The organism is Pseudomonas sp. 3MA1, assembly GCF_029237275.1.
GTDB classification, from domain to species: Bacteria; Pseudomonadota; Gammaproteobacteria; order Pseudomonadales; family Pseudomonadaceae; genus Aquipseudomonas; species Aquipseudomonas fluorescens_AP.
This window is the reverse complement of record NZ_JAACFX010000016.1, coordinates 1-55,861: the sequence shown is the minus strand read 5'-3', so window position 1 is coordinate 55,861 and position 55,861 is coordinate 1. Positions and strand designations below refer to the sequence as shown.

Below are 55,861 nucleotides of genomic sequence, written 5' to 3'. Positions count from 1 at the left end.
CCGCAGGCGCCAGGTCTGGTACCAACTGCCCAGCAGCACCACCACCAGCATGAGCAGCGCCAATCCCGCGACCACGATCCAGTTCAGCACCTTGGGCTGGCCGTGCTGCTGACTCAGCTCGCGCCACAATAGGCCCAGCCCGAGGCTGCTGAGGCTGACCAGGGTAGCCACCGCCAGGGTCATCAACAGCAGCAGTTTGAGGGTGTGGCGCCGGGCACGGGCCTGGTGTTGAAAGAACTTCATGCAAGCTTCCGGGGGCAGGCGGCGGGGTTACTGGAAGGACACTTTGCTGGCGTCCTGGATCTGCGCGCTATCGGCGAATTGCAGCAGCGCGGCATCGGCGCGATGGCCGAACAGCCCGGCGAAAAACAGCGCCGGCACTTGCTGCTTGCACAGGTTGTAGTCGGTCACGGCGTCGTTGAAGGCCTGGCGCGCGTAGGCGACCTTGTTCTCGGTGCTGGTCAGTTCTTCGCTGAGCTGCGCCATGTTCTGCGAGGCCTTGAGTTCCGGGTAGGCCTCCAGGCTCAGGTGCAGACGATTAAGGACCTGATCCAGGGCGCCCTGGTCCTGGCCCAGGCGGGCAATGCTGGCGCTGTCGCCGGGTTGCGCGGCGGCCGCTTGCAGGCTGTCCCGGGCACTGTTGCGCGCTTCGGCCAGGGCGGTCAGGGTCTGGCGCTCGTGTTGCAGGTAGCCCTTGACGGTCTCCAGCAGGTTGGGAATCAGGTCGTAGCGGCGCTTGAGCTGCACTTCGATCTGGGCGAAGGCATTGCGCAAGCGGTTGCGCCGGGTCGTCAGGCGGTTGTAGAGGCTGACCAGGTACAGCGCCAGAGCGGCGAGCAGCACCAGGGCGACGATATCGGCGGTGGCCATGGGATGTCCTTATCGGGGTGGGGCGTGGGGGCGGCCATGGTAACGGAAACGTCCCGGGCAGCGACAGACCTTCGCCCGGGCGCCATTCAAGGATTGCCACGGGCCGGCAATTCTGCGAAAAAGCGCGCGGCATGCGCCGGCCTCAAGCTCGGCCGGGCGCCTTTTATTCAATGAACCAGGGACAGGCAATGGACAAGATCATGCTCAGGTTGACGGTGGTCGACGACTATCCACCGGTTGCCAGCGAAGGGGTCTGGGCGGAGCCGCAGCCTGACGGTCTGTACCGGATCGCCAATCTTCCTTTCTATTCCCAGGACGTCTGTTATGAGGACGAGGTGACCGTGCAGGTCGAGGCCGATGGTCTGAAATGGTTCAGGCAGGTGGCACGCAGCAGTGGCAACAGCACCCTGCGCCTGGTGTTCTTCAAGGCCGGCCGGGAACGGATCAGCGAGGTGCTGGAACGGATCAATGCCCTGGGTTGCCGCTGGGAGGGCATGAGCAAGGCCTTCTTCTCGGTCAATGTGCCGGCCGCGGTGCAGCTGGACAGCGTGCTGGAGTACCTGCAGGCGTGCTTCGAGCGGGATTGGCTGGATTATGAAAGCGGACTGTTGCGCCAGTGACAGCGCCAATGAGCTTGAAATCTGATGCCAACAGCGACATTGCCTGCATCGAGGACGACCTGCTGAGATTGCCAAGCCGCGGCAATTCTGCGAAAAAGCGCGCCGCAGTCCCGCGTCGGGGCCATCTTTGAACGGGAGTGAAGCATGAGCGACGAATTGCAGGTGATCGATATCCAGTTGGGGGACGGCAAGGCGGTGGTCAAGGGCGCTTTGATCACCACCCAGTACCGGGGTTTTCTGGAAGACGGCAGCAGCTTCGATTCCTCCTACGATCGCGGCAAGCCGTTCCAGTGCGTGATCGGCACTGGGCGGGTGATCAAGGGCTGGGACCAGGGCCTGATGGGCATGCAGGTGGGCGGCAAGCGCAAGCTGCTGGTGCCGGCGCACCTGGGTTACGGCGAGCGCAGCATGGGCGCGATCCCGCCCAACTCGAACCTGATCTTCGAGATCGAGCTGCTGGAAGTGCTGACCCGTGACGACTGAGGGGCCAGCGCAAACGTCAGCCGCACCCTCGACCCCCGCCAACAAGGCTTGCCCGGTGCTGCTGCGCTACACCACCGAGCTTGAGGTCTTGGCCTTTCGCCATCCGCTGGCCGGCCTGCAATTGGTCAAGGGCACGCTGGAGGCGGGAGAGTCGACCGCCGCTGGCGCGGTCCGCGAACTGGCGGAAGAGGCGGGCGTCGAGGCCGAGGAAAGGCGCTTTCTCGGCCTCTGGCACTCTGGGTTTGCCGGCCAGGTGTGGGCGTTCCATGAGTGCCGGGTGCCGGCGCCGCTGCCCGAAAGCTGGACGCATTTCACCGCGGATGACGGCGGTCATGACTTCGAGTTTTTCTGGCACCCCCTGGCCAGCCCGCCGTCGGCCCAATGGCACCCGCTGTTTCAAGCGGCCCTGGGCTTTCTGCATGAGCGGTTGCTCGGCGCGGGTCGCCACGCCTAGGCCCTGCTGCCGGGTATTACTGCCCCAGGCGGTACTGGTTGTTGCCGCTGCGCTTGGCCTCGTACATCGCCAGGTCGGCGACGTGCAGCAACTGGTCCATGCGCCCGGCATGGTCGGGAAACACCGCCACGCCCAGGCTGCTGCCGATGCTGTGGCGCTGGCTGTCCACCTCCACCGGCGGCGATAGCTGGCTGAAGATCTTTTCGCCGATGCGCCGGGCTTCTTCAGTCAGGTCGAGCCCCGGGGACAGGCCTTCGAGAACCACCACGAATTCGTCGCCGCCGATCCGCGCCACGGTGTCGCTGCTGCGCAGGATGCCTTGCAGGCGCTGGGCCGTGGCGTTCAGCACCCGGTCCCCGGCGGCGTGGCCGTATTGGTCGTTGATGGCCTTGAAACCGTTGAGGTCGACGAACACCAGGGCCACCCGGGTCTGGTTGAGGCGCGCCTGTTCCAGGGCCCGGGACAGGCGCTGTTCGAGCATCAACCGATTGGGCAGCCCGGTCAGCGGGTCGAAGTGGGCCAGTTGCTGCAGCTGGCGGGTGGAGACTTTCTCATCGGTGATGTCCCGTACCACGCCCATCATCTTGATGGTGGTGTCGTGCACGTTCTTCACCACGTTGCCGGTTTCGCGCAGCCAGTGGATGCTGCCGTCGGGCCAGACGACGCGGTATTCCTCGTCATGGTTCTCGCCGGTTTCCAGGCAGCGCAATTCGCCAGCGCGCACCCGCTCCCGGTCCTCGGGGTGCACGCAGGAGCAGAACAGCTCGTAGGAGGGCACCACCTCGCCGACCTTGAAGCCGAACATGCCGTAGATCGCTTCCGACCAGTACAGGCGCTGGGTGTCGACCTCCCAGTCCCAGGTGCCGATCCGTGCGAAGTACTGGCTGCGCTTGAAGCGCTCGGCGTCGTCGGGCAGGCCCTCGACCCGCTTGCGATAGGCGCGCAACTGGGCCTGGGCGCGGCGTTCGCGGCGCAGCAGCCACAGCGTCAGCAGGGTCAGCAACAAGGTCAGGCACAGCAGGAACCAGACAGCAATCATAAGATTCTGGACAGCATGGAAGGGTGAGTCCTGGGGGGTTGGTGGCACTGGGCTATGTTAATCCACGCTATGGGCTGTGCAGCAGCTTTTTCTGCGGCCTCAGGTCACTCGTCGGCGACCGGGGGACGGTGCCGGGAGCCTGGGCTTTTTTTGCAGCGGCCGGCTTGTGTCGGATTGGCCATGGGAGCATGATGCCCTCCGATATAGGTATAGGGGGTATGGGTATGTCACACACGCACGCGCAAAAAGATGAACTGCTCAAGCGGGTCCGGCGCATTCTCGGCCAGGTCCAGGCCGTGGAGCGGGCGCTGGAGACCGGGGCCGATTGCGGCAAGACCCTGCACCTAGTGGCGGCGACCCGTGGCGCCATCAGCGGCCTGATGGGCGAGATAATCGAGGCCCATGCCCTGGAGCATGTGGCCAACCCCGAGCTCAGCGATGCCGAGCGGGCCCGTGGCGTGGATGAGCTGCTCGAAGCCATTCGCCGTTATTCGAAATAGGAGCGGGACCATGAATCTGTCGCAGCAGGCTGCACATTTGAGCCACGACCATCAGTTTCTCGGTGCCGATCACGATGACAATGCCCGGCGCACCCTGTGGGTGGTGCTGCTGACGGTGGTGATGATGGCGGGGGAAATCGTCGCCGGTTACCTCACCGGGTCCATGGCCTTGCTGGCCGATGGGCTGCACATGGCGACCCACGCCGGAGCCCTGGGCATCGCCGCGGCGGCCTATGGTTTCGCCCGGCGCAATGCCGGCAACCGGCGTTTCAGCTTCGGCACCGGCAAGGTCGGCGACCTGGCGGGGTTCGCCTCGGCGATCATTCTCGGCCTGGTGGCCCTGGGAATTGCCGGCGAATCCCTGGTGCGGCTGTTCCAACCCACTGCCGTGGCCTTTGCCGAGGCCACGCTGATCGCGGTGGTCGGGCTTTTGGTGAACATCCTCAGCGCCTGGCTGCTGGGCGGCGATCATGGGCATCACCACCATGCCCACGACCATCATCATGATCACGAGCATCACGAGCATCACGAGCATCACGAGCATCACGAGCAGCATCGGGCTCGGGGTGACAACAATCTGCACTCGGCCTATGTGCATGTGCTGGCCGATGCCCTGACCTCGGTGCTGGCCATTGTCGCGCTGTTGGCCGGGCGTTACCTGGGATGGGTCTGGCTCGATCCGGTGATGGGCCTTGTCGGTGCGCTGGTGATTGCCCGCTGGTCCTATGCGCTGATCAAGTCCAGCGCGGCGGTGCTGCTCGATACCAGCGATGAGCGCCTGGCCGAGCAGGTCCGGCGTTCGGTGGAAGAGCCGGGGGATGCGCGCATTGTCGACCTGCATGTGTGGCGAGTGGGGCCTGAGGCGCGGGCGGTGATCGTCAGCGTGGTGGCCCAGGCCTCGCTCAGTGTCGAGGCCGTGCGTGGGCGCCTGGCCGCCTTGCCCGGGCTGGCGCACCTGACCCTGGAGCTGCGCACCCTCTAAGTCCGCTGGCCGGGCGCCTCAGGCGGCGCCCGAGCGGTACAGTTCAAACCCCGTATAGACCAGCCCCGCCAAGGCCACCGCCAGCAGCACCAGGCTCGACAGGCCGGTCACCTGGCGCTTGTACTTGAGCGAGAACCCCTGGCGCGCCATCAGGATATAAGCCCCAAGCACGGCAAAATCGATCACCACCCAGACCAGCGTCAGCAGCAGCGCGCTGCGCTCGACGGAGCGGCTGACCTGGATGAACTGGGGGAAGAACGAGACAAAGAACAGGATGTCCTTGGGGTTGCTGATGCCCAGCAAAAAGCCATTGGCCAGGCCGCGCCGGCCGCGGGCGGTCGGTGCGGCGGCCGGCGCGGTTTGCGGACCTGTGGCCTCGCGCAGGCCCTGCAGCGCCAGCCAGCCGATAAAGCCGCACCCCAGCAGGCTGATTCCACTGATCAGCCGCGGATCCAGCGCCAGGCCGGTGGTCAGCATCAGCGCCGCCAGCAGCGCCAGCAGCGCCAGCAGCAACGAGGCGGCATGGGTGCCCAGGGCGGTCAGCAGCGCTTGGCGCGGCCCGGCGTTGAGGCTGGTGTTGATGATCAGCGCCACCACCGGCCCCGGGGTGGCCACCAGCAACAGCACGCTGAGGGCATAGGCCAACAATAACGACAGGTTAAGATCCACGGTGCAGGGCTCCTGCTCAGTCCAAGAGCGCTCAGCTTGGCGCCTTTGCCCGGCGTTGAAAAACGCAAAAAGCTGTGCGCTACTATGATTTTTTATCATCATGAGTGCCCGTCGATGGTCGAGTCCCTGCCACCGCTCTACGCATTGCGCGCCTTTGAAGTGGCCGCCCGTTCCTGCTCCTTTACCCGGGCCGCCGAGGAACTGTCCCTGACCCAGAGCGCCATCAGCCGGCACATCCGTACCCTGGAGAGCCAGTTCGGTTGCCGTCTGTTCCAGCGCCACGGCCCGCGGCTGCAGCTCACCGAGGCCGGCGAGCGCCTGGCCCGGGAGCTCAAGGTCGGTTTCCGGATCATCGAGGACGCGTGCCTGCCGTTGCGCGCCAACCGCGGTCAGTTGCGCCTCAAGGCGCCTTCGACTTTGACCATGCGCTGGCTGCTGCGGGCTCTGGAGAGGCTCAAGGGCGAGCAGCCGGAACTGGCGGTGCAACTGGCCAGCGTGTGGATGGATTTCGATCACGTGGACTTCTACGCCGAGCCCTACGACTGCGCGATTCTTCTGGGCAACGGCCACTTCGGCGCCGGGGTCGAGGCCTGCAAGCTGTTCGATGAATGGCTGATTCCCATTGGCCCGCCGCAGGCCGCGCACGGGGCGCCCTGGACCCTGGAACGACTCAGGGATGCGCAGCTGATCCACCCCTCGGCCGACCGCCGCGACTGGCGCCGCTGGCTGCAGGCCCAGGCGCTTGAGGACCGAGCCTGGCTGGAGCAGGTGCGGCTGGAACGGGGCACTGTCTTCGACTCCCTGGACCAGGCGATCAGCGCCGCCATGGCCGGGCACGGCCTGTCGATCGGCGATCTGCACCTGGTGGCGCAGGACATACGTGACGGGCGTATCGGCCTGCCGTTCCCCAGCGCGGTGGCGTCAGGGGACGGCTACTACTTGGTGTGGCTGCGCGACAGTTCGAACCAGGAGCGCATTGCCCGGTTGCGCACCTTTTTGCTGAGTCAGGTGGCGGACATCAGCGACCTGCACCTGCATGATCGGGCGCCGGGGAGCGCTTCCGGCCGGCATGAGGTCAGCTGAGGATGATGTAGTCGTTGCGTTGCTCGATGCCCTGGTGCGGCCCTGGCACCAGGTGCACATAGCGTCCTTGCAGCAGGTCGATCGGCAGGCAGTCGTCGACGTCGAGCAGGGCGTCGGTGTGGGATTTGTGCCAGTGGGCCAGCATCTGCCGTTTGCCCTTGGCCTTGGCTTCGGTCTTGTCTTTGGCCACCACCAGCAGGTAGCGGTGGGCCTCGCCAAAGGTCGCCGCTTCGTAGCCGCCCAGGTTGAGGAAGTACAGGCGCGGCGCGTCCGGTCCGGGGGCCAGGGGGCTGAACTCGACCTTGTAGTGCTCGACGCCGTCGACCCGCATCCAGGCGTCGATGTGCAAGCCCGCCGGGCTGCCGAACCAGGCCTGGCGCAGTTGCCCGTAGGCCGACTCAAGGCGCTCGGCAACCACGAATTGGACGTCGTGGACTTCGATTGTCGCTTTGGGGTGCTTGCCCCCGAGCATCACCACAAACAGCATGATCCTTCCTTTTTCCAGTCGCGGTTTCGGCAGTGGGGGCACCTTTTACCTCAAGCGTCCGCTGGCCGCCAGCCCATGGGCTGGCCGTCCGGCGCGTCGCTGAACAGGGGCAGGCGGCCATTGACCGAGGCCCGGTATTGCCACTGCAAGGCCAGCGCCCCCAGGCCCGGGGGCTGCGGCAGGGTGCACAGCAGGCTGTGGACGATGTTCAAGGCCAGCTCCCGACCCGGGCAGCGATGGGCGCCGGCGCCGAAGCTGAAGCCCTGCTGCGCCGGATCGCTGCCGGTGATCGCGCTCAGGGCCGGGTCGTGATTGGCCGCCGCCAACAGCACCAGCACGCTATCCCCGGCTTGCAGGTCGACCCCGAGCAGGGTGCAAGGCTCGGCCACGAAGCGGCGGGTGTTCTGCACCGGCGGGTCCAGGCGTTGCTGTTGCAGCAGCCAGTCCTGCAACTGATGGGGATCGTGCTGCAGGCGCCGGGCCAGGGCCGGATCCGCCAGCAAGGCCAGCAGGCTGTTGCCCAGCAGCCCGGCGCAGGCGTCGTGGGTTTGCGCCAGCAGGCCCAGCAGATTGGCCAGCAGGTCCTCGGGGGCAAGCCCGTTGCTGCGTTGCAGGATCATCTCCAGGAGCGGGCTGTGCTCCGGGCCGTCGAGCACGGCCTGCATCTGCCAGAGCAAGTCGTGCGCCGCGGCGTCGGCAGCCTGCAGCTGTTCCTCCGTGCTCAGGGGCGAGAAACAGGCGACGAACTGGCCGGTGCGTCGGGCCAGTTCTTCGCACTGCGCGGCGGGCACCCCCAGCAGGGCGGCCAGCAGGGCCACCGGCAGGCGCCACTGCCAGCGTTGCAGGTCGGCGGCGCACTGCGGCGCGCCCAGGGCCGGGCGCCAGCGGGCCAGCCAGGGCATCAGGTCGATCCCGCCCAGTGCCAGCAGCCCGGGTGCCATGGCCTGGCGCGGACAGCCATGCCGCGGGCCGTCGTTCATGCGCATCAGGCGGGCAAACACTTGCCCGGCGGGGCGTCCGGCGATGGCCCGGGGCACCGGCTCCTGCAGCGGCCGGACCCGGCAGGCCGGGTGGTTGAGCACGGCGGCAACTGCCGCGGCGCTGCTGGCCACCCACAGCCCGAGCGCCGAATCGTAGGTCAGGCCGCCCCGGGCACGCAGGCGGGCGTAGTAAAAGTCGTAGGGGTCGAAATGGGTAGCTGCGCTGATCGGGTCCATGATTTTTCTCTTTGTTGGGCAGATGTCCAGGTTGCTACTATCCTCTGCCTTTCGAAGACACGATTCGTCATGGAGCGAAATATGAATGTAGTACAGAACGACCTCGGGCTATCCAACGTGGCGGCGGCCATCGCCGAGCCGGCCCGGACCCGGATGCTCTGTGCCCTGATGGACGGGCACGCCCGCACCAGCACCGAACTGGCGGCGATTGCCCAGGTCAGCACCTCCACCGCCAGCGCCCACCTGGCCAAGCTCAAGGACGCCGGTTTGCTGCGGGTGCAGGTCCAGGGCCGGCACCGTTACTACGACCTCGGCGATCCTCTGGTGGCCCAGGCCCTGGAGGCGCTGATGGTGATCGGCCAGGGCAGCACCTTCACCCCGCGCACCCCGGACCGCCTGCAGTTCGCCCGCACCTGCTACGACCACCTGGCGGGCACCCTGGGGGTGCAGTTGCACGACCGCATGCTCGAAGCCGGCTGGTTACTGGCGGCCGGGGAGGGCGAGGAGTACCCAGTCAGCGACAGCGGCGTCGAGTTCTTCCGTGGCCTGGGCATCGAGGTCGCCGAGCTTCGCACCCTGCGCCGCCGCGTTGCCTGCCCCTGCCTGGACTGGAGCATGCGCCGCCCGCACCTGGGGGGCGCCCTCGGCGCTGCGTTGCTGCGGGTATTGCTGGAGCGCAAATGGCTGGTCCGCGACCTGGACAGCCGGGCCTTGACCCTGACCGGCACCGGCGGGCGCTACATCAGCAAGCGTTTTGGCATGCCGCTGATCCAGCCGTCGCGGCCGCTGTCGGCCTCGGCCAGTCTGGAGCTGCAGCAACTGGGGGGCTGAGCCCCCACGAGGACGCGGCACCCGGGGCTCGCCCGGCGCCGCAGGGGCCGGTCAATCGGACTCCAGGGCCTGCAGCAAGTCGCGGTCGAGCCCGAGCATGGCCTGCTCCAAGCGCGTCAATGCCGCCTTGATCTGATCGGCATTGGCGCCTTCGCGGCAGGCCTTTTCCAGGTATTCGCATTCATCGATCAGGGCCTGGGCCTGGATGATCCGCGCCGCGCCATGGATGCGGTGGGCCAGCTCGGCGACCCCTTTGCTGTCGGCACTGGCGAGCCGTTCGCGGATCTGTTTCAGGTCCTGCTGGTTGCTCTGCTGCAAGCCCTTGAGCACGCGCTGGATGGAGTCGGGATTGCCGCCGGTGAGGTGGTCCAGTTGCTGGATGTCGAAACGCTGGCTGGTGCTTTTCAGCTGGGTGCGCGGCAGTGCCTGCAACTGTCGCAGGCGTCGATCCAGCTCGGGCAGGGCGATGGGCTTGAAGATGCAGCCGTTCATGCCGGCGTCCAGGCAGCGTTGCTGCTCCTCGGGCTGGACGTTGGCGGTGAAGCCCAGGATCTGCGCCGGCGGTCGTCCCTGGATCTGCTCGGCGAGGCGAATCTGCCGGGTCAGTTCGTAGCCGTTCATCACCGGCATGTTGCAGTCGGTGATCACCACATCGAAGGTTTCCCGCAGCCACAGCTTGTAGGCTTCGGCGCCGTTCTGCGCCTGGCTCAGCGAGTAGTCGAGAAAGCGCAGTTGCTCGCAGAGCAGTTGGCGGTTGGCCTGGCTGTCGTCCACCACCAGGATGTGCAACGCCGCCCGGGTGGCCGGCGGCAGGCTGTCCTGCACCACCGGCGCCGGTGTATCCGGCAGGGGTTCGAGTCGGCTCAGCTGCAGCTGGACCCGGGCCAGGGTGCCGACCCCAGGCTGGCTTTGCAGGCTCAACTGGCCGCCCATCATTTCGCACAGGGTGCGGCAGATCACCAGCCCCAGCCCGGTCCCCGAGCGGGCGTTCTGGTGTTGTCCGGGGACCTGGCTGAAAGGCTGGAACAGCAGCTGCTGGTCCTCGGGTTCGATGCCGATGCCGGTGTCCCGCACCGTCAGTTGCAGGGGCAGGGTCTGCGGGTCGTCGCGCTCGGCCTGCAGGCGGATCTGCACGCTGCCGCGCTCGGTGAACTTGATGGCGTTGCTCACCAGGTTCGAGAGGATCTGCTTGAAGCGCAGCGGGTCGACCAGCACGTCGCCGCTGGCGCTGCTGTCCAGGTCCAGTTCCAGGCGCAGGCCCTTTTGCCGGGCCAGGCCATCGAAGACCCGGAACACCGATTCCACCAGATCCCGCAGATTGGCCCGCTCGGGGCTCAGGCTCAGGCGCCCGCTTTCGATCCGCGCGATGTCGAGGATGTCGCCGATCAGTTCCAGCAGACCCAGGGCCGAACTGTAGGCCACCTCGATTGAAGGGCGGTCGAGCTGACCCTGGTCGGCGCGCTTGAGGGCCAGTTCGAGCATGCCGATCACCGCACTCATGGGGGTGCGGATTTCATGGCTCATGGTGGCCAGGAAGGTGGTCTTGGCCCGGTTGGCCTTGTCGGCGTCGTTCTTGGCCTGGGTCAGTTCATTCAGCAGTTGCTGGCGTTCGCTGATGTCCAGCCAGCCGCCGATGATGCCGAGGATTTCGCCCTGGGCATCGCGGTAGGGCAGCATCCAGTGGTAGATCTGCATCTGCTGGCCGCGGATGTGCACCGTGCGGTCGATCAGCAGCGGCGGGCCGCCGTCGAGGATGCTCTGGAAGTCGGTGGCGAACAGCCCGGCCTCGGGCACCGCCAGTTGTTCGAGGTTGCTGCCCAGCACGCTCTGGCGATCGGTGCCCATGGTCTTGAGGTAGCTGTCGTTGCAGATCACCAGGCGCCGGTCGCGGTCGCGCACGTAGATCGGGTTGGGCGTGCCGTTGATCAGCGCGTCCATGAAGCGCAGCTGGTCGTTGAGGGCATGCTCGGCGCGTTCTCGCTGGCTGACCTGGCGGCGCATGGCGTAGCCCCAGGCCAGGGCGATCAGCAGCAGCACGATCGACGCCGCGCCGGCCAGGTACAGGGTGGTGCGGTAGTCGCGCCAGGAGGGGGGCGCGACGGCCGCCTTGGAACGCCAGCGATTGTTGAGCTCGGTAATGGCGTCCGGAGAAATGCTGCGCAGGGACTTGTCGATGATGCTGAACAGTTCCAGCTGGTCGCGGCGCACGGCAAAGGACTCGTTGAGCAAGGGCAGGTTGAGGGCCGAGCGGACCTTGAGCTGGTCTGCCTTGATGCGCGGCAAGTTGAAGCTGACGGCGATTTCCGCCTGCACCGCGGCGTCGGCCTTGTGGTCGCGAAGCAGGGACAGGGCTTCGAAGTTGGTCTGCACCTCCTTGATGCGGATCTGTGGATAGCGCTGGCGCAGCAGGGCCACCAGGGCGTGACCGCTGCCGATCAGCAGGGTCTTGCCGGCCATGTCTTCCAGGCTTTTCGGTGCGTCGGCGGCGTCGCGGGTGATCAGCATGTAGGGCCCGACCAGGTAGGGGCGGGTGAACTGCAGGTAGGTTTCGCGCTCGGGCGTGCGGGCCCGATCGGCGACCATCTGCACCCGGCCCTCGTGCACGGCGTCGTTGAGGTCCTTGAAGCTGGGCAGCGGGGTGATTTCGAAGGTCAGTCCGGTCTTGGCCTCCAGCATCGCCAGCAGATCGGCGGTGATCCCCAGGTAATTGCCGTCGGCGTCGAAGTAGGACATCGGTGGCAGGTAGCGGTGAATGCCGATGCGCACCACCGGGTTCTTTTCGATCCAGCGCTGTTCTTCGGGGGTGAGGCTGGTTTTTTCCATGCTCAGCAACAGCCGGTCGCCCCAGCGATTGCGGATGCTGATGTCCTGCTCCTTGTGGATCGCGCGCAGGGCGGCGTCGAGCGAATGCTGCAGTTGCCGGTTGTCCGGGCTCACCGCGAAGGCAAAGCCGGAGATGCTGGCCGGGCCGCTGTAGATGATCCGCAGGTAGTCGCTGTAGTTGCGCGAGATCAGAAACTGCGCCGAGACGGCGTCGCTGAGCAGCACGTCGGCATCGCCGAAGGCCACGGCGGCCATGGCCGCATCCGCGCTACCGTAGGTTTCGATCTGCGCCAGGGGGTACATGGCCTGGGCCACGGGCAGGCTGATGGTGTCCTGGGAGATGGCCAGGCGGCGTCCCTGCAAGCCGCCTTTGAGCGATGGTGAATCCCCCAGGCGGGCGACCAGGGTCGGGCGATTGACCAGGTAGCTCTGGCTGAGCAGCAGCTGGCGTGGCCGGGCCTCGTCCTGGGTGACGCTGCCCATCAGGTCGATCTCGCCCCTGGCCAGGGCATTGAACACCTGCTCGCGGGTGTCGTAGGCACGGACGCTGATCTTCACCCCCAGAGCGTCGGCCAGCAGGCCGACGTAGTCGGCGGTAACGCCTTCGTACTCCTTGGTTTCGTTGACCATTTCCAGCGGCGGCAGGTTTTGCTGCGCGGTGCCCAGCACCAGCTCGCGCTTGTTGCGCAACCATTGCCAGTCGTCACTGGTCAGGGACAGTTGGTGGTGATGGGGGGATTCATAATTGAGCAGCTGCAGGGTGGGAGGGGTGTCGCTCATGGCCGGCAGGCACGCCAGCGACATCAGCATGGGCAGGATAAAACGAAGCATCGGGGCTCCTGATCGAGGAACGGCACAAGGGTGGATCGAAGAGCAAAGTGGCAGGCTGCGTCATCAGCCGGACAAGGGCTGAGCGCCAATGCTGGAGGTAAATATAGATCAAGGAACGGCGCCAAACGCGGCTATTTTCCCGGGTTGCGGGGGCTCGGGCAAGACCGCTGGCACGGGCGGACCGAAGGTCAGGGCGCTGCCTTGACCGGCTTGCGGTTAGCGATACGCTTGTTTTTATTCGTAAGCTTCCCGTGGGGAGGCCGGTGGCTGCCCTGAACGCTGTCGGCGGCCCTGTCATCGGCAGCATTTCGGCGATCGTCGCTGAGCCTGGAGCCGCGCTTGAATACCTTGAAGATACTGGTTCTGGAAGATCACCCGGTGCAGCAGTTGCTGGTCCTGGAGCAGTTGCAGCGCCTGGGGGTGGTGGCGCCCCTGGCGGCGTTCGACGGAACCAGTGCCCTGGAGCTGCTGCGCAGCCGCGGCGCGGCGGACATCGTGCTCTGTGACCTGCAGATGGCGGGCATGGACGGCCTGGAGTTCCTGCGCCGGGCCAGCGAGGAGCAACTGGTGCGGGCGGTGATTCTCTACAGCCTGATCGAGCCCGACCTGCGGCGCGCGGTGCTGCAGATGATCAGCCTGCACGGGCTGATCGTGCTCGGGGATGTGGGCAAGCCGGCGGAACTGGCGGCCCTGCAGGCGATGCTCGAACTCTATCAACTGCGCCACTACCAGCAGCCCCCCGCGCCGCCGCCCCGGCAGTTCGACCCGGTGAACCGCCAAGAGCTGCTGCAGGGCGTGGAGCAGGGGCAGTTCGTGTCCTACTACCAGCCCAAGTTCGACTTGCAGCAGGCCACCTGCCGTGGCGCCGAGGTGCTGGTGCGCTGGCTCCATCCGCAGCGCGGCGTGCTGGCGCCGGCGGCGTTTCTCGCTGAGCTGGAGGCCGAAGGCCTGCTGGACCGGGTGTTTCATCAGCAGCTCGATCAGAGCATGGCCCTGCAGCGGCGGCTGCTGGATCAGGGCGAAGAGCTGGAGCTGGCGTTCAACCTGATGCCCCGGCAACTGGCCTGCAGCGACATCGTCGGGCATATCCGCCAGGCCCTCGAACGGCATCAGGTGCCGCCGCACTTGCTGAGTTTCGAAATCACCGAGGTCGGGCTGGTGCAGGCCCCGGCCATCAGCCTGGAAAACCTGGTGCGCCTGCGCATGATGAAGTGCAACCTGGCGATCGACGATTTCGGCGCGGGCTATTCCTCCTTGCAGCGCCTGTGCGAGCTGCCGTTCAACCAGATCAAGCTCGACGCGCATTTCGTCCGCGAACTGGTGCGCCAGCCGCGCTGTCGCGCGGTGGTGGGAGCCTCCCTGGCGTTGGCCAGCAGCCTGGAAATGTGCCTGGTGGTGGAGGGCGTGGAAACCCAGCTTGAACGGCGCCTGCTGCTGGACATGGGCTGCGTGCTGGGCCAGGGCTACTGGTATGCCCGGCCGATGTCGGAAAGCGAGTTGCTGGCCTGGCCGCGCAGGGCGCCCGAGCAGTTGTCGCAGCAGGCGCCCTGAGGGTCACCGGCTGAGCCGTGGCGCTGGACGCGGGCAGCCATTGTGGCGAAGCTGTGGGCCCCTTGATTCAGGCAGGTTCTTGCATGCTCATCGTCTTCAGCGGCTTGCCGGGCACCGGCAAGACCACCATCGCCCGTGCCCTGGTGCCGCACCTGGGGGCCACCTACCTGCGCATCGACAGCATCGAGCAGGGCTTGCGCGATGCCGGCCTGCCCGAGGTGGGCAAGGGCGGCTACCAGATCGCCCTGCAACTGGCCGAGGCCAACCTGGCCCTGGGCAATAGCGTGCTGGCGGACTGCGTCAATCCAGTGGCCGAAAGTCGTCAAGCCTGGCGCCGGCTGGCGGACAGGCTGGGGGTCGCGCTGCTGGACATCGAAGTGCACTGTGGCGATCCGCTGGAGCATCGCCGGCGGGTGGAAACCCGGCAACTGGATGTACCGGGCCTGCAAGCGCCCGACTGGCAATCAGTGCAAACCCACGAGTATCAGGCCTGGGCGTCGCCGCCCCTGCGCCTGGACAGCGCGCGGCTGACGCCGGAGCAGGCTGTGGCGGTGATTCTGGCCAGCTTGCCGGCGCGCCCCTGAGGCCCGGGGCCGCCCGCGCCGATTTTTGCTTTGAACCTCAATGGTGCAGCTACAGTCATTGCTCAGGGGCGCAACGGCCGCTGTGAGCAGGATTGGGTGAAAAAACTCCCGGTTACGGGGCAAGAAAATCCGCTGTCGGGCTTTGTGCACCGATTCTGCCCGCGCCCGTTGCCCCCGGTGGCGTCCGAGCGCTCTTGAACAGGTCCAAGGTCGGTCTGGTTCGGGGTGGCCGGGTCACTTTTATGAAACTAAATGTCGCTTATTGAGCATTTTTGGCGCGCGGCGGCGCTTTGCCCGCTGTTTGCGCATTTGCGGCATAGCGATTGCTACCGCTGTTTCACCAGGGCGGCAGGGGCCGCCCCGACACAGCACTGAGGAGGTGTTTTCACGGTCAGGGAGCCAGGATCCCTGCCAGGGCAAAGCCGGGTTAGGTACACACAGGGTTCAGATAAGAAGCCGTTTGCATCACGGCAAGGAGTTGGCTATGTCCCGCGCTTTTTTCGATGAAATGTACGCTGCCAGCGGCACGTGTCGACCCCATTACGCAGCGTTCGCCCGTTGGTTGGCGGACACCCCCCTGGAGCTTCTGGAGCAGCGGCGGCGCGAAGCCGATCTGTTGTTCCATCGCGCCGGTATCACCTTCACCCTGTACGGCGACGAGCAGGGCACCGAGCGGTTGATCCCCTTCGACATCATTCCCCGCAGCATCAAGGCCAGCGAGTGGCGCACCGTGGAGCGCGGCTGCGTGCAGCGGGTCCAGGCGCTGAACCTGTTCCTGGCCGATATCTATCAGGGCCAGAGGATCATCAAGGAGGGCATCATTCCCGCCGAACAGGTGCTGGCCAACGAGGGCTATCAGGTGGCCATGCAGGGCCTGAACCTGCACCGCGGCATCTACGCCCATATCGCCGGGGTGGACCTGGTGCGCGACGGCGACGGTAGCTACTACGTGCTCGAAGACAACCTGCGCACCCCCAGCGGCGTGAGCTATATGCTCGAAGACCGCAAGATGATGATGCGTCTGTTTCCCGAACTGTTCGCCGCCCAGCGCATCGCGCCCATCGACCATTACCCCAACCTGCTGCTCGAAACCCTGAAAAGCGCCAGCCCCCTGGACCATCCCACGGTGGTGGTGCTGACCCCGGGACGCTTCAACAGCGCCTATTTCGAGCATGCGTTCCTGGCCCGGGAGATGGGCGTGGAACTGGTGGAAGGGGCCGACCTGTTCGTGCGTGACGACCGGGTATTCATGCGCACCACGGCCGGCGCCCAGGCGGTGGATGTGATCTATCGCCGGCTGGACGACGCCTTTCTCGATCCGCTGTCGTTCAACCCCGACTCCCTGCTCGGCGTGCCCGGGCTGATCGCCGCCTACCGTTGCGGCAACGTGGTGCTGGCCAACGCCGTGGGCACCGGGGTCGCCGACGACAAGTCGATCTACCCCTACGTGGACGAGATGATCCGCTTCTACCTCAGCGAGGAGCCGATCCTCAAGAACGTGCCCACCTGGCAGTGCCGCAACCCCGCCGAGCTGTCCCATGTGCTGGCCAACCTGTCGGACCTGGTGGTCAAGGAAACCCAGGGTTCCGGCGGCTACGGCATGCTGGTCGGGCCGGCGGCCACGGCGGCCCAGATCGAGGAGTTCCGCGCCCGGCTCAAGGCCCGTCCCGAGGCGTACATCGCCCAGCCGACCCTGTCGCTGTCGACCTGTCCGACCTTCGTCGAAAACGGCATCGCGCCGCGGCACATCGACCTGCGACCGTTCGTCCTGTCTGGCCGAGAAACCCGCCTGGTGCCTGGCGGCCTGACCCGCGTCGCGCTGCGCGAGGGCTCGCTGGTGGTGAACTCGTCCCAGGGCGGCGGTACCAAAGACACCTGGGTAGTGGAGGACTGAACCATGCTCTCAAGAACCGCTGCGGACCTGTACTGGATGTCCCGCTACCTGGAGCGTGCCGAGAACCTGGCGCGCATGCTCGACGTCAGTTACTCGCTGTCGCTGATGCCCCAGGCCGGGCGCGGCGACGGCCATGCCGAACTGTCCATGTCGCTGCTGGCCGCCGGCACCCTGGACGACTACAACCAGCGCTACGGTGAACTCAACAGCGAGCGCATGCTGCACTTCTTTGCCCTCGACGACACCAACCCCGGCAGCATCTATTGCTGCCTGCGTGCGGCGCGCAGCAATGCCCACGCGGTGCGCGGGCGGATCACCGCCGACATGTGGGAGAACATGAACGCCACCTGGCTGGAGATGCGCAACATCGCCGCCAGCGGCCTGGGGCGCTACGGCATCAGCCAGTTCTGCGAATGGGTCAAGGAGCGCTCGCACCTGTTTCGCGGCGCCACCGTCGGCACCATCATGCGCAACGACGCTTACCGCTTCATACGCCTGGGGACCTTCATCGAGCGCGCCGACAACACCCTGCGCCTGCTGGACGCACGCTACGAAATGTTCGGCGAGGAGTCCGAGGAGGTCAGCGACGATTCGGCCCGGGGCTACTACCAGTGGAGCGCCTTGCTCCGCGCCTTGTCGTCCTTCGAGGCGTTCAACGAGATCTACCGCAATGCCCCGGGGGCCGAGCAGGTGTCCGAGATGTTGCTGCTGCGCGCCGACGTACCGCGCTCCCTGCTGGCCTGTGTCGAGGAGCTGGACCAGCTCCTGGCCACCCTGCCGGGGGACAACGGCCGCCCGGCCCAGCGCCTGGCCGCCGAACTCAATGCCCGCCTGCGCTACACCGGGATCGAGGAGATTCTCGACTCCGGCCTGCACCAGTGGCTGACCGATTGCATCGGGCAGATCCGCCACCTGGGGCAGACCGTGCACGAATCCTATCTGGAGGTGGTATGAAACTGTCCATTCGCCACGACACAACCTACAGCTACGCCGACGAAGTCTGCACCAGCATCCAGTTCCTGCGCCTGACGCCCCAGGACAGCCAGCGCCAGCGGGTCCTGCAGTGGCAGCTGGAACTGCCACGCCGGGTCCGCGCCCAGCGCGATCCCTACGGCAACATCCTGCACGTCATGACCCTCGACGAGCCCCATGGCGCCATCATCCTCACCGCCTTTGGCGAAGTGCAGATCGACGAGGGCCGCGAGGTGGAAGGCGACAGCCAGTCGCCGCTGCCGTTCCTGCGCACCAGCCACCTGAGCAAGGCCGACGCGGCCCTCTGCGAGTTTGCCCGGCGCCACTGCGGCGAAGGGCGCGACCGCGCCGCGCTCACCGAGCTGATGCAGGCCCTGGCCGAGCACATGCCCTACAGCCCCGGCGCCACCGGAGTCGGCAGCACCGCGGCCGAGGCCTTTGCCGGGGGGGCCGGGGTCTGCCAGGACCATACCCACGCGTTCCTGGCCTGCGCCCGCAGCCTGGGGATTCCCGCGCGCTATGTGTCCGGCTACCTGTGCACCGAGGACGCCAGCCATCTGGCCAGTCATGCCTGGGCCGAAGCCTGGCTCGACGACGGCTGGTACAGCTTCGACGTGACCAACCGCCTGACCCGCCCCGAGCGGCACCTGAAACTGGCGGTGGGCCTGGATTACCTGGATGCCTGCCCGGTGCGCGGCATGCGGCGTGGGGGAGGGGCGGAGCAGATGCTGGCCCGGGTCCAGGTCAGTTCGATGGTGCAGGTACAGCACCAGTAGTGCCGGTTGCCGTCATTGAGCCGGCACCGCGCGGGACAGCCCGCCCACGGGTGCCGCTGGATCGAGCCTTTGGTCATTGTCAGTTGATGTTATAAGGTAACGGTCTTTCGCCGCTCCCCGAGCGGCGCCGTTTCTTTGAACTTCAGGTGGTGATGGCTTTTTCATGAGTGCCTTGTCCGATACGTGTACCCGCCCGGGCTCCCGGCTGCTGAGCATTGATGCCTTGCGCGGGCTGGTGATGCTGTTGATGCTTCTGGACCACGTCCGCGAAACCTTCTTTCTGCACCGCCAGGTCAGCGACCCGATGGACGTCGCCACTACCGAGCCCGGGCTGTTTGTCAGCCGCACCCTGGCACACCTGTGCGCGCCGGTCTTTGTCCTGCTGACCGGGCTTTCGGCCAGCCTGTTTGCCCACAAGCACGGCCATCGGGCCGAGGCCAGCGCCTTTCTGTTCAAGCGCGGGTTGTTCCTGGTGCTGCTGGAACTGACCCTGGTGAACTTCGCCTGGACCGGGCAGATCCCGCCGAGCGTGATCTACCTGCAGGTGATCTGGGTCATCGGCTTGAGCATGCTGGCGCTGGCGGCGCTGCTGTGGTTGCCGCGCGCCGTGCTGCTGGCGCTGAGCCTGCTGCTGATCGGCGGGCACAACCTGCTCGATGGCGTGCATTTCGCCGCGGGCGAGGCGCTGCATGTGCCTTGGGCGATCCTGCATGACCGGGGCTGGATCGAATTCGGCGAGGCCTTGCGCCTGCGCACTTCCTATCCGCTGCTGCCGTGGATCGGCGTGATCGGCCTGGGCTATGTGCTGGGGCCGTGGTTCGCCGCCGAGGCCGACAGCCAGCGGCGCCAGCGCTGGTTGCTGCGGTGCGGGCTGGCGGCGCTGGCGGGGTTTGTCCTGCTGCGTCTGCTCAACGGTTATGGCGAGCGGCCCTGGGTCAGTGGCGACAGCTGGGTGCAAACCCTGATGAGCTTCTTCAATATCACCAAGTACCCACCGTCGCTGCTGTTCATCGCCCTGACCCTGGGCGTGGGGCTGCTTTTGCTGCGCGCCCTGGAGCGCTGCCAGGAACGCCGTTGGGTCGCGGTGCTCGGGGTATTGGGTGGCGCGCCGATGTTCTTCTACCTGTTGCACCTGTATCTGCTCAAGGGCATGTATCTGTTGGCCGTGGCGCTGTTGGGGCGCAACCATGGGGCCTATTTCGGCTTCGATTCGCTGGGCTGGCTGTGGCTGATCACGCCGCTGCTGGCGGTGCTGCTTTACCCGCCGGTGCGCGCCTTCGCCCGGCTCAAGGCGCGGCGCCGCGACCTGGGATGGCTGAAGTACTTTTGAGGGATGGTTCGCCGGCATGTTTCCCGCAGGAGCCGGCTGACCGGCGAAAGCATCCCCCGACGACTGTCAGGGCCGCGCCGCGCGAATGGCCTCGCGGATCTCTTCCTGCAACTGGCGAGCCCCGCTGCAGGCCGGGTCGGCGGGGCCGTACTTGTAGGATTTATCCAGCACCTTCAGCGCCAGATCGGCATCGGGCGCTACACCTATGCCCCGGCTCAGGTGGAAGCCGTACAGGGTGCAGGCCCAGGGATCATTCAGCTCACAGGCCTTGTTGAAGGTCTGCACCGCACAGTGGCGGGTGGCCTGGTTGTCGGCGTCGGCGGTGAGCATGCCGGCGGCGCGGTTGGTGCAGCCGGAAACCAGGCCCAGGCTGCAAGCGCGCTGGTACAGCGGTTCATAGCCTGCGGCGGGCCCTTTGGCCTGTTGCAGGGTGGTTGCCAGCCAGTAGCAATCGTTGCCGTCGCCGGTTTCGCAGCGCTGCAGACAGGCCCCCAGTTGCTCCGGGGTGTCGCAGCGGTTGGCCTGCGTGGCCCGGGTCGCGGTCCTGGCCGGCATGTTGTCGCCGGGGCATTGCCTGGCCTGGGCTTGCCAGTCTTGCCGGGCCTGGACTTTGGCGTACAGGGCGTCGATCAGTGCCAGGTCGGTGGGCGCGGCATTGGCGGCAAGGCTCGACAGCAGGGCCATGCCGAACAGGCAGAAACGGTAGTGACGAGGCATGGGGCAGAGTCCTTTCCAGAGGTCTTGGGCGCGGGCGTATCTTAAGGATTTTCAGCAATAGCTCCAGGCTGCCGGTGGGGTGTCGAGAGGTTTTTTTCATTTTGCCTGCGGCCACTCTCTTGTGGTCCCGGGGTTTTACTCTGTACTGTATATAAAAACAGTATCCGGGCCTGACCATGCAACTGATCGACAAGCTGAGCATCCTCGCCGACGCCGCCAAGTACGACGCTTCCTGCGCCAGCAGCGGCGCGCCAAAGCGCAGCTCCGAAGGCAAGAGTGGGTTGGGTTCGAGCAATGGCATGGGCATCTGCCACAGCTATACGCCGGATGGACGCTGCGTCTCGCTGCTCAAGGTGCTGCTGACCAATTTCTGCCTGTATGACTGCCAGTACTGCGTCAACCGCCGTTCCAGCGATGTGCCCCGGGCCCGTTTCAGCCCCGAGGAAGTGGTGCGCCTGACCCTGGATTTCTACCGGCGCAACTGTGTCAGCGGCTTGTTCCTCAGCTCCGGTATCATCCGCTCGGCGGACTACACCATGGAACAACTGGTGCGGGTGGCCCGGCTGCTGCGCGAGGAGCACGAGTTCCGCGGCTACATCCACCTCAAGACCATCCCCGACGCTGACCCGTTGCTGATCGAGCAGGCCGGGCGCTATGCCGACCGCCTCAGCGTCAATGTCGAGCTGCCCACCGACCAGGGCCTCAAGACCCTGGCCCCAGAAAAACACCTGGGCTCGATCAAGCAGGCCATGCGCACCATCTATACCGGCGAGCAGACCGTGCTCAACGAGCCTCGGGCGCCGCGTTTCGCCCCGGCCGGGCAGAGCACCCAGATGATCGTCGGTGCCGACGATACCGATGACAGCACCATTCTCCACAGCGCCGAGGCGCTGTACGGCAATTTTCGCCTACGCCGGGTCTATTACTCGGCGTTCAGCCCGATCCCCAACAGCCCGAAAAGCGTGCCCCTGGCCGCGCCGCCGCTGATGCGCGAGCACCGTCTGTACCAGGCCGACTTCCTGTTGCGCGGCTATGGCTTCAGCGCCAACGAACTCTTCAAGGGGCCGGGGCACCTGGCCCTGGATATCGACCCCAAGCTGGCCTGGGCCCTGGACAACCGCAGCCTGTTTCCCCTGGACCTGAACCGCGCCGAGCCGGCGCTGATCTCACGCATTCCGGGGATCGGCCTGCGCACCACCCAACGCCTGGTGGAGCTGCGCCGCGAGCGGCGCATCCGCTTCGAGGACCTGGCGCGCATGCGCTGCGTGCTGAGCAAGGCCAAGCCGTTCTTCATCACCAGCGACTATCACCCGCAGCAGGCGGAAACCAGCAGCGCGCTGCTCTATCAGCAGCTGCGGGACCGGCCGCAACCGCAGCAGATGGGGCTCTGGGGATGATCAGCCTGGACTGCGACGACCTGTTCGACACCTGGCGCCAGCAGGCGCGCTGGTTGCTCAGTCATTCCATCGACCCGAGCCGGGTCAGCTGGGCCGGGGAGCGGGAGGCCGACCTGTTTGCCAGCGACGAGAGCTGCCCGGAACAGCCCGGACCCTTTCGCGCGCGCATTCCCCAGGCCCTGCTGGAGCTGTTGCAACGGGCCGCCTGCTATCGCGGCGAGCAGCGCTGGAGCCTGCTCTACGAGGTGCTGTGGCGGGTCAGCCATGGCGACCGCACGGCCATGCTCAGCGGCGATCAACTGGGCAGCGAGTTGCAGCGGCGGATCAAACAGGTCGACCGCGAGGCCCATCACCTGCATGCCTTCGTGCGTTTCGTCAGGCTGCCCGAGGGCCGCTCATCCCTGGCCGAGCAGCCTGAATACGTGGCCTGGCACGAACCGGCCCACGACATCCTGGCCCCGGCCAGCCGGCATTTCATCGGACGCATGGGGCGCCACCGCTGGATGATCGCCACGCCCCGGGACGGGGTGTATTTCGACGGCGAGCACCTGCACCACCAGCGCCAGTGCCCCACAGGCTGGCAGCAACTGGCCCAGGCCGGCGACGACCCCGGAGGCGAGCTGTGGCTGGCCTACTACAGCCACATCTTCAACCCGGCGCGGCTCAACCCCAGGGCCATGCAGGGGCATTTGCCGACCCGGTTCTGGAAGCACCTGCCGGAGGGACCGCTGATTCCGGCACTGATCAGCGAAGCGCGCCACGGCAAGCAGCGCGATGGCCAGGCCAGTGCGGTGGCAGCAAGGCGTGGCAAGCGGATTGGCAGCGGGCAATAAAAAGCCCGCCCCTGGCAAACAGGGGCGGGCTCGGGTGCGGCGGGGGGCGAATCAGACCTTGACGATCCAGCCCGCTGGCGCTTCCACGTCGCCGGTCTGCACGCCGGTCAGCTCTTTGTAGAGCTTCTGGGTGATCGGGCCGACGTCTTTTTCGCTGTAGAACACGTGCAGCTTGTCCTGGTACTGGATGCCGCCGATCGGTGTGATCACCGCGGCAGTACCGCAGGCGCCGGCTTCCTTGAAGTCCGAGAGCTTGTCGATGAACACGTCGCCTTCGACCACTTCCAGGCCCAGGCGGGTCTTGGCCAGCTCGATCAGCGACAGGCGGGTGATACCCGGCAGTACCGATGGCGAGTTGGGGGTGACGAATTTGTCGTCGTGGGTGATGCCGAAGAAGTTGGCCGAACCGACTTCCTCGATCTTGCTGTGGGTCAGCGGATCGAGGTAGATGCAGTCGGCGAAGCTGGCCTTTTTGGCCTGGGAGCCGGGCATCAGGCTGGCGGCGTAGTTGCCACCGACCTTGGCCGCGCCGGTGCCTTGCGGGGCGGCGCGGTCGTAGCTGGAGATCAGGAAGTTGTGCGGGGTCAGGCCGCCCTTGAAGTAGGCGCCGACCGGGATGGCGAAGATCGAGAAGATGAACTCCGGCGCGGTGCGCACGCCGATGTTGTCACCCACGCCGATCACGAACGGACGCAGGTACAGCGCGCCGCCGGTGCCGTAAGGCGGAATGAAGCGCTCGTTGGCCTTGACCACGGCCTTGCAGGCTTCGATGAACTGCTCGGTGGACACCTGCGGCATCAGCAGGCGGGCGCAGCTGCGCTGCATGCGCGCGGCGTTCTGGTCCGGACGGAACAGGTTGATCGAGCCGTCCTTGCAGCGGTAGGCCTTGAGGCCTTCGAAACATTGCTGACCGTAGTGCAGGGCGGTGGAGCCCTCGCTGATGTGCAGCACGTTGTCTTCAGTCAGGGTGCCTGCGTCCCACTCGCCGTTACGCCAGTGCGACAGATAGCGCTTGTCTGTCTTGATGTAGTCAAAACCCAGCTTGTCCCAATTGATGCTTTCGTTACCCATGACACCCTCTATCACTTAACAACCGCCGGAACGGCTCAAGGCTTCTGACGTTTTTTGGATGGGCACAACAATACTGCATTCCGGGGGCGGACCGCATCCCGGACGATGGGAGGGGGCGCAAAAAAACTTAGCCTGCTCATGAAACTTTCCCCCAGACAGCCCCCGTACCCCCCCTGTAGGAGCGAGCTTGCTCGCGAAGGCCCCGGCGCGAACGCTTGGCTATCCCCGCCAGCTCTTTCGCGAGCAGGCTCGCTCCTACCTGGGCGTTGTCCTGTGTGCCCCTTGAATGGTTACAGATGCAGGGCGTGGCCCAGGGCCCGCAGCGCCGCTTCCTGGACCGCTTCACCCAGGGTCGGGTGGGCGTGGATGGTGCCGCCGATGTCTTCCAGGCGCGCGCCCATTTCCAGGGATTGGCCGAACGCCGTGGACAATTCGGAGACCCCGACCCCCACCGCCTGCCAGCCGACAATCAGGTGATTGTCACTTCGCGCCACCACCCGCACGAAACCGCTTTTCGATTCCAGGGTCATGGCCCGGCCATTGGCCGCGAACGGGAAGCTGCTGACGATGCAATCGAGGCCCGCGGCGCGGGCCTCGTCCGGGGTCTTGCCCACCACCACCAGTTCCGGGTCGGTGAAGCACACCGCCGGGATCGCCGCCGGGTTGAATTCCCGGTGCTTGCCGGCGATCAGCTCGGCGACCATCTCGCCCTGGGCCATGGCCCGGTGCGCGAGCATCGGTTCGCCGCTGAGGTCGCCGATGGCCCAGACATTGCGCATGCTGGTCTGGCAGCGGTGGTCGATCTTGATCGCCGCGCCGTTCATCTCCAGGTTCAGACTTTCCAGGTTCCAGCCCTGGGTGTTGGGCTTGCGGCCCACCGCCACCAGCACCTGATCGGTGCTCAGGTTCAGGGTGTCGCCATTGGGTTCGCGCACCTGCAGGCTGCTGCTGGCGGCATCGAAGCCCAGCACGCTGTGCTTGAGGTAGAGCTTGATCCCCAGCTGCTTCACCGATTCCAGCACCGGCTGGGTCAGTTCCGCGTCGTAGGCCGGCAGGATGCGTTCCTGGGCTTCGACCACGCTGACCTCGACCCCGAGCTTGCGGTAGGCAATGCCCAGTTCCAGGCCGATGTAGCCGCCACCGACCACGGTCAGGCGCTTGGGCAGGGTCTTGGGCGCCAGGGCCTCGGTGGAGGAGATGATCGGCCCGCCGATGGGCAGCATCGGCAGGTTGACGCTTTTCGAACCGGTGGCCAGCAGCAGGTGTTCGCAGTGGATGCGGGTATCGGTGCCTTCGATCTCCACGGTCTTGCCGTCGATGACCTTGGCCCAGCCCTGAATCACCTGGACCTTGTTTTTCTTCAGCAGCGCGGCGACCCCGGTGGTCAGGCGGTCGACGATGCCGTCCTTCCATTCCACGCTCTTGTCGATGTTCAGGGTCGGCGCCGCCACTTCGATGCCCAGGGCCGAGCCCTGGCTGTGGTGGCGGGTCTGGTGGAACTGCTCGGCGACATGAATCAGCGCCTTGGACGGGATGCAGCCGATGTTCAGGCAGGTGCCGCCCAGGGCCTGGCCTTCCACCAGGATGGTGGAGATGCCCAGCTGGCCGGCACGGATCGCCGCCACGTAACCGCCAGGACCGCCGCCGATGATCAGCAGTTGGGTATTGAGAGTCTGTTGCATGCCTGCTCCTCTGATGCTCAGTCCACAAACAGCGTGGCGGGTTGTTCGAGCAGGCCGCGAATGGCCTGGATGAATTGCGCAGCGTCCATGCCGTCGACCACCCGGTGATCGAAGGAGCTGGAGAGGTTCATCATCTTGCGGATCACGATCTGGCCCTTGATCACCATCGGCCGCTCGACGATGCGGTTGACCCCGACAATCGCCACTTCCGGCAGGTTCAGCACCGGGGTGCTGACGATCCCGCCCAGGGCGCCGAGGCTGGTGAGGGTGATGGTGGAGCCGGACAGTTCATCCCGGGCTGCCTTGCCGCTGCGGGCGGCCTTGGCCAGGCGCGAGATTTCCTCGGCGTTGCCCCACAGGCTGCGGGCTTCGGCGTGACGTACCACCGGCACCATCAGGCCGACGTCGCTCTGGGTGGCGACCCCGACATGCACCGCGCCGTGGCGGGTGATGATCTGGGCCTCGTCGTCGTAGCGCGCGTTGATCTGCGGGAAGTCGCGCAGGGCCACGACCATGGCCCGCACCAGAAATGGCAGCAGGGTCAGCTTGCCGCGGCTGGCGCCGTGTTTTTCATTGAGGTGGATGCGCAGCTCTTCCAGGGCGGTGACGTCCACTTCCTCGACATAGCTGAAGTGCGCGGCGCGGTGCTTGGACTCCTGCATGCGCTGGGCGATCTTGCGGCGCATGCCGATCACCTGGATCTGCTCTTCGTCGTGGCGCTCGGCATAACCTGTGCCCGGCGCCGAGTAGCCCTTGAGCGGCTGGCTGTCCTGGGCCAGGTAGGCCTCCAGGTCTTGGTGCAGGATGCGCCCGGCCGGGCCGCTGCCTTGCACCAGGCGCAGCTGGATGCCCAGGTCCAGGGCGTGTTTGCGCACGGCTGGCGAGGCCAGGGGACGCTCGTCGGCCTGGCGCGCCACCGGCGCCTGGGGCGCGGGACGGCAGGCGGCCTGGCTGGCGACGGCTTGTTCCACCCTTGGCGCTTCGACCACTGGCGCGGGAGCAGGCTTATTAATAGCTGCCGGCGCTTTTGCCGCCGGCGCGGCGGCCTGGGCGGACTCCTTGAGGTTGCCCGCGCCTTCGACTTCGATGCTGATGAGGATGCTGCCCACCGCCATCACTTCACCGGGTTCGCCACCCAGGGAGATGACCGTGCCGTGCACCGGGGAGGGGATGTCGACCATCGCCTTGTCGGTCATCACGTCCGCCAGCACCTGGTCTTCAACCACCTGGTCGCCGACTTTTACGTGCCACTGCGCCAGTTCCACTTCCGCGATGCCTTCGCCGATGTCCGGCATCTTGATAACGTGCGTGCCCATTCAGACCTCCATGACCCGTTGCAGCGCCGCGCCCACTCGGGACGGCCCTGGGAAATATGCCCACTCCTGCGCGTGGGGATACGGCGTATCCCAACCGGTGACGCGCTCGATCGGGGCTTCCAGGTGGTGGAAGCAGTGTTCCTGCACCAGCGACACCAGCTCGGCGCCGAACCCGCAGGTACGGGTGGCTTCATGCACCACCACGCAACGGCCGGTCTTCTTCACCGACTTGACGATGGTCTCCAGGTCCAGGGGCCACAGGCTGCGCAGGTCGATGACCTCGGCGTCGATGCCGGTTTCCTCGGCCGCCACTTGCGACACATAGACCGTGGTGCCGTAGGTGAGGACGGTGACGTCCTTGCCCGGGCGGGCGATGGCCGCCACGTCCAGCGGCACCTTGTAGTAGCCGTCCGGCACTTGGGCCGCCGGGTGTTTCGACCAGGGGGTTACCGGGCGGTCGTGGTGGCCGTCGAACGGGCCGTTATACAGGCGCTTGGGTTCGAGGAAGATCACCGGGTCATCGTTTTCGATGGAGGCGATCAGCAGGCCCTTGGCGTCGTAGGGGTTGGACGGCATCACGGTGCGCAGGCCGCAGACCTGGGTGAACATCGCCTCGATGCTCTGGCTGTGGGTCTGCCCGCCGTAGATGCCGCCGCCGCACGGCATGCGCAGGGTCATCGGCGCGGTGAACTGGCCGGCGGAGCGATAGCGCAGGCGCGCGGCTTCGGAAATGATCTGGTCGGATGCCGGGTAGACGTAGTCGGCGAACTGGATTTCCGCCACCGGGCGCAGGCCGTAGGCGCCCATGCCGATGGCCGCGCCGACGATGCCGCTTTCCGAGATCGGCGCGTCGAACACCCGCGAGGTGCCGTACTTGGCCTGCAGGCCCTCGGTGCAGCGGAACACGCCGCCGAAGTAACCGACGTCCTGGCCGAATACCACCACGTTGTCGTCACGCTCAAGCATCACATCCATGGCCGAGCGCAGGGCCTGGATCATGGTCATGGTGGTGGTGGTCATGGCGGTTTCCAGCTGGATATTGTTGTTGTGATCGTTCATCTCAGACCCCCAGTTCCTGGCGTTGGCGTTTCAGGTGCTCGGGCATGTCCTTGTAGACGTCCTCGAACATGGTCGCGGCGCTGGGGATCTGGCCGCCGGCGAGGGTGCCGTACTGTTCGGCTTCCTTCTGCGCGGCGATGACCTGGGCTTCGAGCTCGGCGCTGACCGCGGCGTGTTCCTCTTCGGACCACTGGCCGATCTTGATCAGGTGCTGCTTGAGGCGGGCAATCGGATCGCCCAGGGGGAAGTGGCTCCAGTCGTCGGCCGGGCGGTACTTCGACGGGTCGTCGGAGGTGGAGTGCGGGCCGGCGCGGTAGGTGACCCATTCGATCAGGGTCGGCCCGAGGTTGCGCCGGGCGCGTTCGGCAGCCCAGCGCGAGGCGGCGTAGACCGCGAGGAAATCGTTGCCGTCGACCCGTAGCGAAGCGATGCCGCAGCCCACGCCGCGTCCGGCGAAGGTGGTGGCTTCACCGCCGGCAATCGCCTGGAAGGTGGAGATCGCCCACTGGTTGTTGACCACGTTGAGGATCACCGGTGCGCGGTACACGTGGGCGAAGGTCAGGGCGGTGTGGAAGTCCGACTCGGCGGTGGCGCCGTCGCCGATCCAGGCCGAGGCGATCTTGGTATCGCCCTTGATCGCCGAGGCCATGCCCCAGCCCACGCCTTGCACGAACTGGGTCGCCAGGTTGCCGGAGATGGTGAAAAAGCCGGATTCCTTCACCGAGTACATGATCGGCAACTGGCGTCCCTTGAGCGGATCGCGCTCGTTGGACAGCAGTTGGCAGATCATCTCCACCAGCGGCACGTCCCGGGCCATCAGGATGCTCTGCTGGCGGTAGGTGGGGAAGCACATGTCGTCGATGTTCAGGGCCAGGGCCTGGGCACTGCCGATGGCTTCCTCGCCCAGGCTCTGCATGTAGAAGGACATCTTCTTCTGGCGCTGGGCGACCACCATGCGGTTGTCGAAGATCCGCGTCTTGAGCATGGCGCGCATGCCCTTGCGCAGGATCTCCAGCGGCATGTCCGCGGCCCAGTCGCCCAAGGCGTTGCCCTGGTCGTCGAGCACGCGAATCAGGCCCCGGGCCAGGTCGGCGCAGTCGGCAGGTTCGATATCGATAGGGGGTTTGCGGGCCAGGCCGGCGTCGTTCAGGCGCAGGTAGGTGAAGTCGGTCTTGCAGCCGGGACGGCCCGAGGGTTCGGGAACGTGCAGGCGTAGTGGTTCATACGCGGTGGTCATGGCTTTCTACGCTCGATCTTGTGGATTTCTTGTAATTGGGCGCGCTAGCTGACAGTCATTCTTTGGGTAAAAGAAATCTTGTCCTACAAACATCATAGGCCGGGCGAAGGAGAATATTTATCTCTGTTTCATTGCGCTTGAGATCATTTGCAGATAAAAAATCTGCATAAACATAAAAAAAAGGTTGTTTTGTCTCATGCGCAAACTGGACCGTACCGACATCGGCATTCTCAACAGTCTTCAGGAGAATGCCCGCATCACCAACGCCGACCTCGCCCGTTCGGTGAATCTTTCGTCCACGCCGTGTTTCAACCGGGTCAAGGCCATGGAGGAACTGGGGCTGATCCGCGAGCAGGTGACCCTGCTGGATGCCGACCTCTTGGGGCTGCACGTCAACGTGTTCATTCACGTCAGCCTGGAGAAGCAGGTGGAGGAGGCCTTGCAGCACTTCGAGGAGGCCATCGCCGATCGCCCGGAAGTCATGGAGTGCTACCTGATGGCGGGCGACCCGGACTACCTGATCCGCGTGCTGGTGCCGACCATCCAGGCCCTGGAGCGTTTCATGATGGACTTTCTGACCAAGGTGCCCGGGGTGGCCAATATCCGTTCCAGCTTCGCCCTCAAGCAGGTGCGCTACAAGACCGCGTTGCCGCTGCCGGCCAACGGCCTGACCCTGGGCACCTGAGGCTCAGGCCGGGAGCGGGTTCCAGAGCTGCTCCAGGTTCTTGAATTCCCAGTCTTGCGGGGCTTCGCGGGCGAGGATGCGATCCTGGCCCTGGACCTTGGCCAGGTCGACCACGCTCTGCTCCAGGGGCAGGTTGGAGCGGGTGGAGAAAAACACCCGGACCTTGGGCGTGAGCAGCGACTTGGGGTTCTGTTCGATCACCACCCCCAGGCGACCGCTTTCCAGGCGCACCAGGGCCCCCACCGGATAGATGCCCACGCTCTTGACGAACGCTTGGAACACCCGCTGGTCGAAGTGGCCGGTCCAGGTGGACATGCGCTGGATCGCCTCGGCCGGGTCCCAGCCACGGTTGTAGGGGCGATTGGAGGTCACCGCGTCGTACACGTCGCACACCGCGCCCATCTGCGCGAACAGGCTGATCTGGTTGCCCGCCAAGTGGTGCGGATAGCCGGAACCGTCGGCTTTCTCGTGGTGATGCAGGCACACGTCGAGCACCAGCGCATCCACGTCAGGACTTTGCCGCAGGATCGCGCCACCGGCTTCGGGGTGCAGCTTGACCTGTTCGAATTCGCTGTCCGAGAGCTTCTGCGGTTTGTTGAGGATGCTGTCGGGAATGGTCAGTTTGCCCACGTCATGCAGCAGCCCGGCAATTCCCGCCAGGCGGATGTACTCCTCCGACAGCCCCAGTTGGCGGGCGGTGGCCAGCATCAGCGCGCACACCGCCACTGAATGCATATAGGTGTAGTCATCGGCGCTCTTCAGGCGGGCCAGGCTGATCAGCGCATCGGGATGGCGCAGCAGCGACTCGCTCATCTGCACCACCAGCTCCTCGGCTTGCTGCATCTCCAGGGCCTGGCCCATGCGCACTTCCTGAAACATCGCCATCACCGCCTTGCGCGAGTGGGCGCAGAGCTTGATCGCGCGTTGGACTTCCTCGTCCATGCTCGCCCGGGGCGTGGCCACTGTGGCCGCCCTGACCGGCAGGGGCGGTGGCGGGGCGCTTGGCGCTGGCGCGCCATTGGCCTCGGGCAGGTCGCGGCCCTTGACGGTGTCGATCCACAGACCACTGAGGTTGGAGCGTTGCAGGCGTTGCAGGTCTTCCCGGCTGTCGAGGACGAAGCCGGCTTTCCAGAACGAGTGGTCCAGCCAGGAACCACAGAATTGATGGATGTACATGCCCATTTGCAGCTGGTGGATGGAGATGTGTTTCAACATGACCAGCACTCCATTTCAGGGCACCGGCTGGTCGCCGGCCAGCGGCTCGTGCAAGGAACCGCTGGTCGGCGAACCACACCGGCGCTTGTGCTACCTGACTTCCAGGCGGGCTTGGGCCCGTCTCACAGGGAGAAGCGTGCCACCAGCTTGTTCAGACCCATCGCCAGGTTCGACAGTTCACTGCTGGCGATGGAGGTCTGGCTGGCGGCGGACGAGCTCTGCACCGACAGGTCGCGGATGCTCATCAGGTTCTGATCCACCGAGCGCGCCACCTGGGCCTGTTCCTCCGAGGCGGTGGCAATCATCAGGTTGCGTTCGTTGATGTGGCTGATGGCCTGGGTGATGTGACCGATGGCTGAGCCGGCTTCATGGGCGATGGCCAGGGTCTGGCTGGCGTCCTCGCTGCTCTGTTGCATGGACAGCATGGCTTTGTTCGAACCGCTCTGGATGCCCTGGATCATCTGTTCGATTTCCTGGGTCGAGAGCTGGGTGCGGTGGGCCAGGGCCCGCACTTCATCGGCGACCACGGCAAAGCCGCGGCCTTGCTCGCCGGCCCGGGCGGCCTCGATGGCGGCGTTGAGGGCCAGCAGGTTGGTCTGCTCGGCAATGGCGCGGATCACGTCCAGGACCTTGGTGATGTCCTGGGCCTGTTGCGCCAGGCCGGCCATTTCCACCCGGGTGTTTTCCACGGTGCCGGTGAGCTTCTCGATGGAGTGGATGGTCTGCTCGACCCGCTCCTTGCCCAGCCCGGCGGAGCGCTCGGATTCCTGGGTCGACTGCGAAGCGGACACCGCGTTGCGCGCCACTTCCTCGACGGCGGCGGTCATTTCGTTGACCGCCGTGGCGGCCTGTTCGGTCTCCATGCTCTGCTGCTGGATGCCGGCGTTGGACTCGCGGGTGATGGCGCTCATCTCCTCGGCGGCCGAGGCCAGTTGGGTGGACGAATCGGCAATGTGGCGGATGGTCGACTTCAGGCTGTCGAGCATGGCCCGGGTGGCAGTCTGCAGCTCGGTGAGCTCGTCCTGGCCGCTGACTTCAACCTGGGTGCGCAGATCGCCCTCGGCGATTTTCCGCGTGGTCGCCAGCAGGGTCTGCACCGGCAGGATGATGCTGCGGGTGAAGAGCATGGCAATCAGCGCGGTGAGCAGGATGGCCACGACAATGATCACCCCGGTCAGGGTAATCCCGGCGGTGAACTGGGCGCCGGCATCGGTGGCCGATTGCGCCGCGCCTTGTTCGTTGATGCGGATCAGCTCATCGATGGAGGACTGCAGGGTGTTGGCCAGGGGCACCGTCACCTGGTTGACATAGTTGGTGGCCTCTTCGGTGCTGCTGGTCTTGCTGCTTTCCAGGAGCACGGCCAGCTTGTCCTGGTAGGCCTGGGCGCCGCTCTTGACCCGGTCGTAGGTGTCTTGCTCATGGGGGCTGGATACCAGCGCCGCGTAGTCCTTGATGGCCTGGTTGAGGTTGTTCTTGAGGGTTCCAAGGTTGTTCAGGGTGGCGGCCTTGTCAGCCGCATTCTCGGTGACATAGTGCAGGGTTTCGAGGCGCAGGCGCAGGGTGCTGGATTCGATCAGGGTGGCTTGCCGTACGCTGGGCAGCCAGTTGGTTTGCAGTTCTACCGCGGCGTCATGGATCTGTCCCATCTTCCACAGGGCCAGTCCTCCCAGGCCAACCAATAACACGCAGATCGAGCCGAAGCTGATTAGCGCACGCAAGGTCAATTTCATGTTTCTTGTCACCATAAGGCACCTGCTTGTTTGGAGTGGTACGGCTGATACTTCGACTCCCTGTCGCCTTGATGCCAATCTGATCTCATTGAAGTGAAAAATCTGTAGAAATATTAAAAAGTATTTCTAGATTTTCGCGATTGTTCAGCTAGGCGACAGGCCGGGCAATGCCTTTTTTGCAGGCGTCACTTGTGCAGTCTAGGCGACCCTCGTGCGGCTCCATTTGACCCTTATCAAGGCCGTTTGCCGAAGACCCAGGCATGCTGTGCACGCCCAACCGGAGAAGGAATACCCCGCATGACCCCCCCTGACATTCAAACCTCCGAGGCCCGGGCGCGCTTGCCCGTCGGGCTGTTGATCGGCGTGCTGGCGCTGGTCGCCGTACTGCTCCTGCCGCTGCCCGCCGACCTGCCGGTCGCGGGGCAGCGGATGCTGGCGATCCTGGCGTTTGCCGTGGTGGTGTGGATCAGCGAAGCGGTGTCCTACGAGGCCAGCGCGATCATGATCACCGCGCTGATGGCGTTCCTGATCGGCACCGCGCCAACCCTGCAGGACCCGACCCAGCTCTATGGCAGCTCGGCGGCCATCAGCCTGGCCCTCACCGGGTTCTCCAACTCGGCCCTGGCCCTGGTGGCCGGTGCCTTGTTCATCGCCGCCGCCATGACCCACACCGGCCTCGACCGGCGCATCGCCCTGGTGACCCTGAGCCGGGTCGGCACCAGCACCCGGCGCATCCTCATCGGCGCCATTGCCGTGACCATCCTCCTCAGCCTGCTGGTGCCCAGCGCCACGGCGCGCAGTGCCTGCGTGGTGCCGATCATGATGGGGGTGATTGCCGCCTTCGGCGTCGACAAGCGCTCGAACATCGCCGCCGGGCTGATGATCGTCGTGGCCCAGGGCACCAGCATCTGGAACGTCGGGATCCAGACCGCCGCGGCGCAGAACCTGCTGACCGTGGGCTTCATGGACAAGATGCTCGGCCAGCGCGTGGCCTGGCTCGACTGGCTGATCGCCGGCGTGCCCTGGGCGCTGATCATGTCCCTGGTGCTGCTGTGGCTGGTGCTGAAACTGCTGCCGCCGGAAACCGACAGCATCCCCGGCGGCAAGCAAGCGGTGGCCCAGTCCCTGGCGGACATCGGCCCCATGAGCGGGCCGCAGAAGCGCCTGCTGGCGGTGTCGCTGCTGCTGCTCCTGGCCTGGTCCACCGAAGGCAAGCTGCACCCCTTCGACACCACGACCACCACCTACGCCGGGCTGGTGATCCTGCTGCTGCCACGGGTCGGCATCATGACCTGGAAGGACGTGCAGTCGCGCATTCCCTGGGGCACGGTGATCGTCTTCGGGGTCGGCATCAGCCTCGGTTCGGCGCTGCTCAGCACCCAGGCCGGGCAATGGCTGGGCGGGCAGGTGGTGGCCCACACCGGCCTGGACCAGGTCGGGCCTTTGGCGGTGTTCGCGATTCTCGCGGCGTTCCTGATCCTCATTCACCTGGGGTTCGCCAGCGCCACCGCCCTGACCTCGGCGCTGCTGCCGATCCTGATCGCCGTGCTGCAAACCTTGCCGGGCGAGTTCAGCCGGCTGGGCATGACCATGCTCCTGGGCTTTGTCGTCAGCTACGGTTTCATCCTGCCGATCAACGCGCCGCAGAACATGGTCTGCCTGGGCACCGAGACCTTCAACGCCCGGCAGTTCGCCAAGGTCGGGCTGCTGGTGACGCTGATCGGCTACCTGCTGATGCTGGTGTTCGCCATGACCTGGTGGAAATGGCTGGGCTGGATGTAGAGCCCTTCACAGTGACCCGCTGAACACCCGGGTCACGCTGCCGGCCAGGCGCACCTTGCCCTGGCCGTCCCAGCTCACCGTCACCGGCCCGCCGTCGCACAGCACCCGCACCGGGCTGTCGAGCAAGCCGCGACGGATGCCATTGACCGCCGCCGCGCAGGAACAGGACCCGGAACCCAGGGGGATGGCGCCATGGCGCTCCCAGATGCGCAGGCGGATGGTCTGGCGGTCGATCACCTGGATGAAGTGCACATTGGTCTTGAGCGGAAACAGCGGGTCGCTCTCGATCCTTGGGCCCAGCGCGGCAATGTCCAGTTGCCCCAGATCGTCGACGAAAAAACTGCAATGGGGGTTGCCCATGCTGCACGCCGCCGGTTCCCCCGGCAGTGGCAGGTGCAGGCTGTCCAGCTCGCGGGCCAGGGGAATGGCCTGCCAGTCGAATGACGGCAGGCCCATTTCCACGGACACCGACTGATCCGCAAGGCGCAGGCAGTGTTGCAGGCCGCGGGCGGTTGTCAGCTGCACCGAGGTGGCGGCGCTTTCCTGCATCAGCAGGTCGGCGGCGCCGCGGGTGGCGCTGCCGCAGGTGTTCAGGCTGGAACCATCGGCGTTGAAGAAGGTCAGTTGCGCCGCACTCTCGTGGCAATCGCCGAGCACCACCAACTGATTGAAACCAATGCCGCGTCGGCGATCGCCCAGGGCCCGGGCCCGTTCGGCAGTGATCGGGTTGTCGCGGCCACGGGCATCGATCAGCACGAAGTCGTCGCCATTGGCGTGCATCTTCACAAAGTTCAGGGGCATTCGGGCTCCGATAGGCGAGGGCAGGCAGCCGGTTCAACGACCACCAGCGAACGCAGGATTGCGAAAAAAAGCCACCGGCGCCAGCGCCTTAAAATAAAATTCATCCTGCATGCCCGGGCATTGCCTGGACGGCGGGATTTTCCGGCACACTGCCGGAGCACCGCGAACATCGTCGACCGCAGCAACAGCGGCCGGCACAGCACAAGGTCACGGCATGGATCATTACGCCCCGCGCCACTGGCAGCCCCACGAAAAGCCCAGCTTGCCCGGTTCGCCCTCGACACCGCTGCACCCCAGCCACAAGCGCCTGGCCTATGCCCTGGTGGGCTTGCTGGTGGCGATCACCGGCGGCCTGGGCAACTCGCTGGTGATCGCCAACCTGCCGTACCTGCAAGGGGCATTGGGGGCGACCACCGCGGAAATGGCCTGGCTGCCGGCCGCCTACGTGATGACCAACGTGTCGATGAACCTGCTGCTGGTGAAGTTTCGCCAGCAGTTCGGCCTGCGCGCCTTCACCGAAGTGTTCCTGGTGCTTTACGCCCTGGTGACCTTCGGCCACCTGTTCGTCAACGACCTGAGCTCGGCGATCGCCGTGCGCGCGGCCCATGGCATGGTCGGCGCCGCGCTGAGTTCCCTGGGCCTGTACTACATGGTCCAGGCCTTCCCGGCGAAATGGCGGCTCAAGGCCCTGGTGCTGGGGCTGGGCACCTCGCAGCTGGCCTTGCCCCTGGCCCGGTTGTTTTCCGAGGACCTGCTGCAGATCGCCGAATGGCGCGGCCTGTACCTGTTCGAACTGGGCCTGGCGCTGACCTCCCTGGGCTGCGTGTTCCTGCTCAAGCTGCCGCCGGGGGACCGCTTCCGGACCTTCGAGAAACTCGACTTCCTGACCTTCGCCCTGCTGGCCACAGGCGTTGCCCTGTTGTGCGCGGTGCTGTCGTTGGGGCGCATCGACTGGTGGCTGGAGGCGCCGTGGATCGGCTACGCCAGTGCCGCTTCCATCGTGCTGATCCTGGCCGGGCTGTGCATCGAGCATAACCGCAGCAACCCGATGCTGATGACCCGCTGGCTGGGCAGCGGGGCGATGATCCGCCTGGCCCTGGCGGTGATCCTGATTCGCATGGTGCTGTCGGAACAGTCCACCGGCGCCGTAGGGTTTCTCCAGGCACTGAACATGAGCAGCCAGCAGATGCGCCTGCTTTACGGGGTGATGCTGCTGGGCAGCATCGCCGGGCTGGCCACCAGCGCCCTGACCATCAACCCGGCGCACCTGTTGATGCCGCTGGTCATTTCCCTGGCGCTGATGGCCGTGGGCTCGGTGATGGACAGTTTCTCCAGCAACCTCACGCGCCCGGCCAACATGTACCTCAGCCAGTTCCTCCTGGCCTTTGGCGGCACCTTCTTTCTCGGCCCGACCATGGTCCTGGGCACCCGCAATGTGCTGACCAACCCGCGCAACCTGGTGAGCTTTTCGGTGCTGTTCGGCATCTGCCAGAACCTCGGCGGGCTGATCGGCTCGGCCTTGCTCGGGACCTTCCAGATCGTGCGTGAGAAGTACCATTCCAGCCATATCGTCGAGCAACTGACCCTGCTCGATCCCCAGGTCCTGGCCCGGGTGCAGAGCGGCGGCGCGGCCTACGGCAAGGTGATTGCCGACCCGGACCTGCGCACCCTGCAAGGCATTCGCAGCCTGGCCACTGCGGCCACCCGCGAGGCCAACGTGCTGGCCTATAACGATGTATTCATGCTGATCGCGGTGATCGCCGTGCTCACCATGCTCTGGATCTTCATCCGCAGCCTGTGGCTGATGAGCACGACCCGAGCGGTCGCGCCCGCGGCTCCCGTTCAACAAAGTGGTGCCCCAAGTTCATGAGCGAAACCGTCAACCCCACCACCAACGCCATCGCCTCGACTCCCGAGCCCAACGGTCCGCCGAGTATTCCGGCGACCGAGCCGCGACCGCTGGCGGTGCGCATCCTCTCGTCCCTGGGCTTTGCCGCCATCGCCATCGTCGGCGTGCTAATCGTGCTCTACGCCTGGCAGCTGCCGCCGTTTTCCAGCGCCATCGAAAGCACCGAGAACGCCCTGGTGCGCGGGCAAGTGACCATCATCGGCCCGCAGCTCAGTGGTTACGTGTTCGAGGTGCCGGTGCAGGACTTCCAACAGGTCAAGGCCGGCGACCTGCTGGTGCGCCTCGACGACCGTATCTACCAGCAGCGCCTGGACCAGTCCCTGGCGCAACTGGCGGTGCAGAAGGCCGCCCTGGCCAATGCCTTGCAGCAGCGCAACAGCGCCGAAGCCACCATCAAGCTGCGCCAGGCTGCCCTGGCCGACAGCCAGGCCCAGGCGCGCAAGAGCGCGGCCGACCTGCAACGCAACCAGGCGCTGATCGCCGACGGTTCGGTGTCCCAGCGCGAGCTGGACGTGACCCGCGCGGCCAATGCCCAGACTGTCGCCGCCGTGGCCCAGGCCCAGGCGCAACTGGACATCGCCCGCCAGGACCTGCAGACGGTGATCGTCAACCGCGGCTCCCTGGAAGCGGCGGTGGCCAGCGCCGAAGCCGCGGTGGAGCTGGCGCGCATCGACCTGTCCAACACCCGCATCCTCGCGCCCCGCGACGGCCAGCTGGGGCAGATCGGTGTGCGCCTGGGGGCCTACGTCAACTCCGGCGCGCAACTGATGGCCCTGGTGCCGAACCAGCTGTGGGTGATTGCCAATATGAAGGAAACCCAGATGGACAATGTGCGGGTCGGGCAGCCGGTGAGTTTTACCGTGGATGCCCTGAATCACCGCACATTCAGCGGCAAGGTGCAGCGGATTTCCCCGGCCACCGGTTCCGAATTCGCCTTGTTGCAGGCCGACAACGCCACCGGCAACTTCGTCAAGATTGCCCAGCGCGTGCCGGTGCGGATCAGCGTCGACCCGGACCAGCCAGAGCTTGAACGCCTGCGGCCGGGGTTGTCGGTGGTGGTCAGCATCGACACCTCCGTCACCCCTTGAACCCGCTTGCCGCGGATTCTCTGTAGCCGCTGCCGCAGGCTGCGACCGGCTGCGCAGCAGACGCCAAGGGTGGCGCTCAAGACTAGGGCGGCCTTGAGATCGCTGAAGGTCCTGAGGACCTTTTCGCAGCCTGCGGCAGCGGCTACAGGGAGGCTATGCCGCCTGCATCGGCGGCAAGGTGCCCAGCAGCGAGACGGCGGCCACTGCGGCGACGCCCAGCAACCATTCCAGCTGCACGCTGTTGCGCAGGCTGGTGAGGCGCTGGTCGCAGCCGCGAATCCGCAGGCGGTTGAACAGGGCCAGCGCGAGCATTCCCGCCACCAGCAGCACCTTGATCAGCAGGATCAGGGCAAAGCCGCTGAACAAGGGCGTCGGCCACCATTGCCCGGTGAGCACCCGCACATTGATCAGGCCGCTTGCCAGCAACCCCGCGACCAAGCCGTACCCCACACCGCTGAAACGCCGCAACAGCGGTTCCACAAAGGCCTGCGGTGGTTGGCGCAACACCAGCAGCAACACCAGCAAACCGCCAAGCCAGATGCCCACGCAGCTCAGGTGAACGACCTGATTGAGGATCAGCATCTGCCCCGCCAACCCATCGAGCATGGCGCCATGGCCCACCGGCGCCAGGGTGGCCAGGAGCAGGGCGCCCAGCCCCAGTTGCAGCGGCAGGCGCCGGCCCAGGGGAGTCAGCAGCAGGCCCAGCAACAGGAGGTTGAGCAGCAGGTGCCAGGTCCAGACCTGGCCGAAGAAGGTCTTGCCCAGCACCAATTGCACGGTTGCAGGGTCCAGCGCCGCCGGCCAGGAGCCGGCCATGCTGGCGCTGATCAGCAGCAACCAGCACAGGCCACTGCAAAGGCCGATCAGCGCCAGCCAGCGGCTGAGCCGATCGAGTTGCTGGCGCACGACGCCATGGCCGTTTTGCGCGGCATCACGGCCCAGCAACAGCGGGCGAAACACCCAGGCCCCGACCAGGGTCAGGACCACCGCAAAGTGCACGAAGCGGCACAGCACCAGCCATGTCGCCATGGCTTACGGGCTCACCTTGAAGCTGTAGCTGCCTTCGCTCTTGTGGGTGTCCACCGACACCGCATGCCACTCCACCTTGTACTCGCCAGCGCGCAGCGGCGTGGCGGCCGGGATGACGATCAGGGTTTTCTTGTCCGCGCCTTCGGTGGCCAGGCTTTTCACTTCGAGGGGCGTGCCGTCCTTGCTGATCTTGACCTGGGTGAAGGCCGCTTCCACGCCTTCGCTGAACACCAGGCGCAGTTCGTTGGGCGCGGTCACGTTGCTGTCGGCCGCCGGCGTCGAGCTTTTCAGGTGGGCGTGGGCAAATACCGAGGAGGCGCCCAGCAGCGAGGCGAGCAGGGCGGTGGTGGTGAAGAGGTTTTTCAGTGACATCGAGGATTACCTTTAATAAAGAGAGCAGGGGCTCAACGATCCTGCAATTGCATGTGGATGATCGGAAACGGCCGGCCTTCGCCATCGGTTTCCGAGCGGCCGCAGTCGACGAAACCGTAGTGACGGTAGAAGCCATGAGCCTTTGGGTTCTGTTCGTTGACGTCGACCTTCAGGCCCGGACGGCGCACGTGATCCAGAAGTTTTCGACCGATGCCCTGGCCCCGTTGGGCCGGTTCGATGAACAGCATCTGTACGGTGTCGTCGCTGGTGGCGATAAAACCGCCGGGGCTGGCGTCGGGGTTGTCCCAGACCCAGGTTTCAAGGGCCGGCAGGTAGCTGTCGCGTACCAGCGGGTACAGGCGCTGGATATCGTCTTCGGCAATAAAGTCATGGGTGGCGCGGACCGAACGCTCCCAGAGCGCGGTCAGCAAGGCGTCGTCCGCAGCGACGCGAGGGCGAATCGTCATGAGTGTGTTCCATCGGTAACAGGACAGATGGCCGGCGGTGGGGCAGGGCCGGCATTCGGGCAGCGACCTGTATGCCCGTGTCGCGAATTAACGCCTGGACGGAGCACCGCAGTGACTGCTGCAAATGAGCGGGAGGCCGATCCTACCCAATAAGGTCGGGCGGCGAAAGGTCAATGCAGGGCCGCCCTGTCGCGGGCTTGACAGCTCCCCGCAGTGAGCGGGCGGATGCTAGTCTTGCCGCAGACTGTTTCCGTAGGAGCCCTCATGGGCAATCACAAGATCGAGATTCGTCGCAGCAACGTGGAAAAAATTCTCCTGGCGGCGGAGAAAATCTTCGCCGAAAAAGGCTACGCCGGCACCGCCATGGCCGACATCGCCGAAGAAGTGCAACTGCCGCGTTCCAACCTGCATTACTACTTCAGCACCAAGAACGAGCTGTACAGCGCCGTGCTCCTGGACCTGCTGGATGTGTGGAAGCAGGACGCCCTGTGTTTCGAGATGTTCGACGACCCGCGGGTGGTGCTCAGCAGCTACATCCGCGCCAAGATGCAGCACTCGCGCAGCCGGCCCTACGGCTCCAAGGTCTGGGCCAACGAAATCATCCATGGCGCGCCGACCCTGGGCGAGGCGCTGGATGCCAGCCTGTACGACTGGGCGAAGATGAAGGAAGCCAAGATCCGCCAATGGGTCGAGGACGGGCGGATCCTGCCGGTGGAGCCTTCCAGCCTGCTGTACATGATCTGGGCCTCGACCCAGCATTACGCCGACTTCGATCATCAAGTGATGATCCTCAACGACCACCAGCCGCTGTCGGATTTGCAATTCGAACGCGCGGTGCAGACTGTCACCAGCGTCATCCTGCGGGGCATTGGCCTCGAACCCTAGAAGGGCAGCGGCAAGCTACAAGCGGCAAGTGGGCCAGGCTTGCCGCTTGTAGCTGCCGTTACTACTTGCCGCTTGCAGCTGCTTCTCTGTAGGGATTGCGCGGATCGTGCAGCCAGTCGAGGAACGGCTTGCCGGTGTCCTGGGGCACCATTTCGATGCAGTCCTGCACCGGGCAGGTGATCTGGCACAGGTTGCAGCCCACGCACTCGTCGTCGATCACTTCGTATTTGTGGCTGCCGTCGGCCTGCCTGAGGCTGGCAATCGCCTGGTGCGAGGTGTCTTCGCAGGCGATATGGCAACGGCCGCAGCCAATGCACGCCTGCTGGTCGATCCTGGCGATCACCTGGTAGTTGATGTCCAGGTACTTCCAGTCGGTGGTGTTGCCCACCGCGCGCCCGGAGAAGTCCTGCAGGCTGTGGTAGCCCTGGCTGTCCATCCACCGCGACAGGCCGTCCTTCATCTCGTCGACGATGCGAAAGCCATGCAGCATCGCCGCGGTGCACACCTGCACCGCGCCGCAGCCCAGGGCGACGAATTCGGCCGCGTCGCGCCAGCTGCCGATGCCGCCAATGCCGCAGATCGGCAGGCCGCGGGTCTGCGGGTCACGGGCAATCTCGGCCACCATGTTCAGGGCAATCGGCTTGACCGCCGAGCCGCAATAACCGCCGTGGGTGCTCTGGTGGCCCACCATCGGCTGGGCCACCATGCGTTCCAGGTCGACGCTGGTGATGGAGTTGATGGTGTTGATCAGCGACACCGCGTCGGCCCCGCCACGATGGGCGGCGCGGGCGGCCATGCGGATGTCGGTGATGTTCGGCGTCAGCTTGACGATCACCGGCAGCGAGCAGTAGGTCTTGCACCAGCGAGTCACCTGTTCGACGTATTCCGGCACTTGGCCCACCGCCGCGCCCATGCCCCGTTCCGGCATGCCGTGGGGGCAGCCGAAGTTCAGTTCGATGCCGTCGCAACCGGTGGCTTCCACCAGGGGCAGGATGGCTTTCCACGACTCTTCGACGCAGGGCACCATCAGCGACACGATCAAGGCGCGGTCCGGCCAGTCCTTCTTCACCTGGGTGATTTCCTTGAGGTTGATCTCCAGGGAACGGTCGGTGATCAGCTCGATATTGTTGATGCCCATCACTTCGCGGTTCGGTCCGTAATGCGCCGAATAACGCGACGAGACGTTGACCGCCGCCGGGTCCTCACCCAGGGTTTTCCAGACCACGCCACCCCAGCCGGCCTCGAACGCGCGGACCACGTTGTAGGCCTTGTCGGTGGGCGGCGCGGAGGCCAGCCAGAACGGGTTGGGGGCTTTGATACCGGCGAAGACAATCGACAGATCGGCCATTTATGCAGCCTCCTGGTTGAGCATCAGTCGGGCATGCATGGCTTCTGCGGCCAGCTTGCCGTGTTGCACCGCCTGCACGGTCAGGTCCTGGCCGAGGCTGACGCAGTCGCCCCCGGCATAGACCCCGGGAATGCTGGTGCGCAGCTGTTCGTCGACCTGGATCCGCTCGCCGCACCGCTGCAGTTCTCGAGCCAGTGGATCGGCCAGGGCGCTGCCGTCGAACGACTGGCCGATAGCCTTGAAGATCGCGTCGGCGGCCAGTTCGAAGGTTTCGCCGGTGTTCTGCAAACGTCCCTCCAGCATTCGGGTGCGAACAAAGCGCATGCCGCGCACCCGGCCCTGGTCATCCAGCAGCACTTCTTGCGGTGCGGCCCAGGTCAGCAGGCGCACCTGATTGGCCTTGGCGATGTCTTGCTCGTGCGCGGTGGCGCCCATGTCCTCGCTGCCTCGGCGGTACACCAGATTGACGTCACTGGCACCCAGGCGCGCCATCTGCACCGCCATGTCGATGGCGGTGTTGCCGGCACCGAGGACGATGCAGCGGTCGGCCAGGGGCAACTGGCTGAGGTCGTCGGCCTGGCGCAGTTCGCGGATGTAGTCGGTGGCGGCCAGCAGCCCGGGGGCGTCTTCATGCTCCAGCCCCAGTTGCTTGCTGGCGGCCAGCCCGAGGCCGAGGAACACCGCGTCGAACTGCTGGTGCAGCTCGGTCAGGCTCAGGTTGGCGCCGAGTTTGTGCCCATGGCGGATCTCGATGCCGCCAATCCCCAGCAGGAACTCCAGCTCCTGCTGGGCGAAGTCATCCACCAGCTTGTACTTGGCAATCCCGTATTCGTTGAGGCCGCCGGCTTTTTCCCGGGCTTCGAAAATCACCACTTCATGGCCGTGCAGGGCGCAGCGGTGGGCGCAGGACAAACCCGCCGGGCCGGCGCCGACCACGGCGATGCGCTTGCCGCTGGGCGCGGCGCGCTGGAACGGGTGCTCGGTGAAGTGCGCGTTGTCCAGGGCATAGCGTTGCAGCAGGCCGATCAGCACCGGTGCGCACTCCTGGGCGTTGTTGCGCACGCAGGCCTGCTGGCAGAGGATCTCGGTGGGGCAGACCCTTGCGCAACTGCCGCCGAGGATATTGGCCGAGAGAATCTTCTGCGCCGCGCCCTGGACGTTGTCGGTGTGGATATTGCGGATGAACGAAGGAATGTCGATCTCGCTGGGGCAGGCGTTGACGCAGGGCGCGTCGTAGCAATACAGGCAGCGCGAGGCTTCCAGATGGGCCTGGCGGGTGTTGAGCGGTGGCGCCAGATCGCTGAAATGGCCGGCCAGGGTGGCGCCGTCCAGGGTCGGGTGGGGCAAGTGGTTCAAGGTCTTGATCACGGTTTTGGCCTCACGGTTTTTTTAGCGGCTGCCTCTGACGGGCATGTTTACAAGCGGGCGAGGGCGTCCGGATCGCGAGCAAGCTCGCTCCTACAGGGTCGTGTTTTTTATGTAGGAGCGAGCTTGCTCGCGATAGGGGGCAACGCCCCCGGTCTCAGCGTTTAACCGCCGTCGGCTTGTGCCGCTCGGCGCGCTTGCTCAACAGGTCGAACACCGCCGGGTAGGCCGGGCGTTCGATGTAGCGCCCGGCGCCGCGTTCGGCCCGCAGGTCGCCGTCGGCCCACACCAGCTTGCCCTGGCTGATGGTGTGGCTGGGTACGCCGCGCACGGTCTTGCCTTCGAAGATGTTGAAGTCCACCTGCTGGTGGTGGGTCTTGGCGGAGATGGTCCGCGTGCCTTGCGGGTCCCAGAGCACCAGGTCGGCATCGGCGCCGACGCGGATCGCGCCCTTGCGCGGGTAGAGGTTGAAGATCTTCGCGGTGTGGGTGGAGGTCAGGGCGACGAACTCCTGCATCGACAGGCGCCCGCTATTCACTCCTTCATCCCACAGCACCGCCATGCGGTCCTCGATGCCGGCGGTGCCGTTGGGGATCTTGCTGAAATCATCGCGGCCGGCGGCTTTCTGTTCGGCGCAGAAGCAGCAGTGGTCGGTGGCGGTGGTGTGCAGGTTGCCCGATTGCAGGCCGCGCCACAGCGCTTCCTGGTGGCCGCGGGGGCGGAAGGGTGGGCTCATCACGTAGCCGGCGGCGGTCTGCCAGTCCGGGTCGCGGTACACGCTGTCGTCCAGCAGCAGGTGGCCGGCCAACACTTCACCGTAGACCGGCTGGCCCTTGCTACGGGCGTAGGTGATTTCGTCCAGCGCCTCTTGGGTCGAGACGTGCACCAGGTACAGCGGTGTGCCCAGGGTTTCGGCGATGCGGATCGCCCGGCTGGCGGCTTCGCCTTCCACTTGCGAGGGCCGCGACAGCGGGTGGGCTTCCGGCCCGGTGATGCCCTGGGCCAGCAGCTTGCGTTGCAGGTGATAGACCAGCTCGCCGTTTTCCGCGTGCACCGTGGGCACCGCGCCCAGTTCCAGACAGCGCTCGAAGCTGGCCACCAGGGTGTCGTCGGCGGCCATGATGGCGTTCTTGTAGGCCATGAAGTGCTTGAAACTGTTGATGCCGTGGTGCTGCACCAGCTCGGCCATTTCCTCGCGTACCTGCTCGCTCCACCAGGTGATGGCCACGTGGAAACCGTAGTCGCTGGCGGATTTCTCGGCCCAGCCGCGCCACTGGTGGAAGGCCTCCAGCAACGACTGCTGGGGGTTGGGAATCACGAAGTCGATGATCGAAGTGGTGCCCCCCGCCAGGCCCGCCGCGGTGCCGCTGAAGAAGTCTTCGCTGGCCACGGTGCCCATGAAGGGCAGTTGCATGTGGGTATGGGGGTCGATGCCGCCGGGCATCAAGTATTGGCCGCTGCCATCGAGCACTTCACAGCCGGCGGGAATATCCAGATTGTTGCCGATGGCGCGAATCAGACCCTCTGCGCAGAGCACATCGGCTTTATAACTTTCATCATGGGTAATAACGGTGGCGCCACGGATCAACAGAGACATTCCGAGTTCCTCGCAGGCATGACCGACTGTTGTCGGTTCTAACTTTTTTATTGAACGCGCTGACAACTTAATAATCCTGTCAGCGGTGTCAGGATTAGAAGCTAGCCGCAGTTCAAAGAAACAGCAAGAATATTTTTTATAAGCATATATTCATTATAAGTTGTTGAAATTAAAAGAATAAAAATCAAAATCCGCAAAATGGTGCATATCATCCCCATTTTGACGCACTTGACAGGATCGAAAAATGGTCGAGATTTCCTATGTCAAATCAGCTGCTTGAGGAGGCGCTGCGAAGACCAGAAGACAACTAAGAAAATAACCGTGCACTGCTTTGGGTCCTGACCGAGCGGACAACTTGCCAAACATCCGGCCTGAGTGAATGCGCAACTAACCTGGGGCTACAAAGTTGATTGAATAAAACTGAATCACATCAGTTGTTTACATGGATTCCGCACACTGTGCAGGCGCGTATCCGGCAGTAGTTGGCACCTTTATTGAGTGCCGCCGCAGATCGCTGGCCAGGAGGGTGGAAGTCGTCAGTTCTCCGGCCATCGTCCGGCGCGCTGTTTCTGGGTGCGCCGGCCTGATGAGCAAAATAATCAGAACAACAGTGGAGCGGCCATGCAACAGATCAGATCCCAGGTGACCGAGCGCGAAGGCTTGTACGAGCTGGACGCCGGCAGCGACGTACTCGACAGCCCCCGTTACAACCACGACATCGCACCGACCCAGGTCCAGGAACGCACCTGGAACAAATGGCACATCACCGCGCTGTGGATCGGCATGTCGATCTGCGTGCCCACCTACACCCTGGGCGGGGTGCTCACCGCCTACTTCGGCCTCAGCGTCGGCGAGGCGCTGCTGGCGATCCTGCTGGCCAATATCGTGGTGCTGATTCCCCTGACCCTCAACGCCTTTGCCGGCACCAAGTACGGCATTCCGTTCCCGGTGCTGCTGCGCTCCTCGTTTGGCATCATCGGCTCCAACGTGCCGTGCCTGATCCGCGCCCTGGTGGCCTGCGGCTGGTTCGGCATCCAGACCATGTTCGGCGGGCTGGCGATCCACCTGTTCCTGGGCTCGATCTTCGAGGGCTGGAAGGCCCTGGGCGGCACCGGCGAGGTGATCGGCTTCATGATCTTCTGGACCCTCAACCTGTGGGTGGTGCTGCGCGGCGCCGAGTCGATCAAGTGGCTGGAAACCCTGTCCGCGCCGCTGCTGGTGGCGGTGGGCATCGGCCTGCTGGTGTGGGCCTTGCCCAGCGTGTCGCTGACCGAGCTGTTGGCGATCCCGCCCAAGCGTCCCGAGGGCGCCAGCGTCACTGGCTACTTCATGGCCGGACTCACGGCGATGGTGGGTTTCTGGGCCACCCTGTCGTTGAACATTCCCGACTTTAGCCGCTACGCCAGAAGCCAGAAGGACCAGATCCTCGGGCAGATCTTCGGCCTGCCGCTGACCATGTTCCTGTTCGCCGCCCTGGGGGTGGTGATGACCGCCGCCTCGGTGAAACTGGTGGGCGTCACTGTCTCCGATCCGGTCAGCCTGATCGGCCATATCCAGAGCCCGGGCTGGGTGGCCCTGTCCATGGCGCTGATCATCATCGCCACCTTGTCCACCAACACCGCGGCCAACATCGTCTCGCCCACCAACGACTTCCAGAACCTGGCGCCCAAGCTGATCGGCCGCACCACCGCGGTGATTCTCACCGGCCTGGTGGGGCTGGCGCTGATGGGCCACGAATTGCTGAAAAAGCTTGGCCTGCTGATTTCCGACGTCAGCCTGGAGACCGTGTATTCCAACTGGCTGCTGGGCTACTCCAGCCTGCTGGGGCCGATTGCCGGGATCATGGTGGTGGACTACTTCATCATCAAGCAGCAGCGCCTGGACCTGGCCGGCCTGTACCGCGACGACGTCTACCCGGCGTGGAACTGGCACGGCTTCATCGCCTTCGGCGTGCCGGTGGCCCTGACCCTGATGTCCCTGGGCAGCAGCGCCTTCAACTGGTTCTACAGCTACGGCTGGTTCACCGGCTCGGCCCTGGGCGGCTTGATCTACTACGGCCTGTGCACCTGGCGCAGCCCCCAGGTGGCGACCGCCAAGACACCGACTCTGTAGGAGCGAGCTTGCTCGCGATAAAGGCACAGACAACGCTGCCTCTCTGCGGATTGCGTAACGTCTGCCGGCCAATCGCGAGCAAGCTCGCTCCTACAGGGACACCGAAAACCGCGCCACTCAAGACGCGCCCGATCCCGTCAACCACAACCAGAAAAAGCCTGAGGAGATCACCATGAACGCTGCCGTCGAGGTTCTGCAATCCAGCCATCGGCACATCAACCGCGACCGCCTGTGGCAGTCGCTCATGGCGCTGGCCCAGCTCGGCGCCACGGTCAAGGGCGGGGTCTGCCGCCTGGCCCTGACCGACCTCGACCGCCAGGCCCGCGACCTGTTCGTGAAGTGGTGCGAGGAGGCCGGTTGCACCGTCACCGTGGACGGCATCGGCAATATTTTCGCCCGCCGCCCCGGACGCAATCCGCACCTGCCACCGGTGATGACCGGCAGCCATATCGACACCCAGCCCACCGGCGGCAAGTTCGACGGCTGCTTCGGCGTATTGGCCGGGCTGGAAGTGCTGCGCACCCTCAATGACCTCAAGCTGGAAACCGAAGCGCCCCTGGAAGTGGTGGTGTGGACCAACGAAGAAGGCTCGCGTTTCCCGCCGTGCATGATGGGGTCCGGGGTGTTCGCCGAGAAATTCACCCTGGAAGACACCCTGGCCAAGACCGACGTCGACGGCGTCAGCGTCGGTGAGGCGCTGAACGCCATCGGCTACGCCGGCACGCGCCCGGTCAGCGGGCATCCGGTGGGCGCCTATTTTGAGGCGCACATCGAGCAAGGCCCGATCCTGGAAGACGAGCGCAAGACCATAGGCGTGGTGCTCGGCGCTCTGGGGCAGAAATGGTTCGACCTCAAGCTGCGGGGGGTCGAAGCCCACGCCGGCCCGACCCCGATGCACCTGCGCAAGGATGCCCTGGTGGGCGCCGCCGCCGTGGTCGCGGCGGTCAACCGCGCGGCCCTCGGCCACCAGCCCCACGCCTGCGGCACCGTTGGCTGCCTGCAAGCCTACCCGGGCTCGCGCAACGTGATTCCGGGGGAGGTGCGCATGACCCTGGACTTCCGCCACTTGGAGCCGGCGCGCCTGGATTCGATGATTGCCGAAGTGCGCCAGGTGATCGACAACACCTGCGAAGAACACGGCCTGAGCTACGAACTGACCCCCACCGCGGACTTCCCGCCGCTGTACTTCGACCCCGTCTGTGTCGAAGCCGTGCGTGGTGCGGCGCAGGGGCTGGGCCTGTCCCACATGGACATCGTCAGCGGCGCCGGGCACGACGCGATCTTCGTCGCCGAGCTGGGCCCGGCGGGGATGATCTTCGTGCCCTGCGAAGGCGGCATCAGCCACAACGAAATCGAAAACGCCGACCCCGACGACCTCGCCGCCGGTTGCGCCGTGCTGCTGCGCGCCATGCTCGCCGCCTCCCAGGCCGTCGCCCAGCGCCAGGCGTAGGAGCCGGCTTGCCGGCGAAGGGGCCCGCCAGATGTGCGCCGCCCATGGCGACGCCTTCGCTGGCAAGCCAGCTCCTACCGTGGGCCTGCGGTGTTTTCACGAACCCGCCCACACCGCCATTTCCGTAGGAGCCGGCTTGCCGGCGAAGGGGCCCGCCAGACGTGCACCGCCCATGCCGACGTCTTCGCTGGCAAGCCAGCTCCTGCATGGGGCCGCGTGAGGTGCTTTGCCTGGCGTACACTGGCGAACTTTTCCCATGGGATGCCGAATATGCACAGGATGGTGCTCTGTCTGGCCCTGGCTCTGAGCCTGGGCGGTTGTATCGATTACAAATGGGGCCACGATTGGAAGGCCGACAGCCTCGGCGGTTGGCAGGATGCCAGCACCGGCAACTATGACCAGGGCACTTCGTTCAAGCTGGCCTGCGGGGCCGAGCCGCTCTATGTGAGTGTGCAGTCCAGCACTCCTCACCAACTGGTCTCGCTGTTTCTGGTTCCCTTGTTTTCCGCCTCGCTCAGTGATGACGACTCCGTGGAAATCCGTGCCAGTCACCCGGGCCTGGTGACTTGCACTTCATCGGCAGAGAACCCCCTGGTGTTGAAGATGGATAACCGGGTCATCAGCCCTATTGGCTATCCATCCCGTCAATTGGCGAACAGCTGTCGCATCCACCTGGACGCTCGTGAGCTGCAGGGCGAGCGCTTGTCGATCGAGGTCAATCAGGCCCTGCTGCCCTGTGCGGCAGCCCCGGTCACCTTGAAGAAGCACAGCTACTTCTGTATGCGGCAGTCGAAGTTCGGTGGATCGGTGCCCTGCGGCCGTTAACACCGCTCAACCGCACGAACCTAAGCTAATTCCTAAAAAGTATTTATTTTCGATTTATTAGATCGATTAGCTTTTAGCGACTTTCCTGTCTCCCAGAAGGTTTGCCCCCATGCGCCTGCCCTTTGCTTTGCGTCGTAGCTTGTCGATCACCGCCCTGGCCGGTCTGGCGCTGGGCATGGCCCTCAATGCCCAGGCCGATACCGACCTGCGCATCGGCTATCAGAAATCCTCGACCCTGCTGGCGCTGCTCAAGGCCCAGGGCACCCTGGAAAAACAGCTGGCGGGGCAGGGCGTCAACATCACCTGGCACGAGTTCACCAGTGGCCTGCCTTTGGCGGAATCGCTGAACGTGGGCAATGTCGATATCAGCGCCGATGTCGCCGACACGGTGCCGGTCTTCGCCCAGGCCGCCGGGGCCAAGCTCACCTATTTCGCCACTGAAACCCCGTCGCCCGCCGCTCAGTCCATCGTCATTCCCAAGGATTCGCCGCTCAAATCCCTGGCCGACCTCAAGGGCAAGCGCATCGCCGTAACCAAGGCTGCTGGTAGCCATTACCTGCTGATCGCCGCCTTGCGCGAAGCGGGCTTGAGCTTCGCCGATATCCAGCCGGTGTACCTGACCCCGGCCGATGGCCGCGCGGCGCTGGAAACCGCCAAGGTCGATGCCTGGGTCACCTGGGAACCCTTTGTCGCCAGCGCCCAGCGCCAGCAGGGCGCGCGGGTGCTGCACGACGGCCAGGGGCTGGCCAGTTATCGCCGTTACTACCTGGCGTCCAACGACTACGCCAAGGCCCATCCCGAGGTGCTGCAGCAAGTGTTCGCCGAGCTGCAGAAGACCGGCGCCTGGGTCAAGGCGCACCCGGCCGAGGCGGCCAAACTGCTGGGCCCGCTGTGGGGCAACCTGGACGTGCCGACGGTGGAGCTGGCCAACAGCCGCCGTACCTACAAGGTCGAAGCAGTCAAGCCGGACGCTTTGGGCGAGCAGCAGAAAATCGCCGATGCCTTCTACCAGGAAAAGCTGTTGCCCAAGCCGGTGGATGCCCGGGCGGTGCAGTTGTGGAGCCCCAAATCCTTGTAGTAGGCCGTTAGATCGCTTTCGCCTGTAGGAGCCGGCTTGCCGGCGAACAGGTCCCCCCCTTTTTTCTTGTTCACCGCCGGTTACGCCATCCCGCGCCCGGCGTCAGGAGTTCCCGTGTCTGCCGTTCACCCCCAAGAGGCCTTTGCCGTCCCAGCCTCCGTCAGCCCGCCCGCGGATAACGCCGACGTGGTGCTGGAATTACGCCACCTGACCAAGCACTACGCCCGCCGCCGTGGCCAGTCCGCGCCGCCAGCGGTTGAGCAGGTCAGCCTCAAGGTGCGCCGTGGCGAAGTGCTGTGCCTGATGGGCACCTCCGGCAGCGGCAAGTCCACCTTGCTGCGGCATATCAACCGGTTGATCGAGCCCAGCAGCGGCGAAGTGCTGATCGACGGTTCGGCCATCAGCCAGCTGTCGGCCCAGGAACTGCGCACCCTGCGTTCGCGGCGCATCGGCATGGTCTTCCAGCACTTCGGTCTGCTGCCCCATCGCAGCGTGCGCGACAACGTCGCCTTGCCCCTGGAGCTGCGCGGCGAACCCGAAGCCCTGCGCCATGCCGCGGCCGACGTGCAATTGCAAGCCATGGGCCTGGAAGGCTGGGGCGACCACTATCCCCATGAGCTGTCCGGCGGCATGCAGCAGCGGGTCGGCCTGGCCCGGGCCCTGGTCAGCGAGCCGGACATCCTGCTGATGGACGAACCCTTCAGCGCTCTGGACCCGACCATTCGCCGCGACCTGCAAAGCCACTTTCTGCAGGTGGTGCGCGAGCGCGGCATCAGCACCTTGCTGGTGACCCACGACCCGGCCGAAGCCCTGCGCCTGGCGGACCGCATTGCCGTGCTGCGCCACGGCCAGCTGATTCAGGTTGGCACGCCCGAGGAATTGCTGAAGCAGCCGGCGGATGCCGAAGTGGCGGACTTCTTCCAGGAACACGGCGCCCGCAGCGCCACGCCGGTGGCGACGATTGCCCCGCGCAAGAGCGCGACGACCCCGGCGCCGGTCAGCCCCGGACTGTCCTTTGCCCAGGCCCTGCTGCTGGGCCCCGCCGCCCTGGCCGCCAGCGGTCGCGGTGGCCTGTACTGGCTGGGCTTCGCCCTGGAACTGGGCGCGGCCGCGGCCTTGGGGCAAGGGCTGGCCACGGCCAGTTTCGCCTGGGCCGGCTTGGCACTCATCGGCTTGCTGCTCAGCCGCCTGTTGAGCCTGACCCTGGCCCGCCGCCCCAGCCGCCTTGGGCGTTCCGACTGGCGCCTGCCGTGGCTGGTGTTGCTGTTGTCCCAGGCCCTGGTGCTGTGGCGGGTTCTGGCCGCCGATGCCTCGGGCCCCTGGCTGCAATTTCCCGCCGACCGCCAAGTGCTGCTGGGCACCGCTGCGGCCATCGACCAACTGATTGCCTGGTCCCAGGTGACGTTCGAAAGCACCTTCGTCGGCGTGATAGTCGCCGTGCGCACGGTGATCGACAGCACCGAAAGCCTGCTGGGCTGGCTGCCCTGGCCGGTGCCGGCCCTGGCCCTGGTGCTGCTGGCCTGGCGCAGCGCCGGTGCCGCCCCTGGCCCTGACCAGCGCCGCGGCCCTGCTCTACATCGGCCTGTTCGGTTTCTGGGAACGGACCATCGCCACTCTGGCCCTGGTGGGCTCCTCGGTGCTGATCTCGCTGTTGATCGGCGTACCGGCCGGCATCCTCCTGGCCAAGCGCGCCCTGGCCCGGCGCCTCATTACTCCGCTGTTGGACGTGATGCAGACCCTGCCGACCTTCGTGTACCTGATCCCGGCGGTGGCGTTCTTCTCGGTGGGCAAGACCCCGGCGGTGATCGCCACGGTGATCTTCGCCCTGGCGCCGATGATCCGCCTCACCGCCCTGGGGATTCAGGAAGTGCCCAAGACCGCCGTCGAAGCCGCCCTGGCCCACGGCGCCACGCCGTGGCAGATCCTGACCAAGGTCGAACTGCCCCTGGCCGCGGGCTCCTTGCTGCTGGGGATCAACCAGACCCTGGTGATGAGCCTGTCGATGGTGGTGGTGGCGGCGCTGATCGGCGCCGGCGGCCTGGGCTACGACGTGATGACCGCGCTGCGCAACATCAAGGGCGGCGAGGGCGTGCTGGCCGGCGCCGCGATCGTGTTCTGCGCGCTGATTCCCGACCGCATCATTCAAGCGACCCTGCGCCAGCGGGATCGCACATTGCAAAAAGCATGAGGTGTCCCTTGAACAAGTCGTTTACCCGTACCCTTGGCGCCGCCGCGCTGTTGTTGGGGTTGTCCCTGCCGGTGCTGGCCAAGGACAAGATCGTCATTGGCGAGCAGAACTGGACCGGCGCCATCGCCATCCAGAACATCCTTGGTGAAGTGATCAAGAGCCGCCTCGACGGCGAGGTTTCCTACCTGGCCGGTGACGTGCCGGTGCTGTTCGCCGCCGCTGCCAAGGGCGACGGCTCGGTGGACGTGCTCACCGATATCTGGCTGCCCAACCAGTCCGCCGCCTGGGCCAAATACGTCACCGGCGGCACCCGCTCGCTGGTGCCCAACAAGCAGCCGTACCTGGGGGTTCAGGGCTTCTACATCCCCGGCTACCTGCAAGACAAATACGGCGTGAAGTCGGTCTACGACCTGCAAAAGCCTGAAGTGGCGAAACTCTTCGAACCCCTGGGCGGCGGCAAGGCGCAACTGCTGGTGGGCCCGGCGGGCTGGGAGTCGACCTACATCGGCCAGATCAAGGCCAAGGATTTTGGCTTTGCCGATCAATTCGAATCGGTGTCCACCGAAGCCTCGGTGACCTACGCCAAGCTCGCCGCCGCCTACAAGGCCCAGCGCGGCGTGGTGTTCTACGCCTACACCCCGGACTGGATCTTCTCCGCCTTCGACCTGCGCCGCCTGGATGAACCGGCGTTCGACGGCTACGCCCAGGACAACAAGAAGGGCGACCCGCTGTACAAGGCCGACGGCTGCTGGAAATTCATCAGCCCCACGGTGGATGCCGACTGGCTGAGCAAGAGCAAGATCACCTGCGCCTACCCGGATGCCCGGGTGTATGTCCTGGCGTCCAGCGCCCTGCAAAAACGCGCGCCGCGAATTGCCGCGTTCCTGGAGAACTTCAGCATCGAACCTCAGGCCCTGAACGACCTGATTCTCAAGATCGAAAAGGAACAGCAACCGGCGGCGCAGGCGGCCAAGGAATGGGTTGCGGCGCATCCGCAGATCGTTGATGGCTGGCTGGGTGCCAGCGGTGAAAAAGTGGGAGCGGCGCAATGAGTGGAGTTGAACAGGCGACTTTCGGCGCCGGCTGCTTCTGGGGCGCGGAAGCCGCGTTCCGGGCGCTGCCGGGCGTTATCGACAGCCGCGTCGGCTACGCCGTGGAAGCCGGGGACGAGGCGGTGCAAATTGAAGTGGTGCAGGTGGATTTCGACCCGCAGGTGCTGGCGTATTCGACCCTGATCCAACACTTCTGGGGCCTGCACGATCCCACCTCGGTGGATCGCCAGGGCGAGCATGGCGGGGTGAAATATCGCTCGGCGATCTTCCACACCAACGCCGAACAGGCCGAACAGGCGAGGGCGGCCAAGACCGCCCTGCAAGACTCCGGACGCCTCAACAAACCCGTGGCCACGGTGATCGTGCCCCTGGGCCGTTTCGACCTGGCGGATGAAGCGCACCAGCGTTACCTGGAGAAGAATGGCCTGAGCAGTTGCCATATCTGAAAGCCGCAAGCCGCAAGCCGCAAGCTTGGAGCTTGGAGCTTGAGTCTCAGTTATCTGTATGCAAGTTGCTCTTTGTGGCGAGGGAGCTTGCTCCCGCTGGGCTGCGCAGCGGCCCCAAACCCTGATGCACGCGGTTGAGGCCCAAGCGGGAGCAAGCTCCCTCGCCACAGGTCCGCGAACAGAATTCCTACGCGACCCGCCACTGAATCACTTCCAGCACCGCGCAGCCTTCTCGTGTGAGCAGATGCACACCACGGGTGATGTGGGTCAGGTCGCAATCGCTGATGTCTTTCAGCCCCAGGGTGGAGAGTCTGTCCATCAGGTCGCGGACCACGGTGAAACGGTGGGCGGCGCTGCTGGCCAGGTCGCTCAAGGGGGCTTGGGTATCGAGGTAGAACACCGGGTGTTCGGTGTCGTGGGTGTCGATGGGGGTGAAGCGGGGGAGGTGAGGGTCAGTCATAGGTACGGCTCCTTTTTCAGAGCATTCACCTTTTTCGCTGATTGGGAGGAGTAGGGCGGTAGTACGCGGAAAGACTGGCCGGAGACAGGACAGCAGTGCACCAGAAGGTGTTCCGCGCATCACCGTCATGTCCCTCGATCGCTGGCGCAAAAAGCGACTGCAATGATGGTTTGATAGTCGATGCGTTCCTATATTCGACCGGCCAAGGTCGTTCGCGGATTGGGTTGCGAGGGGGGACTATAGGAGCGACGTCATAGCGCTGCAACAGGGTGGTTGGGGAGATGTTTGAGCGCTTGTTTCGTGGTGTTGGTGGCTGGTTTTGTTGGGGGGTATATCCGTTGCTGCGGGTGTGGCGGCTGGCGGTTTTTTCTTTGTGGCGAGGTTGACGGGGTGCATATTCGTTGCTGCGGTAACGGCCGCTGGAGGTTTCGCCTTTATGGCGAGGGACGGGGTACATATCCGTTGCTGCGGTCATGGCCACTTAGGGTTTCGCCCTTACGGCGACTCACTTTTGTCAAACGCCACAAAAGTAAGCAAAAAGTCTTGCCGGTATGACTCACCCACATAGGTAACAAACCAGTTCAAGCACATAGGTAACAGTTTTTAACTGGCAGGGTCGATTCCGAGGATCTGACCATGCCGTGGCGAGAGCTGAACCCTATGGACCTT

General features: G+C 65.3%; 49 protein-coding genes and 1 pseudogene (1 of these 50 cut by a window edge). 27 read left to right on the top strand and 23 right to left on the bottom strand.

The genetic code is table 11. The features are described from left to right. Together GWQ44_RS28600 and GWQ44_RS28595 are read right to left on the bottom strand one after the other, a co-directional pair. Positions 1-243 carry the 5' end (the start) of a M48 family metallopeptidase gene (locus GWQ44_RS28600; protein WP_275928865.1) on the bottom strand. It extends 768 nt beyond the left edge of the window, so the window shows 243 of its 1,011 coding nt (coding positions 1-243); it begins with the start codon at positions 241-243; the stop codon falls past the left edge of the window. Positions 244-270: 27 nt separating this feature from the next. Further along, complete coding sequence (locus GWQ44_RS28595; protein WP_047303813.1) at positions 271-870, bottom strand: LemA family protein; 600 nt, start codon at positions 868-870, stop codon at positions 271-273. A gap of 188 nt (positions 871-1,058) precedes the next feature. Between GWQ44_RS28595 and GWQ44_RS28590 the strand changes: the two genes are divergently transcribed. The 3 genes from GWQ44_RS28590 (at position 1,059) to GWQ44_RS28580 (ending at position 2,427) form a co-directional block, all read left to right on the top strand. Continuing rightward, complete coding sequence (locus GWQ44_RS28590) at positions 1,059-1,490, top strand: DUF4265 domain-containing protein (protein WP_275928864.1); 432 nt, start codon at positions 1,059-1,061, stop codon at positions 1,488-1,490. Between the two features lie 144 nt (positions 1,491-1,634). After that, entirely contained in the window at positions 1,635-1,973 is a 339-nt protein-coding gene (locus GWQ44_RS28585) for an FKBP-type peptidyl-prolyl cis-trans isomerase (protein WP_016966126.1), read from the top strand. 55 nt (positions 1,974-2,028) lie between these two features. After that, complete coding sequence (locus GWQ44_RS28580; protein WP_275928863.1) at positions 2,029-2,427, top strand: NUDIX domain-containing protein; 399 nt, start codon at positions 2,029-2,031, stop codon at positions 2,425-2,427. A gap of 16 nt (positions 2,428-2,443) precedes the next feature. On the opposite strand, the gene GWQ44_RS28575 is transcribed toward GWQ44_RS28580, so the two are convergent. After that, complete coding sequence (locus GWQ44_RS28575; RefSeq protein ID WP_016966128.1) at positions 2,444-3,466, bottom strand: sensor domain-containing diguanylate cyclase; 1,023 nt, start codon at positions 3,464-3,466, stop codon at positions 2,444-2,446. Positions 3,467-3,690: 224 nt separating this feature from the next. On the opposite strand from GWQ44_RS28575, the gene GWQ44_RS28570 reads away from it, so the two are divergent. Both GWQ44_RS28570 and dmeF read left to right on the top strand, forming a co-directional pair. After that, a complete protein-coding gene (locus tag GWQ44_RS28570; RefSeq protein ID WP_047303817.1) occupies positions 3,691-3,966 on the top strand; it encodes a metal/formaldehyde-sensitive transcriptional repressor in 276 nt (91 codons plus the stop codon). 10 nt (positions 3,967-3,976) lie between these two features. Then, positions 3,977-4,948, top strand: a complete 972-nt coding sequence (gene dmeF / locus GWQ44_RS28565) for a CDF family Co(II)/Ni(II) efflux transporter DmeF (RefSeq protein WP_275928862.1) — start codon at positions 3,977-3,979, stop codon at positions 4,946-4,948. A gap of 18 nt (positions 4,949-4,966) precedes the next feature. On the opposite strand, the gene GWQ44_RS28560 is transcribed toward dmeF, so the two are convergent. Beyond that, positions 4,967-5,617, bottom strand: coding sequence for a LysE family transporter (locus GWQ44_RS28560; protein ID WP_275928861.1), 651 nt, complete (start codon positions 5,615-5,617; stop codon positions 4,967-4,969). Positions 5,618-5,731: 114 nt separating this feature from the next. Here GWQ44_RS28560 and GWQ44_RS28555 point away from each other — a divergent pair, with 114 nt between their 5' ends. Continuing rightward, the gene (locus tag GWQ44_RS28555) at positions 5,732-6,700 is read left to right on the top strand and encodes a LysR substrate-binding domain-containing protein (protein ID WP_179596715.1); all 969 of its coding nucleotides are present in this window, start codon (positions 5,732-5,734) and stop codon (positions 6,698-6,700) included. Here GWQ44_RS28555 and GWQ44_RS28550 read toward each other — a convergent pair. Next, positions 6,693-7,187, bottom strand: a complete 495-nt coding sequence (locus GWQ44_RS28550; RefSeq protein WP_275928860.1) for a DUF1543 domain-containing protein — start codon at positions 7,185-7,187, stop codon at positions 6,693-6,695. The two genes, GWQ44_RS28555 and GWQ44_RS28550, sit on opposite strands and share 8 nt — an antisense overlap. Positions 7,188-7,237: 50 nt before the next feature. Further along, positions 7,238-8,404 carry a cytochrome P450 gene (locus GWQ44_RS28545; protein WP_275928859.1) on the bottom strand — a complete coding sequence of 389 codons (1,167 nt, stop codon included), beginning with the start codon at positions 8,402-8,404 and terminating at the stop codon, positions 7,238-7,240. An 81-nt stretch (positions 8,405-8,485) separates the two neighbouring features. On the opposite strand from GWQ44_RS28545, the gene GWQ44_RS28540 reads away from it, so the two are divergent. Next, positions 8,486-9,235, top strand: a complete 750-nt coding sequence (locus GWQ44_RS28540) for a metalloregulator ArsR/SmtB family transcription factor (RefSeq protein ID WP_047303827.1) — start codon at positions 8,486-8,488, stop codon at positions 9,233-9,235. Between the two features lie 51 nt (positions 9,236-9,286). Here GWQ44_RS28540 and GWQ44_RS28535 read toward each other — a convergent pair whose 3' ends face one another. After that, positions 9,287-12,889, bottom strand: coding sequence for a transporter substrate-binding domain-containing protein (locus GWQ44_RS28535; RefSeq protein WP_275928858.1), 3,603 nt, complete (start codon positions 12,887-12,889; stop codon positions 9,287-9,289). 339 nt (positions 12,890-13,228) lie between these two features. On the opposite strand from GWQ44_RS28535, the gene GWQ44_RS28530 reads away from it, so the two are divergent. The 6 genes from GWQ44_RS28530 (at position 13,229) to GWQ44_RS28505 (ending at position 19,996) form a co-directional block, all read left to right on the top strand. Beyond that, the gene (locus GWQ44_RS28530) at positions 13,229-14,440 is read left to right on the top strand and encodes an EAL domain-containing response regulator (RefSeq protein WP_103742070.1); all 1,212 of its coding nucleotides are present in this window, start codon (positions 13,229-13,231) and stop codon (positions 14,438-14,440) included. A gap of 83 nt (positions 14,441-14,523) precedes the next feature. Further along, positions 14,524-15,024 carry an AAA family ATPase gene (locus tag GWQ44_RS28525; RefSeq protein WP_016966137.1) on the top strand — a complete coding sequence of 167 codons (501 nt, stop codon included), beginning with the start codon at positions 14,524-14,526 and terminating at the stop codon, positions 15,022-15,024. 484 nt (positions 15,025-15,508) lie between these two features. Continuing rightward, entirely contained in the window at positions 15,509-16,918 is a 1,410-nt protein-coding gene (locus tag GWQ44_RS28520; protein ID WP_275928857.1) for a circularly permuted type 2 ATP-grasp protein, read from the top strand. 3 nt (positions 16,919-16,921) lie between these two features. Further along, positions 16,922-17,872, top strand: coding sequence for an alpha-E domain-containing protein (locus GWQ44_RS28515; RefSeq protein ID WP_047303834.1), 951 nt, complete (start codon positions 16,922-16,924; stop codon positions 17,870-17,872). Then, positions 17,869-18,666 (top strand): transglutaminase family protein, encoded by a 798-nt coding sequence (locus tag GWQ44_RS28510; protein ID WP_103742072.1) that lies wholly within the window; start codon positions 17,869-17,871, stop codon positions 18,664-18,666. Before GWQ44_RS28515 ends, GWQ44_RS28510 begins: the two co-directional genes overlap by 4 nt. A 163-nt stretch (positions 18,667-18,829) precedes the next feature. Next, positions 18,830-19,996: a heparan-alpha-glucosaminide N-acetyltransferase domain-containing protein gene (locus tag GWQ44_RS28505; protein ID WP_275928856.1), complete on the top strand. Its 1,167-nt coding sequence runs from the start codon at positions 18,830-18,832 to the stop codon at positions 19,994-19,996. Positions 19,997-20,062: 66 nt separating this feature from the next. Here the strand turns inward: GWQ44_RS28505 and GWQ44_RS28500 are convergent, their stop codons facing one another. Further along, positions 20,063-20,713: a sel1 repeat family protein gene (locus GWQ44_RS28500; protein ID WP_275928855.1), complete on the bottom strand. Its 651-nt coding sequence runs from the start codon at positions 20,711-20,713 to the stop codon at positions 20,063-20,065. 176 nt (positions 20,714-20,889) lie between these two features. Here GWQ44_RS28500 and GWQ44_RS28495 point away from each other — a divergent pair, with 176 nt between their 5' ends. After that, positions 20,890-22,110 carry a putative DNA modification/repair radical SAM protein gene (locus tag GWQ44_RS28495; protein WP_016965058.1) on the top strand — a complete coding sequence of 407 codons (1,221 nt, stop codon included), beginning with the start codon at positions 20,890-20,892 and terminating at the stop codon, positions 22,108-22,110. Further along, on the top strand, positions 22,107-22,943 hold the full coding sequence (locus GWQ44_RS28490; RefSeq protein ID WP_275928854.1) for a TIGR03915 family putative DNA repair protein: 837 nt from the start codon (positions 22,107-22,109) through the stop codon (positions 22,941-22,943). The genes GWQ44_RS28495 and GWQ44_RS28490 overlap by 4 nt, the downstream gene beginning before the upstream one ends. Before the next feature lie 51 nt (positions 22,944-22,994). On the opposite strand, the gene GWQ44_RS28485 is transcribed toward GWQ44_RS28490, so the two are convergent. The 5 genes from GWQ44_RS28485 to GWQ44_RS28465 all read right to left on the bottom strand — a co-directional run bounded on the left by GWQ44_RS28485 (position 22,995) and on the right by GWQ44_RS28465 (position 29,308). Then, positions 22,995-24,014 carry a branched-chain amino acid aminotransferase gene (locus tag GWQ44_RS28485; RefSeq protein WP_015635266.1) on the bottom strand — a complete coding sequence of 340 codons (1,020 nt, stop codon included), beginning with the start codon at positions 24,012-24,014 and terminating at the stop codon, positions 22,995-22,997. Positions 24,015-24,304: 290 nt separating this feature from the next. Next, positions 24,305-25,696 carry a dihydrolipoyl dehydrogenase gene (gene lpdA / locus GWQ44_RS28480; RefSeq protein ID WP_275928853.1) on the bottom strand — a complete coding sequence of 464 codons (1,392 nt, stop codon included), beginning with the start codon at positions 25,694-25,696 and terminating at the stop codon, positions 24,305-24,307. A gap of 17 nt (positions 25,697-25,713) precedes the next feature. Continuing rightward, a complete protein-coding gene (locus tag GWQ44_RS28475) occupies positions 25,714-27,012 on the bottom strand; it encodes a dihydrolipoamide acetyltransferase family protein (RefSeq protein WP_275928852.1) in 1,299 nt (432 codons plus the stop codon). After that, a complete protein-coding gene (locus GWQ44_RS28470; protein WP_275928851.1) occupies positions 27,013-28,071 on the bottom strand; it encodes an alpha-ketoacid dehydrogenase subunit beta in 1,059 nt (352 codons plus the stop codon). Position 28,072: 1 nt separating this feature from the next. Further along, the gene (locus GWQ44_RS28465; protein ID WP_016963012.1) at positions 28,073-29,308 is read right to left on the bottom strand and encodes a 3-methyl-2-oxobutanoate dehydrogenase (2-methylpropanoyl-transferring) subunit alpha; all 1,236 of its coding nucleotides are present in this window, start codon (positions 29,306-29,308) and stop codon (positions 28,073-28,075) included. Between the two features lie 196 nt (positions 29,309-29,504). Here GWQ44_RS28465 and bkdR point away from each other — a divergent pair, with 196 nt between their 5' ends. Next, positions 29,505-29,993, top strand: a complete 489-nt coding sequence (gene bkdR / locus GWQ44_RS28460) for a Bkd operon transcriptional regulator BkdR (RefSeq protein WP_275928850.1) — start codon at positions 29,505-29,507, stop codon at positions 29,991-29,993. A gap of 3 nt (positions 29,994-29,996) precedes the next feature. On the opposite strand, the gene GWQ44_RS28455 is transcribed toward bkdR, so the two are convergent. Both GWQ44_RS28455 and GWQ44_RS28450 read right to left on the bottom strand, forming a co-directional pair. Next, positions 29,997-31,208 (bottom strand): HD-GYP domain-containing protein, encoded by a 1,212-nt coding sequence (locus GWQ44_RS28455; RefSeq protein WP_275928849.1) that lies wholly within the window; start codon positions 31,206-31,208, stop codon positions 29,997-29,999. A 122-nt stretch (positions 31,209-31,330) separates the two neighbouring features. Further along, positions 31,331-32,953 carry a methyl-accepting chemotaxis protein gene (locus tag GWQ44_RS28450; protein WP_275928848.1) on the bottom strand — a complete coding sequence of 541 codons (1,623 nt, stop codon included), beginning with the start codon at positions 32,951-32,953 and terminating at the stop codon, positions 31,331-31,333. Positions 32,954-33,235: 282 nt separating this feature from the next. On the opposite strand from GWQ44_RS28450, the gene GWQ44_RS28445 reads away from it, so the two are divergent. Continuing rightward, the gene (locus tag GWQ44_RS28445; RefSeq protein ID WP_275928847.1) at positions 33,236-34,720 is read left to right on the top strand and encodes a DASS family sodium-coupled anion symporter; all 1,485 of its coding nucleotides are present in this window, start codon (positions 33,236-33,238) and stop codon (positions 34,718-34,720) included. 6 nt (positions 34,721-34,726) lie between these two features. Here the strand turns inward: GWQ44_RS28445 and dapF are convergent, their stop codons facing one another. Further along, positions 34,727-35,521 (bottom strand): diaminopimelate epimerase, encoded by a 795-nt coding sequence (dapF, locus tag GWQ44_RS28440; RefSeq protein WP_275928846.1) that lies wholly within the window; start codon positions 35,519-35,521, stop codon positions 34,727-34,729. 214 nt (positions 35,522-35,735) lie between these two features. Between dapF and GWQ44_RS28435 the strand changes: the two genes are divergently transcribed. Both GWQ44_RS28435 and GWQ44_RS28430 read left to right on the top strand, forming a co-directional pair. Next, positions 35,736-37,391, top strand: coding sequence for an MFS transporter (locus tag GWQ44_RS28435; protein ID WP_016963018.1), 1,656 nt, complete (start codon positions 35,736-35,738; stop codon positions 37,389-37,391). Continuing rightward, a complete protein-coding gene (locus GWQ44_RS28430) occupies positions 37,388-38,518 on the top strand; it encodes an HlyD family secretion protein (protein WP_103740664.1) in 1,131 nt (376 codons plus the stop codon). Before GWQ44_RS28435 ends, GWQ44_RS28430 begins: the two co-directional genes overlap by 4 nt. A 153-nt stretch (positions 38,519-38,671) precedes the next feature. Here the strand turns inward: GWQ44_RS28430 and copD are convergent, their stop codons facing one another. The 3 genes from copD to GWQ44_RS28415 are packed head-to-tail and all read right to left on the bottom strand — an operon-like array spanning position 38,672 to position 40,386. Continuing rightward, positions 38,672-39,547, bottom strand: a complete 876-nt coding sequence (gene copD / locus GWQ44_RS28425; RefSeq protein WP_275928845.1) for a copper homeostasis membrane protein CopD — start codon at positions 39,545-39,547, stop codon at positions 38,672-38,674. 3 nt (positions 39,548-39,550) lie between these two features. Then, positions 39,551-39,919 carry a copper homeostasis periplasmic binding protein CopC gene (gene copC / locus GWQ44_RS28420; protein WP_016963021.1) on the bottom strand — a complete coding sequence of 123 codons (369 nt, stop codon included), beginning with the start codon at positions 39,917-39,919 and terminating at the stop codon, positions 39,551-39,553. Between the two features lie 32 nt (positions 39,920-39,951). Continuing rightward, positions 39,952-40,386, bottom strand: a complete 435-nt coding sequence (locus GWQ44_RS28415) for a GNAT family N-acetyltransferase (protein WP_275928844.1) — start codon at positions 40,384-40,386, stop codon at positions 39,952-39,954. Between the two features lie 264 nt (positions 40,387-40,650). Between GWQ44_RS28415 and GWQ44_RS28410 the strand changes: the two genes are divergently transcribed. Continuing rightward, positions 40,651-41,271, top strand: a complete 621-nt coding sequence (locus GWQ44_RS28410) for a TetR/AcrR family transcriptional regulator (protein WP_016963023.1) — start codon at positions 40,651-40,653, stop codon at positions 41,269-41,271. 61 nt (positions 41,272-41,332) lie between these two features. Here the strand turns inward: GWQ44_RS28410 and preA are convergent, their stop codons facing one another. The 3 genes from preA to hydA all read right to left on the bottom strand — a co-directional run bounded on the left by preA (position 41,333) and on the right by hydA (position 45,581). Beyond that, positions 41,333-42,619 carry an NAD-dependent dihydropyrimidine dehydrogenase subunit PreA gene (gene preA / locus GWQ44_RS28405; RefSeq protein ID WP_275928843.1) on the bottom strand — a complete coding sequence of 429 codons (1,287 nt, stop codon included), beginning with the start codon at positions 42,617-42,619 and terminating at the stop codon, positions 41,333-41,335. After that, entirely contained in the window at positions 42,620-43,987 is a 1,368-nt protein-coding gene (locus GWQ44_RS28400; RefSeq protein ID WP_275928842.1) for an NAD(P)-dependent oxidoreductase, read from the bottom strand. Between the two features lie 154 nt (positions 43,988-44,141). Beyond that, a complete protein-coding gene (hydA, locus tag GWQ44_RS28395) occupies positions 44,142-45,581 on the bottom strand; it encodes a dihydropyrimidinase (protein ID WP_275928841.1) in 1,440 nt (479 codons plus the stop codon). 621 nt (positions 45,582-46,202) lie between these two features. Between hydA and GWQ44_RS28390 the strand changes: the two genes are divergently transcribed. The 7 genes and pseudogenes from GWQ44_RS28390 (at position 46,203) to msrA (ending at position 54,732) form a co-directional block, all read left to right on the top strand. After that, a complete protein-coding gene (locus GWQ44_RS28390; RefSeq protein ID WP_275928840.1) occupies positions 46,203-47,693 on the top strand; it encodes an NCS1 family nucleobase:cation symporter-1 in 1,491 nt (496 codons plus the stop codon). A gap of 172 nt (positions 47,694-47,865) precedes the next feature. Further along, the gene (locus tag GWQ44_RS28385; protein WP_275928839.1) at positions 47,866-49,143 is read left to right on the top strand and encodes a Zn-dependent hydrolase; all 1,278 of its coding nucleotides are present in this window, start codon (positions 47,866-47,868) and stop codon (positions 49,141-49,143) included. Positions 49,144-49,413: 270 nt separating this feature from the next. Then, positions 49,414-49,968, top strand: a complete 555-nt coding sequence (locus GWQ44_RS28380) for a hypothetical protein (protein ID WP_047303873.1) — start codon at positions 49,414-49,416, stop codon at positions 49,966-49,968. A 109-nt stretch (positions 49,969-50,077) separates the two neighbouring features. Beyond that, positions 50,078-51,046 (top strand): aliphatic sulfonate ABC transporter substrate-binding protein, encoded by a 969-nt coding sequence (locus tag GWQ44_RS28375; RefSeq protein ID WP_103740675.1) that lies wholly within the window; start codon positions 50,078-50,080, stop codon positions 51,044-51,046. Between the two features lie 114 nt (positions 51,047-51,160). Continuing rightward, positions 51,161-53,234: pseudogene (locus GWQ44_RS28370) on the top strand (ATP-binding cassette domain-containing protein). Then, positions 53,231-54,286: a glycine betaine ABC transporter substrate-binding protein gene (locus tag GWQ44_RS28365; RefSeq protein ID WP_275928838.1), complete on the top strand. Its 1,056-nt coding sequence runs from the start codon at positions 53,231-53,233 to the stop codon at positions 54,284-54,286. Before GWQ44_RS28370 ends, GWQ44_RS28365 begins: the two are co-directional and overlap by 4 nt. Further along, positions 54,283-54,732, top strand: a complete 450-nt coding sequence (gene msrA / locus GWQ44_RS28360; RefSeq protein ID WP_016963033.1) for a peptide-methionine (S)-S-oxide reductase MsrA — start codon at positions 54,283-54,285, stop codon at positions 54,730-54,732. Before GWQ44_RS28365 ends, msrA begins: the two co-directional genes overlap by 4 nt. 187 nt (positions 54,733-54,919) lie before the next feature. Here msrA and GWQ44_RS28355 read toward each other — a convergent pair whose 3' ends face one another. Next, on the bottom strand, positions 54,920-55,192 hold the full coding sequence (locus GWQ44_RS28355) for a hypothetical protein (protein ID WP_275928837.1): 273 nt from the start codon (positions 55,190-55,192) through the stop codon (positions 54,920-54,922). Positions 55,193-55,861 lie beyond the last annotated feature (669 nt).

Excerpts from the sequence above, each read along its gene's own strand:
- GWQ44_RS28595 (WP_047303813.1), bottom strand. The coding sequence starts at position 870 with ATGGCCACCGCCGATATCGTCGCCCTGGTGCTGCTCGCCGCTCTGGCG.
- GWQ44_RS28590 (WP_275928864.1), top strand. The coding sequence starts at position 1,059 with ATGGACAAGATCATGCTCAGGTTGACGGTGGTCGACGACTATCCACCG.
- GWQ44_RS28585 (WP_016966126.1), top strand. The coding sequence starts at position 1,635 with ATGAGCGACGAATTGCAGGTGATCGATATCCAGTTGGGGGACGGCAAG.
- GWQ44_RS28575 (WP_016966128.1), bottom strand. The coding sequence starts at position 3,466 with ATGATTGCTGTCTGGTTCCTGCTGTGCCTGACCTTGTTGCTGACCCTG.
- GWQ44_RS28570 (WP_047303817.1), top strand. The coding sequence starts at position 3,691 with ATGTCACACACGCACGCGCAAAAAGATGAACTGCTCAAGCGGGTCCGG.
- dmeF (WP_275928862.1), top strand. The coding sequence starts at position 3,977 with ATGAATCTGTCGCAGCAGGCTGCACATTTGAGCCACGACCATCAGTTT.
- GWQ44_RS28555 (WP_179596715.1), top strand. The coding sequence starts at position 5,732 with ATGGTCGAGTCCCTGCCACCGCTCTACGCATTGCGCGCCTTTGAAGTG.
- GWQ44_RS28550 (WP_275928860.1), bottom strand. The coding sequence starts at position 7,187 with ATGCTGTTTGTGGTGATGCTCGGGGGCAAGCACCCCAAAGCGACAATC.
- GWQ44_RS28545 (WP_275928859.1), bottom strand. The coding sequence starts at position 8,404 with ATGGACCCGATCAGCGCAGCTACCCATTTCGACCCCTACGACTTTTAC.
- GWQ44_RS28540 (WP_047303827.1), top strand. The coding sequence starts at position 8,486 with ATGAATGTAGTACAGAACGACCTCGGGCTATCCAACGTGGCGGCGGCC.
- GWQ44_RS28535 (WP_275928858.1), bottom strand. The coding sequence starts at position 12,889 with ATGCTTCGTTTTATCCTGCCCATGCTGATGTCGCTGGCGTGCCTGCCG.
- GWQ44_RS28525 (WP_016966137.1), top strand. The coding sequence starts at position 14,524 with ATGCTCATCGTCTTCAGCGGCTTGCCGGGCACCGGCAAGACCACCATC.
- GWQ44_RS28520 (WP_275928857.1), top strand. The coding sequence starts at position 15,509 with ATGTCCCGCGCTTTTTTCGATGAAATGTACGCTGCCAGCGGCACGTGT.
- GWQ44_RS28515 (WP_047303834.1), top strand. The coding sequence starts at position 16,922 with ATGCTCTCAAGAACCGCTGCGGACCTGTACTGGATGTCCCGCTACCTG.
- GWQ44_RS28510 (WP_103742072.1), top strand. The coding sequence starts at position 17,869 with ATGAAACTGTCCATTCGCCACGACACAACCTACAGCTACGCCGACGAA.
- GWQ44_RS28505 (WP_275928856.1), top strand. The coding sequence starts at position 18,830 with ATGAGTGCCTTGTCCGATACGTGTACCCGCCCGGGCTCCCGGCTGCTG.
- GWQ44_RS28500 (WP_275928855.1), bottom strand. The coding sequence starts at position 20,713 with ATGCCTCGTCACTACCGTTTCTGCCTGTTCGGCATGGCCCTGCTGTCG.
- GWQ44_RS28495 (WP_016965058.1), top strand. The coding sequence starts at position 20,890 with ATGCAACTGATCGACAAGCTGAGCATCCTCGCCGACGCCGCCAAGTAC.
- GWQ44_RS28490 (WP_275928854.1), top strand. The coding sequence starts at position 22,107 with ATGATCAGCCTGGACTGCGACGACCTGTTCGACACCTGGCGCCAGCAG.
- GWQ44_RS28485 (WP_015635266.1), bottom strand. The coding sequence starts at position 24,014 with ATGGGTAACGAAAGCATCAATTGGGACAAGCTGGGTTTTGACTACATC.
- lpdA (WP_275928853.1), bottom strand. The coding sequence starts at position 25,696 with ATGCAACAGACTCTCAATACCCAACTGCTGATCATCGGCGGCGGTCCT.
- GWQ44_RS28475 (WP_275928852.1), bottom strand. The coding sequence starts at position 27,012 with ATGGGCACGCACGTTATCAAGATGCCGGACATCGGCGAAGGCATCGCG.
- GWQ44_RS28470 (WP_275928851.1), bottom strand. The coding sequence starts at position 28,071 with ATGAACGATCACAACAACAATATCCAGCTGGAAACCGCCATGACCACC.
- GWQ44_RS28465 (WP_016963012.1), bottom strand. The coding sequence starts at position 29,308 with ATGACCACCGCGTATGAACCACTACGCCTGCACGTTCCCGAACCCTCG.
- bkdR (WP_275928850.1), top strand. The coding sequence starts at position 29,505 with ATGCGCAAACTGGACCGTACCGACATCGGCATTCTCAACAGTCTTCAG.
- GWQ44_RS28455 (WP_275928849.1), bottom strand. The coding sequence starts at position 31,208 with ATGTTGAAACACATCTCCATCCACCAGCTGCAAATGGGCATGTACATC.
- GWQ44_RS28450 (WP_275928848.1), bottom strand. The coding sequence starts at position 32,953 with ATGGTGACAAGAAACATGAAATTGACCTTGCGTGCGCTAATCAGCTTC.
- GWQ44_RS28445 (WP_275928847.1), top strand. The coding sequence starts at position 33,236 with ATGACCCCCCCTGACATTCAAACCTCCGAGGCCCGGGCGCGCTTGCCC.
- dapF (WP_275928846.1), bottom strand. The coding sequence starts at position 35,521 with ATGCCCCTGAACTTTGTGAAGATGCACGCCAATGGCGACGACTTCGTG.
- GWQ44_RS28435 (WP_016963018.1), top strand. The coding sequence starts at position 35,736 with ATGGATCATTACGCCCCGCGCCACTGGCAGCCCCACGAAAAGCCCAGC.
- GWQ44_RS28430 (WP_103740664.1), top strand. The coding sequence starts at position 37,388 with ATGAGCGAAACCGTCAACCCCACCACCAACGCCATCGCCTCGACTCCC.
- copD (WP_275928845.1), bottom strand. The coding sequence starts at position 39,547 with ATGGCGACATGGCTGGTGCTGTGCCGCTTCGTGCACTTTGCGGTGGTC.
- copC (WP_016963021.1), bottom strand. The coding sequence starts at position 39,919 with ATGTCACTGAAAAACCTCTTCACCACCACCGCCCTGCTCGCCTCGCTG.
- GWQ44_RS28415 (WP_275928844.1), bottom strand. The coding sequence starts at position 40,386 with ATGACGATTCGCCCTCGCGTCGCTGCGGACGACGCCTTGCTGACCGCG.
- GWQ44_RS28410 (WP_016963023.1), top strand. The coding sequence starts at position 40,651 with ATGGGCAATCACAAGATCGAGATTCGTCGCAGCAACGTGGAAAAAATT.
- preA (WP_275928843.1), bottom strand. The coding sequence starts at position 42,619 with ATGGCCGATCTGTCGATTGTCTTCGCCGGTATCAAAGCCCCCAACCCG.
- hydA (WP_275928841.1), bottom strand. The coding sequence starts at position 45,581 with ATGTCTCTGTTGATCCGTGGCGCCACCGTTATTACCCATGATGAAAGT.
- GWQ44_RS28390 (WP_275928840.1), top strand. The coding sequence starts at position 46,203 with ATGCAACAGATCAGATCCCAGGTGACCGAGCGCGAAGGCTTGTACGAG.
- GWQ44_RS28385 (WP_275928839.1), top strand. The coding sequence starts at position 47,866 with ATGAACGCTGCCGTCGAGGTTCTGCAATCCAGCCATCGGCACATCAAC.
- GWQ44_RS28380 (WP_047303873.1), top strand. The coding sequence starts at position 49,414 with ATGCACAGGATGGTGCTCTGTCTGGCCCTGGCTCTGAGCCTGGGCGGT.
- GWQ44_RS28375 (WP_103740675.1), top strand. The coding sequence starts at position 50,078 with ATGCGCCTGCCCTTTGCTTTGCGTCGTAGCTTGTCGATCACCGCCCTG.
- GWQ44_RS28365 (WP_275928838.1), top strand. The coding sequence starts at position 53,231 with ATGAGGTGTCCCTTGAACAAGTCGTTTACCCGTACCCTTGGCGCCGCC.
- msrA (WP_016963033.1), top strand. The coding sequence starts at position 54,283 with ATGAGTGGAGTTGAACAGGCGACTTTCGGCGCCGGCTGCTTCTGGGGC.
- GWQ44_RS28355 (WP_275928837.1), bottom strand. The coding sequence starts at position 55,192 with ATGACTGACCCTCACCTCCCCCGCTTCACCCCCATCGACACCCACGAC.